Below are 56,658 nucleotides of genomic sequence, written 5' to 3'. Positions count from 1 at the left end.
TTGCACGGGGTCGGCCCTGGCCTGCTGTTCCTGGGCATGGCCGTGGCGTGGAACCTGTGGAACGCGGTGGAGGGCACCTTCATGGGGCTGCGCCAGGCGGGCTGGGTCCCGTTGGTCAACACCGTGTGGTGCCTGCTGCGGATCGGGCTGCTGGCTGTGCTCGCCGGGGCGTTCCCACACAACGGCATGGTGCTCGCCTGGTATCTGCCGGTGATGGTGATCCTCGTCCCGGTCAACCTGCTGATCTTCAGGCGGCTGATCCCCGCCCACCGGCGGGCCAACGAGGGCCGCGGCCACCGTTCCTCCCACCGGGAGATCGGCCGTTACCTGGGCATCGGCTACCTGGGCGGGGCGTTCCAATTCGCTGCCATGAGCCTGGTGCCGATGATGGTGATCGCCCATCTGACGCCCACCGCCACCGCCTACTTCCAGGTGGCGTGGATCGCGGGGATGATGCTCGACCTGCTGTCGATCAACCTGTCGTCCTCACTCACCGTCGAAGGCTCCATTGATCGGGAACGGCTGGCCGCCTCTACCCGGGCCGTGCTGCGCCGCGCCGTGACGGTGCTGGTGCCGGTCTCCGTGCTGGTGATCGTCGCTGCTCCGTTCGCGCTGGAGCTTTACGGCGACGGCTATGCCACCGGCGCCCCGCTGCTGCAGATTCTGGCCCTGGCCGTGCTGCCGAAGGCAGTCCTCGAGATCTACATCGGCGTGCTGCGGGTGCGCAACCGCACCCACCTGATCGCGGCGTTGCAGGGCGTGCGGCTGGCCGGGGTGCTGGGGCTGGTGTTCGTCGTCATCGATCCGGACCACCTGTACACGATCGGCCTGGCCGTGGTGGCTGTGAACGTCGTGATCGCCGCCGCCGTGCTGCCCGGCTTGCGCAAGGCGATCAAGGTCGCGGACGGCACGGGCCTGGGCCGGACGGCACGGGCCCTGGACCGGACGCCCGACGGACCGTCCGCCACCGACCAGGGGCGGGATTAACGGACTGTCCACCACCGACCAAGGGCGGGATTAGACGTCCGCCCAGAAGTCGATCAGCTGCTGCCCGGTCAGCCGGGACGGCGGGCCGTCGGGCACGGCCCGGCCGGTGATCAGCGCCCAGGTCGTCATGAGCAGCCGGGCCAGATGCTGGTCTTCGAGGGTGATCACCGCGGTGTCGTCATCAGGGGACACGATTGGCCGTTCGTTCGCCGGGAGACCCGAACGGGGACCGGCCGGGCCGGTCCGGAGCCGTTCGCAGCGGCTCCAAACCGGCCGATCCCGTCGCGGGCCCGCCCCCGAGGGTCCGTGCGTACCACAGCAAATCCCGAAACCCCGGCGGTCGCCATCCCCGAACTCCGGGATACCGGTCAAGGGAAAGCGGACCTAGACTCCGCGGCTGTGGGCGTTATCGACGCGGAGGCCGTGGCGACGCGGGTGACGGCGCCGTCCGGCGAGACCATCGGCATTCCCGAGGGCGGCCGGATGGAGTTCGGCCGCGGCGCCGACATGGACCTGGTGATCTCGGCGGACCGGGGGTTGTCGCGGCGCGCCGGCGTGATCGTCGCTGTGGGCGGCGGCGCGTGGGTCGCCAATCTCAGCGGCACCCACGCGCTCTACGTCGAATGTGACGGGCACCAGGTGCGGCTGCCTCCGCTCGAAGGGCGGAGCGAGCCGTCCGGCGGGTGGTTCATGCGGGCCGGGACGACGCTGATCGGGTCGCGGACGATGCTCGACGAAGGGCAGCCGGTACGCGTCCAGATCATGACCCGGCACGGAACGGATTCCGGGGGGCTCCGGGAGAACGGGCCGGACGGCGACTCGACGCTGCGGCCGCTCTATCTGGACCCGAAGACGAAGTTGTTCCTGGTCGCGTTGTTGTGGTGCCGGCCGTGGCTGCTCGACCCGGCGCGGACGACGTCGCTGCCGCGCACACCAGAGATCGCACGTGCGGCGCTGGCGGTGACGGACGCGCATCACGAACTGGAACGCTTCGACAACGATCCGGCCTTCCGTGAACGGCTCTCCGCCCGGGTCGGCGAGCACCTCCGCGTGCTGCGCCGCAAGATCACCTCACGCGGGCTCACCCGCCAGGGGACGCGCCTCTCCGACGAGGTGGTCGTCGGGGTCCTCATCGACCACGCGATCATCACCGCCGGTGACCTTGCCCGGCTGGACGACCCGTCCTGGTGCTCGCGGCAGGAGGACCTCTGGTGGGACCGTACCTGAGCGGAGAACGGCCTGCGGAGAACGGCCTGCGGAGAACGGCCTGCGGAGAACGGTCTAGAGATTGTTGACCGTGAACTTGGCGCGCGCCTGGACGCCGCCCGGCCCGGTCACCACGACCTCGTGAACGCCCGGCGGGATCTTCCCTGGGTAGAACTCGCGGTTCTGGTTGATGGCGAAGCTGAAGGTGCCCTGGATGTCGGCGACCGGCATGGCCGGTGACGGCTTGGCCTTGTCGAGCCGGATCGTCACTGTCCGGCCGGGAGTCCATCCGCGGCCGTGCACGACGAAGACGGTGTGGCCGTCGCCGAGCGGCTGGTTCATCAGGATGTGCGGGCTGCCGCCCGGCCGCTGGCCGGCGCCCGACCACGGGACCGGTGGGACGCCCGGTGTGCCCCCGCCCGGTGGCCGGTTCGACTGCGTGGCCGGTTCGTCGCGATCGTTCAACGTGGCTCCCGCGGCGCCGCCCAGCAACACCAGGGTGGCCGCGGCCGCGATCAGCATCGCGCGGCGCGCGGTCGTGTTGTCGCGCCACCCGACGGTCGAACGCGCGGCGGCCTCGTCCGGAGCGGGCGCGCTTTCGCGCAGGGCGGCCAGCGCGGGGCGGAAGTCCGGTGACGACGTCGGGGACGCGAACGTGAAGTCCTCCTCGTCCTCGTCCGCACCCTCGCCGTCGGCCCGCTTACCAGATACGGCCCGCTCAGCAGATACGGCCCGCTCAGCAGATACGGCCCGCTCACCGGATATGGCCCGCTCACCGGATACGGTGGGGCGCTGCGGCCACTGCCGATAGTCCTCGATCATGGTGAGGGTGCATTGCGGCAGCTGGACGGCCGGGAGTTCGAGGCCGAAGTCGTAGCCGAGCCGCGACAGCAGGGCGGTCGCCGTGGGCCGCCGCTCCGGCTCGCGTTCGAGGCAGCTGCTCACCACCTCGATGAGCTCGTCCGGGAGGCCCGTGAGGTCGGGCGGCTCGGTCGCCAGCCGCACCAGGATCTCGGTCACCGAGTCGCCCTCGTACGGCGGATGGCCGGTCGCGGCGAACAACATCGTCGAGCCGAGCGCGAAGACATCGCTCGCAGGCACGGTCTTCCGGACGTTCCGGGCCTGCTCGGGGGCCATGTAGGCGGGGGTGCCGACGGCCTGGTGCGTCGCGGTGAGCGTCGAGCGTTCCGCCGCCCGCGCGACCCCGAAGTCGATGACCCGCGGGCCGTCCGCCGAGACCAGTACGTTGGACGGCTTGAAGTCGCGATGCAGCAGGCCCGTGCGATGGATTGACTCCAGTGCCTCGGCGCAGCCGGCCGCCAGCCACCGGACGGCGGGGACGGGCAGCGGCCCGCAGGCCCTGACCAGCCGGTCCAGCGAGGGCGCGGGCACGTAGGACGTCGCGAGCCACGGCACCTCGGCGTCCGGGTCGGCCTCGATCACCGCCGCGGTGAAGGCACCGCTGACACGTCCCGCGGCCGTGATCTCGTGCCGGAACCGTGCCCGGAAGTCGCCCTCATCGGCGAGTTCGTGCCGGATCGTCTTGACCGCGACCAGGCGCCCCGCCGCCGACCGGCCCAGATAGACACGGCCCATGGCCCCGGTGCCGAGCCTGCCCAGCAGCACGTAGGCGCCGATCCGTACGGGGTCCTGCCGGGACAACGGTTCGAGGGGGAGGTGCCGAGACCCCATCTGACCTCCTTCTCGGCTGGCTCTCGCACGGTCCAGGCATTCATTTGACGTTGAGAATCTCAGTAAAGTTGGCAAAAGACATCTTTCATCGGCCTTTCATGTCGCTGGGGCACGCTGGCGTCCGATGGCGCACTGAATGAGGGGGCCGACATGAACGAACGGCACGATGATCTTCACGACCGTGGACTCGCGTTCGACCTGGCGCGGCTGCGGCAGTTCGACCGGCTCCGGCAACCAGACCGGCTCAGGCACGTGGAACGGCTCAGGCACCTGGACCGGCGGGCGGCGCTCGGCATGCTCGGCGGCGCGGTGCTGATCGGCGCCGTGGGCTGCGCTGATGATGGCGGGAGCAGCGGCGGCAGCGGTGGCGCCAGCGGATCGAGAACGAGCGGCGCCACCACCGCCACGACCAGCACCGCTGCCGGGGGCGGCGAGATCCCCGACGAGACCGCCGGGCCGTTCCCCGGGGACGGCACGAACGGGCCGAACGCCCTCACGGAGAGCGGCATCGTGCGCCGCGACATCCGGTCGAGTTTCGGCTCCAGCGCGAGCCGGACGGTCGCGCAGGGCGTGCCGCTGACGATCGAGCTCACCGTCACGGACAATGGCGCCGCCTCCAAGGGCGCGGCGGTCTACGTGTGGCATTGCGACCGCGACGGCAACTACTCGATGTACTCCGAGGCCGTCACCAAGGAGAACTATCTACGCGGCGTTCAGGCGGCCGATGCGAACGGCGTGGTGCGCTTCGTCAGCATCTTCCCCGCCGCCTACTCGGGCCGCTGGCCGCATGTTCATTTCGAGGTCTTCAGCAGCCTCGCCGAGGCCACGCGCGGTTCGAAGAGCGTCAAGACGTCGCAGCTGGCCTTTCCCGAGGACACGTGCAAGACGGTGTACGCGAGCTCCGGCTATTCGGAGAGCGTGAGCACGATGGCCCGCACGTCACTGGAGGACGACATGGTTTTCGGCGATGGCCATGAGACCCAGATGGCGACCATGACCGGCAATGTCGCCGGTGGCCTTAACGCCAAGCTGGCCGTGCGCCTCTAGCCATACGCCTCTAGTGATAGGCATCAATTGCCAGCAGGATCGATTTTCTGCTGGCAATTTGTGCTGATTCTGGGGTCGCCAAAGGTGGCTTGGTCTGCGACCTGGGCTGGTTGGCGTGGGTCGTTTTCCGGACTTTTCGAGAGGTCTTGCCCCCGTGTGATGGGACGGTTACCTTCAATCAAATTCATAGGAAACCTTCCTATCTGATCAGTCGTCTCGGGGTTCGGGGGAGTTCCGCGTTCCATCCACCTGGCCCTTGGAGCGATCTTGCGCCGCCTCCTCTCCCGCCTTTCTCTCCTCGCCGTCCCCCTCCTCCTGCTCTCCCTGTCCGTGCCCGGGTCCTACGGCGCCGTGACCGCCACGGCCGCCGGGACCGCCGGGACCGTCGGTGGCGCCGCGACCGTCGGTAGCGCCACGGCCGCCGGGACCGTCGGTGGCGCCACGGCCGCCGCCCCGCTGCCCAAGCACTTCCTGACCGGCTACTGGCACAACTTCGTCAACGCGGCGACCGAGCTGCGGCTCGCGGACACCAGCGCCGAGTACGACCTCGTGGCGATCGCGTTCGGCGAGGCGACCACGACGCCCGGCCAGGTCGTCTTCGGTGTCGATCCCGGCCTGTCGAGCGCGCTCGGCGATTACACGGACGCGCAGTTCAAGGCCGACGTCCAGACGCTCCACAGCCGCGGCACGAAGGTCATCCTCTCGGTCGGCGGGGAGCGCGGGGCGATCCAGGTAAGCAGCCCGGCCGCCGCGACGGCGTTCGCGAACAGCGTGTACGGGCTGATGCAGAGCCATGGCTTCGACGGCGTCGACATCGACCTGGAGAACGGGCTCAACCCGACCTACATGGCCCAGGCGCTGCGTGAACTGCGCGCCAAGGCCGGCGCGGGGCTGATCATCACGATGGCGCCGCAGACCATCGACATGCAGTCCACAAGCGGCTCGTACTTCCAGCTCGCCCTGAACATCAAGGACATCCTCACCGTCGTCCACATGCAGTACTACAACTCGGGCTCGATGCTCGGCTGCGACCAGCAGGTGCACGGCCAGGGGACGATCAACTTCCTCACGGCGCTGGCGTGCATCCAACTGGAGAACGGGCTGCGTCCGGACCAGGTCTCCCTGGGGCTCCCCGCAGGCCCGGGCGCCGCGGGCGGCGGCGTCGTCGCACCGTCGGTCGTCAACAACGCCCTCAACTGCCTCGCACGCGGCACCAACTGTGGAACGTTCAAGCCGCCACGGACGTATCCGGACATCCGCGGCGCGATGACGTGGTCAGTCAACTGGGATGTCGCCAACGGCGGCGGCTTCGCCCGCACTGTCGGCCCGTTCCTCGACACCCTCCCCTAAGGCGAGGAACGCCATGAAAGGGACACGACCTCTCCTCGCCCTCGTGGTCGCCGTCGCCCTGACGGTGACAGCCCTGGTCGGCGCGGCGCGCGTGACACCCGCGTACGCGGCCAACATCCTCACCAACTCCGGCTTCGAGAGCGGCTCGCTGTCGGGGTGGGCATGCTCGGGCGGCACCGGATCGGTGGTCACAGCCCCCGTTCACTCTGGCTCGCACGCACTGGCGGGCGCCGCCACGTCAGCCGACAACGCCCGATGCACACAGACCGTCGCGGTAAAACCCAGCACCGCCTACACACTCTCGGCCTGGGTACGCGGCAACTATGTCTACCTAGGCGTGAACGGCGGCACATCGACCTGGACGCCGTCGGCCACCTCCTACACCCGGCTCTCGCTGTCGTTCACCACCGGCTCCAGCCAAACCTCGGCTCAGATCTTCCTGCACGGGTGGTACGGATCCGGGACGTACAACGCCGACGACATCGAACTGGACGGCCCGGGTGGAGGCGACCCTCAACCCGGAGTCCCTGGCCAACCCGGGGCGCCCAGCCTCGGCGCGGTCACCAACTCCTCGATCGCGCTCTCCTGGCCCGCCTCCTCCGGAACGGTCACGGGCTACCGGGTGTACGAGGGGAACACGGCCGTCGCAACCACGGCGAGCCTCAACGCCACGATCTCCGAGCTCCAGGCGTGCAGCAGCCACTCATACACCGTCGCCGCGTACAACAGCGTCGGTGAGTCGGCCAAGACCGCTCCCGTGAGCGGCACCACCACCGGCTGCACCAACACAGGCCTGCCTAAGCACGCCCTCATCGGTTACATGCACGCCAGCTTTGCCAATGGCTCGGGCTACGTCCGCATGGCCGATATCCCGTCGGCCTGGGACATCATCAATCTCTCCTTTGGCGAGCCCACCTCCGTGACGTCCGGCGACATCCGCTTCAACCGCTGCGCAGCGAGCGAGTGCCCGAACGTGGAGAGCGAGGCCGACTTCATCGCCGCCATCCGTGCCAAGCAGGCGCAAGGCAAGAAGGTCCTCATCTCCATCGGCGGCCAGAACGGCCAGGTTCAGCTGACGACCACAGCCGCGCGTGACGCCTTCGTGCGGTCGGTCGGTCAGATCATCGACCGGTACGGGCTGGACGGCCTCGACATCGACTTCGAGGGCCACTCGCTCTACCTCGACGCCGGCGACACCGACTTCCGCAACCCCACCACCCCGGTGATCGTCAATCTCATCTCGGCGCTGCGGACGCTCAAGGCTCGGTACGGGGCGAGGTTCGTCCTGACGATGGCGCCGGAGACGTTCTTCGTCCAGGTCGGCTACAAGTTCTATGGCGGCGCGGGCGGCGGCGACAACCGCACGGGCTCGTACCTGCCGGTGATCCATGCGCTGCGCGACGCGCTCACCGTGCTGCACGTCCAGGACTACAACTCCGGTCCCGTCACCGGCCTGGACGAGCAGTGGCACACGATGGGCGGGGCCGACTTCCACATCGCGATGACCGACATGGTCAAGGCCGGCTTCCCGGTGGCGAACACCGGGCACACGTTCCCCGGCCTGCGCGCCGACCAGATCGCCTTCGGCCTGCCCGCCGCGACCAGCGCGGGCAACGGGCACACCCCGCCCGCCCAGGTCCACCAGGCGCTCAACTGCCTTGTCAAGGGCCAGAACTGTGGCGGCTACACCCTGCGCGGCGGCACGTCACCGGCGCTGCGCGGGCTGATGACGTGGTCGATCAACTGGGACCGCTACTTCAACTGGGAGTTCATGAACAACCACGAACCCTTCCTCAACGCCCTCCCGTGACATCGCGCCCTCCCCTGAAAATCCGCTCCCCGCTCCAGACAGGAGGCCTCATGCGAACCAGATCCAAGGTCGCGCTGGTAACCGCCACCCTGCCCGTCTCGACCATCGTCGCCGTCGTGCTCCCCGCGGCCCCGGCCAGCGCCCACGGCACCATGTCCGACCCGCCCAGCCGGGTGTACGTCTGCAAGCAGGAAGGCCCTGAGAACCCCAAGTCCAACGCGTGCAAGGCCGCCGTCGCCGCCGGCGGCACCCAGGCGTTCTACGACTGGAACGAGGTCTCCCTCCTCGAAGCCGGCGGCCGGCACCGGCAGCTCATCCCGGACGGAAAGCTGTGCAGCGCCGGCCGGGAGAAGTACCGGGGCCTCGACCTCGTCCGCACCGACTGGCCCGCCAAGCGCATCTCCGCGGGGCCGCTCAGGCTGACCTACCACGCGAGCGCCCCGCACGCGAACAGCAACTTCGAGTTCTACATCACCCGTGCAGGCTGGAGCCCGTCGCAGCCGCTCCGCTGGTCGGACCTGGTGCACATCCAGACGTTCAACAACCAGAACCCCACCACGTTCACCAACTGGACGATCAACATCCCGAGCCGTACCGGCCGCCACCTGATCTACTCGATCTGGCAGCGCGTGGTGGGCAGCAACGAGGCGTTCTACACCTGCTCCGACGTCGACTTCGGCGGCGGCAACGAGCCCACCCAGCCGCCCGCCACCCCACCGCCGGCCACCCCGCCACCGGCAACACCACCGCCCAGCGGCACCTGGACCGCCAGTGCCGCCTACAAGGCCGGCGACCAGGTCATCTACCAGGGCACCACCTACCGCTGCCTGCAACCGCACACGGCGCTCTCAGGCTGGGAGCCGCCGAACACCCCCGCCCTCTGGCAGGCAGCTTGAACCCCGCTCCGGTGCCGGGCCTGCCGACCGCCCCGTGCGGGCCCGGCGCCGGGGCGACTCACCAAGGACTCAGATGAAACGAGGCCTCAAAAGAATCGCGATCTGCGTCGCACTGGCCCTGCCCCCGGGCGCCCTCCTGCTCAACAGCTGCGGCGACCACACCCCGCCGAGCACGTTCAACTCGGCCGACGTGATGTTCCTGCAGATGATGGTGCCGCACCACGGACAGGGCGTCCGCATCGCCCGGCTCGCCCGTGACCGTGCCGCCCGCCCCGACGTCCGCACGCTCGCCGCCGCGATCGAGACGACCCAGATCAGCGAGATCAAATCGATGGCCGGCTGGCTGCGCTCGTGGCGGCGGCCGCCCACCGCCCCGGCGGGCTCCCACACCGCGCACGGCGGCATGTCCATGACCAGCGAGGCCGCCATCGAACGCCTCGGCACGACCACCGGCACCCCGTTCGAACGCGACTTCCTCAACATGCTGATCGCCCACCAGGACGACGCCCTCCAGATGGCCCGCCGCGAGATCGCCGCCGGCACCAACCCGGAAGCCAAGAACCTGGCCGACCGCGTAGCCCGCTCCCGCGCAGCCCAGATCACCCAGATGCTCACCCTCCTCCGCCACCAGCCTCGTCAAAGGGGGAGGGATTGGGCGGAGGCAGCCCGGGCACGCCCATGAGCTCCATCAGATGCCGCAGCACCCGGTCGTTCTGCATCATCAGGTCAAAGGCGTCCCTGTCCTCGTACGCCTGCACCTGATCCACCACATGGTCGGCGAGCTCCTTGGCGTGCTCCCTACGGTCCTCGGTCATCCGCTCGACGATCTGGGCCACCGAATTGGGATCGGTGGCGAGCGCCACCGCGTAGGGAGTCAGCCAGTCACCTTGCCCGCTCTCCAGGAACCGCTGCCAGAGTTCGCGGCGTTCGCTGAACTGGCCCGCGAGAAGCTGGGAGAGATCATGCGTGTTGACCGCCCGCTGCCGCTGCGTCCATGCCTCCTGTTGCGCCTTGCGCACCGGTTTGTCGAGGCGCAGCACCGTCCGGGGGTCGATGGGCCGCGCGTCACCGTCGGTCGGCGCCCCGGCCTCGGTCCCGGCGACGAAGACGAGCTGGGTGGTATTGAAGAGGGTGGCGATGGTCTGGTGGATGCGAGTCTCGGCCGCACCCGCGTCGTAAGGCGGAACGAGACGGGACACGTCGCGAACGCGGGCGACGACGCGCTCCAGCAAGGCGGTGCGGTTGTCCTGCGCTCTGGAGACAAGGACCTCGCCAAACGCGTGGCCGGTGACGCACCAGGTGAAGTGGACGCTGAGAACGAATTCGTAGCCGTCGCCCTTGGCCGGCACCTTGAACTCGAAGCTGTCCGGCCAGTGCACGGGGCGGCGCTCGTCGCCGGTCCGGCGAAACCACCGCCATACCCTGGCAGCGGGCGTTGGATGCATCTGGACCCTCTGGGCTATCGGCCCATGATGGGTACAGGTGGTCTTCAATGTGCTCATGCCGTCGACTCCTTCGAAGCGGCTGGGGGAGTCAGCTGGTAGAACCGCAGGCGCGGTCTCAGTTCGGGTTCGGCGTAGAGGCAGGTGCGCAGGTCCGTGAAATCGACCTCGTCCTTTGCCCACTCGCGAAGGGCGTTCCAGGGACCCTGATCGCACGTGCGTGAGGTCAGCACGCGCACCCAGAGGTCACCGACCGTGGCCGGGTCCTGGTCATACTGCGTCAGGAGCGGTGGGCGCCTGCCGTACGGCAGACGGGCGATCTCCGTCAGGCAGTCGGTCACCAGGCGCCGCATGTTCGGGCTGGGAGCCCGTGTCCAGCCCAGCAGTCCCTTGAGGACGACCTCGGGCGAGTCACCGGTGAAGAGCTCGACCACGGTGCTCCGGATCGCGTAGTTGAGGAAGACGGGATGGTGCCAGGCGATGGTGTGCAGAGTCCGCATGGCGACGTCCGCCGCTTCTGCGCCCAGGAGCGTGCCGAAGAGGCGGACGGCGGTCGACCGTTGCCTGAGGCCGCCCTCGCGCGCCCACTCCCGTGCCAGGCGCACCACCTCGGCGTGCCTGCTCGGGGTCTCGGCGACGATCGCTTCGAGTGCCCAGGCCGCAGCCATGTGGAGCGCCTGGGACTTGCTACGGGACCAGCGGGTGATGCAGTGCTCCTTGATGAACTCGAAGTCGTACGTCGCGAACCGGGCGATCGCCTGTGCCACCTTGAGCCGCGCCCGGGGAGACCCGGCTTCGGCAAGCCCCGAGAGCCAGTCGAGCAGTGCCTTGTGCGCCACGACGTAGTCGAGCCAGACCGCGTCCAGGACGGCCGGAGCGAAGCCTGAGCGGAAAGACAGCGTGCGGTCGACCTCTTGGACGACGTACGTCTGCTCTTCGCCCGCGTGTCCGAGCCAGTCGTCGAGCATGTCGGCGAAGGGAAGGAGACCGAGGCGCGCCCGCTTACCCTGCTTCTCCACTTTGAAGAGGAGCTTGGCCAGGTCATACGCTGCCCGGCAGACCTGCACGGTCGGCAGGCCGTCCAGCACGGCTCCGGCGATGACGAACGCCCGGCGGCCGAGATCCCGCTCGTCCGCCTGCTGGCGCAATACATCCCGGGCCTGGCGACGCATGGGACGGCCGAGCATCGTGTTGCAGATCTCCGCGACATCCTGGCCGGTCGGCAGGTCACGGACGAGCGCGATGGCTAGCCGGAGGGCGTCTCCCGGAGTGGCGGGCCGCTCTGGGACCTGCGCGACGATCGCCTGGATGTCGTACTCGCCAGCGGGAAGCCGGTCGGAGAGCTGGCGCTCCAGCACGTCCAGGGGATCAGGCTGCCGGTGTTCGGTGACCAGGCCGGGCACGGCGGTGGTGTCGGAGTCCATGCCGACGAGGATCACCAGGCGCGCGCCCAGCGCTACGAGGACGTCACGGCAGCCGAGGATGTCCGCCTCGGTGAGGCGTTTCGCCCACGCGGCGCCGGTCGCGTCGTAGAGGTAGCCGTGCCCTGATCTGAGCTTGCCCTTCTCGAGCAGGGCCGGTGGCTTCTTGGCCCGGATGCCCCCGAGCTCGTGCTGGCGGTGGGCCAGCGCGGCCAGCGCTGTGGTCGTGCGCCCGCTGCCGGACGGCCCCTGGAGTACGGCGACGACCTCTTCGTCGAGAAGGCGGACCAGGGATTCCTTGGCGGGAGTGCCGGCGAACCGCGCCCGGATGTCACGCCAGCGTTCGGTGGCGATGGGACCGATACGCCAGGGATCCTGTTGATCCCTGGACCAGTGGACGTGCTTGTCGCCTTCGACATTGTCGCCGCCGAACGCGTCTCCGGGCCCGTAGGCCACGTTCCGCATCCCCGCCTCGGCGATGAAGGCCGCACGGAGCTCGCGCAGTTCTTCGGAGATCCGCCGCTGTTCCGCTGCGCTCAGCTTCGCCTCCGGAGGCCCGCGCAGCGGGTCGTCGTCATCGCCTGACGGGTTCTCTTTTGATGGTTTGTCCTGCGGCTTTCGTTCCTCAGGCTCGTCCTCGGCGTCTTTCTCTGGCGTCGGCTCCTCTGGAGGGTCCGGAGGCGCCTCTGGGGTCTTCTCGTCATCAGCCATCGTGGTGGTCCCCGTGGTAGGTGTTCTTGTTGCCGCCGACCTTGTCGCCGGTGAACGCGTCGCCCGCGCCGTACGCGATGTTCGTGTGTCCGCCCCCGCCCATGGCCCCGGCGTTGCTGTCGCCTCCACCGCCGCTGCCGGGGAACGGGAGTGTTGATCCGGGCGGCTTGTCGGCGGGCGGCGGGTCGCCGCCTTCGGTTCCGCTGGACGGGGAGTACGCCGCGAGGGCCTCGACGATGTGCAGGTTGAAGCGGGGCACGTAGAGGTAGGCGACGTACGACTGTCTCTTCATCTCCACCCGCACCGGCCGGAAGAGCGTGGGCCGTGGCTCGCCGGGACCCTGGGTGATGTAGTCGCGGTAGATCTCCGACGACACGATCACACCGAGGTCGGCCTCGGAGAGCGCACCCATCGCGGCGCGCAGCGGCTCGGAGTCCCGCAGCCGTGCGGGCTGGACCGCGTGCTGCCCCGGCCAGCCCATCGCACCGTTCAGATGGACCGGGCCGATGTGGACGGCCATCCGCAGGCGCAGGCGGCTCCATGTCGTTTCGTGACGGCGCCGGTTGTACGAGCCGAGCGCGGCGTCCAGCTCGCGGACGAAGGTGTCCATCAGCGGCGTCACGTTCGTTCCGGCCGGCAGGATCGCGTAGACGCCGTCGCCGCCGTGCTGCCGTTCCCACGCCTGCCGGTCCAGCTCGGCCGCGTCCGCCGCGTCGTCGAGCATCTGGCTCAGCGCGCTCTGCAACGTCCGCTGCTCGGCGTCGTTACGGCTGCTGTAGTCCTCGATGTCGACCGTGAACAGGACGCGGTACTCGGGAACGGGGTGGTCGTGCATCTTCCCTCCAGGTGATCGGCGCTGCCTGACGCACAGCGTCGGTGACGACCGGAGGGCCGTAGCCGGATTAATCCGGGTTCGCCGTAACTTGTCCAAAGCGGGACAGGTCGGCGAACGTCCGGAGTCCCTCGACGTCGGTGATGACCACCCGTCGCCGTCCCGGGGTTGTGACCAGGCCCATGGAGGTGAGCACGCGGAGGGCCTTCTGCACGGTCGCCTCCTTGGCGCCGACCAGCCCGCCCAGTTCGGCTTGGGTCAGTGGGATGCCGAGGTCGATCCCGTCCGGGCGCGGCTGGCCGTGCCGTCCGGCCAGGGCCAGCATCACCCGGGCCAGGCACCGGCTGGTCTCGTATCCGGCGAAGTCCAGGCGCCGTTGGTTCGACCATCGCAGCCGTTCGATCGTCATCTGGTTGAGCGTCAGCGCGACAGCCGGATCCTGCTGGAGGAAGTCGACGAAGACGCCGCCCTTGATCTGGCTCACGACCGCGCGGCCGCAGGTGGTCACGGTCGCGGAACGCACCGGCTCGCCGAGGACGGCCATCTCCCCGATGAGATCACCGCTCACCCGCAACGCGAGCAGGGCCTCTGTCCCGTTCTCCACCCGGGCGCTCACCTTGACCAGCGCGTCGATCAGCAGCCAGACCGATCCGCCGGGCTCGCCCTGCCGCACCAACTCCCGCTGCGGCGGGACGGGGTGGAACTGCCCCAGGCCGAGCAGCTTGGCCCGGCTCTGCTCGCTGAGCCGGCTGAGGAACGTGCCGGCCGGCCATGACCTGTTGGAGCCTGTCCGTTGTCGCACGGCCACCTCCCCGAAGTCGCGAGCCCCAGACATACGCCAGCGAACGCCGCGCGTCCATGTCCGTCCAGTCCCCAATCGTCTGTCCGGGGATCTTCGCCCTTAAAAAGATGATCAGTAGAAGGTGAAAAGGGGCAATTTATCCCTGCCATTGGAGGCTTCCCGCATTGGGGTTGCGGGTATAAGTGGGGCGACACAATTCTTTCCGTCTCCCGCGGAGTACCTGTGCGCGTTCCCCGGCTCTGTTCGGCTGCCGTCGCGGCGGTCGCTTTTCTTTCTGGTCCTGTCGCCTGCGCCGACAACAAGGCGGTCGCCGAAGTCCACTATGTCGCACTCGGCGACTCGTACGCGTCGGGCACGGGCGCGGGCGCCTATGAAGCGGGCGCGTGCAAGCGGAGCGCGAACGCCTATCCGCAGCTGTGGACGGCCCGGCAGACCGTGGCGTCCTTCAAATTCATGGCGTGTTCGGGCGCCAGGACGACGGGAGTGCTCGCGAACCAGCTCGGCGCGTTGAGCGCCGCCACGACGCTCGTCACCGTGACGGCAGGTGGCAACGACGCGGGGTTCGGGCGGGTGATGGAGGCGTGTGTCCTGCGATCTGAGAGCGATTGTGCGAAGGCGGTGTCGGCTGCAGAGGAATACATGGAGACCACTCTGCCGGATCGGCTCGACACCCTTTACCGGGCGATCCGCGGCAAAGCGCCTAAGGCGCGGGTCGTTGTGCTCGGCTATCCACGGCTCTACAAAATCGTCGACAACTGTGCGGGGATGTCCAGAAGCAAGCGGACCGCGCTGAACCGCGGCGCCGACTCGCTCGTCACCACCGTGGCCGCCGCCGCTTCCCGGGCCCGATTTGTCTTCTCGGACGTACGGGACGAGTTCGCGGGCCACGAGCTCTGTTCGGGCCACCGCTGGCTGCAAGCGGTCACCATCCCGCTTGCCGACTCGTACCACCCGACGGCCCGCGGGCACCTGCTCGGCTACCTGCCCGCCCTGGATTCAGCAGACCCCCGCGTCAAGGCCTGAAACCGATCACGCTGCGGGTGCGCGCGGGCAACCGAAAGACCTGGCTGGTGTGCCAGTCGATGTGATCGGCCTCGGGCGCGGGAAGGCCGGTCTGCGGCTCGCGGACGGGCCGTCCGGAGAGGCCGTGGACAAGAGTCGTGGTGGCCGCCGCCCGGCCGACGAACTTGCGCGATACAGCGATCGTGTGCTCCCGTGTCACGCCCAGCACGCCGCGGTCCAGCAGCCGGTGGTGGAGCGCGCAGAGGCAGAGGCCGTTGACCAGGTCGTCGGGGCCGCCGAACGCGTGCCACCGCAGATGTGCGGCGTCCAGGCCCACGGCCGTCCCGTCCAGCCATCCGTCGTAGCCGCAGAACGCGCAGCAGAATTCGTACGCCTCCAGGACCTGGACGCGGAAGGCCGGGTCGCGTCTCGGCAATATCCGGACGGCGGGCGCGGGCAGCTCGTCAAGGTCGAGGCCGGTCTCCTGGCAGATGTCGTCGTGCAGCGAGGGCTCGAAATTCGCCTCGAGGATCGCGCGGGCGAGCTGTGAGAGGAGTGCCGGCTCGGCCGTGAGCGCAGCCGCGAGTTCGGGATGCAGGCGCCCGTGAACGCCCGGTGCACGCAGCCTGCTCAGCTCCGGGCCAGGGCTACCCGGCCCGTCCGCCGTCTCGACGACCCAGAGCAGGTCATCGTTGGCTAGATGGTGGAACGGATAACCCGGATTCGTCTTGCGCGGCGGCCCGAACTCGCGGAGGAGGCGGTTGAGGGCGTCCTCGGCGGCCGAGAACGGGATGGGCCGCGAGCCTTCACGCTGGAAGCGTCCAAGGGCGTGCAGCAAGAGGAGCGGCTTGTGCGGGGCGCGTTCGCCGCGGCGCGCGTACTGGCGGATGCCGAGTACCCGCTCCACCCAATCCACGCGGTCAAGGATAGATCTACTGGCGGCTGAGGGCGCGGGTGATACCGGCGGCGATGGTGGTGGCGAGGATCCAGCCGGTGATGATGAGGGTGTACGACAGCCACTGGTAGGCGCCGTGGGGTTTGAACGCCTTCTCCTGGCCGAAGTCGATGATCGGCAGGAGCAGGTCGAGGGTGTAGAAGACCGGGTTGAAGTCGGGGGCCTCGCCGGGCTTGAGGGGTTTGGGGTGGTGGAGACCGTAGGCGACGGAGCCGATGAGCATCAGGGTGAGGAGCCAGGCGGCGGCGCGCATGGGGCGGTAGCCGTAGCCGACTGTGACGTCCTGCAGGTAGCCCCAGAGCTTGAGCGGCCATCGCAGCGTGCCCCTGCGGCGGCGCTGTTTGGCGAGCTGTACGGTGCGGGCCGCGTCGTCGTCGCCGATGCGGCGGTACGAGAGGGCGAGCTGCTCGTAGCTGTGCGGGACGTAGCCATCCTCTTCACGTTCCAGGAGCTGCAGGCGTTCTTCTGCGGGCAGATGTGGGTCGAGCGTCCCGTAGGTGAGTCCGTCCAGGCGCACGGAGTCGGGCCATGCATCCGGCGTGATGTGCAGAAGCTCAAACTGTGAACGGCGCAGTGTCACACGGCCTTCGATAGGGGCCGCTTCGCGGAGCCAGAATTCGCCTGCGACGATGCTGCTGGCTCGCAGCACCACGTCGCCGGGATTGGCGAGCCTGGCGTGCGCGAAGTCCATCTGCCCGACCACGCGGAGGCCGCGGAGGTTGAGCCGGCCGACCGCGCGCAACCGCGTGGCACTCAAGTCGGTGCCGACACTGAGTGTCTTGGCGTAGAGAACGGTGGCGCCGGGATGCTGGAGCACGGCCTCGTCAAGGACGAGGCTGCCCGCGATGGACGCCCCGTTCAGCCGGATCTCCCCGTGGACGACGAGCCCGGGCGCGACGACGTCGTTCTCGATGGTGGCGTGGTTGAGTTGGAGTACCTGGTCCTGGGGCGAGTCTGCATCGCCGATGTGCGCTCCGTTGAGGAACAGCGCGCCTGCGAACCGGGCGCCGCCGAGGCGCAGGCTGCCAGGCACGCGGCAGTTGGAGAAGTGCACGATGCGGGCCACGCTGAGTGCGGTGCCCTCCAGACCGGGGAAGTAGGAACGCGACAAGCTGAGCTGGCGGATCTCCGCGCCGTAGACCATCAACTCGGACTCGAAGTGGCACTCGTGGAACCGGATCGCGAAGGGGACGTCGGCGTTGTGCAGGTTGAGCGTGCCGGTGATGCGCGCGCCCGTCACACGGAGCGCGGCGATCTCGCCATCCGCGGACTTGCCGCTGAGCAGGAGCGTCCTCAGCACCTCCGCGCGGACGGTCCGTTCCGGGCCCCACGAGCCTCCGTGTTCGGCGTGCTCGTCGCCGGGCTGGCTGAAGTCGGCCGTCTCGCCGCGCGGGAAGGCCCACCACACGCGGCGTTCGGCGGGCGTCAGGTTGGCGATCTCCACGGCCGGGACTTTCTCGTGGCCGCGTTCACGCTGTCAACACGTCACGGGGTGGTTGCGCTGCGCAGTGCGAGGGGACGCAGCGTGAGGGTGTGGTCCCGGGGGTGTGATCGAACTCAAGTTACCGTCGCGTAGACCGTGGCCCGGCGGGTCTGGAACATGTAGAACGTGTTTCACCCGGGTGAAAGTGAGGTAAATCACATGGGTGACGGTACCGCGTGTAGTAGTGGTACAGCGGCCTTCTCGCGCCGCAGATTCATCGCTGGAACTGGTTCTATCCTCGGTGCGACGGCCCTCGGGCTCCGCGCCACCCCGGCCGCCGCGGCGGCCCCGATCGGCAACGGGGCCCAGGTCCCGGCGCTCGTGATCGGCACCGGTTACGGCGGCTCGGTGGCCGCACTGCGTCTCGCCCAGGCGGGCGTGGACGTGTACATGATCGAGATGGGTATGGCCTGGGACACCCCGGGCTCCGACGGCAAGATCTTCTGTGCCACGACCGCCCCCGACTACCGGTCCTACTGGCTGCGGACCAAGACCAAGCAGCCGCTCAGCAACTTCCTCGGCTTCCCGATCGACCGGAACATCCCGAAGTACACCGGGATCCTCGATGCCGAGGACTTCAGCGGCATCACCGTCTACCAGGGCCGCGGCGTCGGCGGCGGCTCGCTCGTCAACGGCGGCATGGCCGTCACCCCCAGGCGCGAGAACTTCGGCGCCGTCCTCCCATCGGTGAACGCCGACGAGATGTACAACGTCTACTATCCGCGCGCCAACACCGGGCTCGGGGTCAGCACCATCGACCCGGCCTGGTTCGACACCACCGACTGCTACCAGTTCGCCCGGGTCGGGCGTAAGCACGCGCAGCGTTCCGGCTTTCCGTTCGTCTTCGTGCCCGACGTGTACGACTGGGACTACATGAAGAGGGAAGCGGCCGGCACGGCCACGAGGTCGGCGCTGGCCGGCGAGATTCTGTACGGCAACAACCACGGCAAGAAGACCCTGCAGCAGACGTACCTGGCCCGGGCGAAGGCCACCGGGAGGGTCAACATCTCACCGCTGCACAGGGTCACTTCGGTCTCTCCGGCGAGCGGTGGCGGCTACACCGTCGTCATCGAGCAGCTCAACACCAGCGGTGGTGTGACGGCCACCAAGACCGTCACCGCGGACCGCGTGTTCTTCGCGGCAGGCAGCGTCGGCACGAGCAAGCTGCTGGTCAAGCTGAAGGCCACCGGCGCCCTGCCCAACCTGAACGCCGAGGTCGGCAAGGGCTGGGGCGACAACGGCAACGTCATGTGCGGCCGGGCCAACCACATGTGGGACCCGACTGGAGCCCTCCAGTCCACCATCCCGTGCTCCGGCATCGACAACTGGGCTGCGGGCGGCGTGTTCGCCGAGGTCGCGCCGTTGCCCACCGGCATCGAGACATACGCCTCGTTCTACCTGTCCATCACCAAGAACCCGAACCGCGGGCAGTTCTCCTGGAACGGCGGGGCGGGCAAGGTCGACCTGAACTGGCAGGCCGCCTGGAAGCAGCCCGCCATCGACATGGCCAAGACGATCTTCGACAAGATCAATTCCAAGGAGGGGACGATCTACCGGACCGACCTCTTCGGCACCTACAAGATCTGGGGTGACCACCTCACGTACCACCCGCTCGGCGGGGCGGTGCTGAACAAGGCCACCGACAACCACGGCCGCCTGCACGGCCACCCGGGCCTGTACGTCATCGACGGCGCCCTGATCCCCGGCAACACCAGCGTCAATCCGTTCGTCACCATCACGGCGCTCGCCGAACGGAACATCGAAAAGATCATCGCGGCGGATCTGTAGCCCTGATCTGATGTGGCAGTCGGCCACGGGCGCGTGTGGCCGACTCCTCCGAGCGCCTCACGCGTGCACGCTGCTGCCGGGCCCCTCCTCGTCGTCGGCATGATCGGGATCGAGATACTCGTCCTCCGGCCAGAGGCTGTCGGCCAGCCACGCGAGATACTCCTCGTCGCCGGGATCGAGCTCGGCCGTCATGGATTCGGGATAACCGCCGTCGTCATCACCCGGCTCTCCGCCCCCGGCGTCCGTGGAACGCACAGGGAGGGCAGGCCGGAGCAGCCGCCGCATGCTCATGACGAACAGGCCGGCGAACATGCCGAGGACCAGTGCTGAGATCACGCTGCGCCGTCCCTCCCAGCGAGACGATTTTTTATAAGGACCTTGCGTAATGGGCAAACTAGCTGAACGCTACTCGTGGGGTCCATTGAACGCGTGTATGACATGCGGTGGACGGTCGATGTCGGCCCGAGCGTTTACCCGCGCGGGGGCGAGCGATGGTGATCGGCGAGCGCGCCCGCTCCCTGATCAGGCCTGGAACCCGCCACCTGATCAGGCCCGGAACCGCCACCTGATCAGGCCCGGAAAATGTCAGAGGCGGCCCGTAGTTTGAAGACAACGCGGAAGACCACACCGCCGGACGAGAAGGAGCACGTCATGGCTCCGATGACCGCTTCGGACCTGGCACAGGTGCTGTTCACCACGAGGCTGCAGGCCTCCGACCGCCCCACGGAGGCCCGCGTGCGCGCGGCCATCGCCGACCGCCTCCGCGTATGCGACGCCGACTGCTGCGCCGCGTACGTCGCCCAGGAGGCCGGCGACCACCCCGACGCATACGCGGCCCGCATGCGCTGGGCGCTCACGACCGTCTCCCACGCCTACGACCCCTGTCACCAAGTCGACCCCTGCCACCAAGCCGCCGCCTGAACCCCCGTCGGCGGGGGTGGTACTTGAGATTCCAGGGGAGTACGGCACAATCGGGGGCATGGCGCAAGCGTTCACTTACTGCCGGATCTGTGAGCCGTTGTGCGGGCTTGAGGCGACCGTGGAGGGCGGGGAGCTGATACGGCTCAGGCCTGACCGGGAGCATCCCCTGTCCAAAGGGTTCGCCTGCCCCAAGGGCATCGCGATGACCGAGATCCAGAACGACCCTGACCGGGTCCTGCATCCGATGCGGCGGCGGGCGGACGGGGAGTTCGAGCGGGTGAGCTGGGATGAGGCGCTCGCCGGCATCGCGGCGCGGCTCAACCGGATCCGCGCTGAGCACGGGGGCGGCGCGATCGGGTGGTACTTCGGCAACCCCGCCTCGTTCTCCTACAGCCACCCGCTCTGGATGAGCGCCTTCATGGGCGCGCTGGGGTCGCGGCACTTCTACTCGGCCGGGTCGCAGGACGTCAACAACCGCTTCGCGGCCAGCGCGCTGCTGTACGGGTCGCCCCTGCTGGTGCCGATCCCCGACCTCAAGCGCACCGACCTGCTCGTGATGCTCGGGGCTAACCCGCTGGTCTCGCACGGCAGCCTGGTGACGGCGCCGCGGATCAAGGAGGATCTCGCCGCGATCGTGCGCCGGGGCGGCCGCGTGGTCGTCGTCGATCCGCGGCGGACGGAGACGGCCAAGGCCTTCGAGCACCTGCCGGTGGCGCCGGACGGCGACGCCTGGTTGTTGATGTCGGTGCTGCATGTGATCTTCGCGGAGGGGCTGGAGGATCGCGCGGCGTGCGGCCGCGCGCGGGGTGTCGAACGGTTGCGTGAGGCGGCGAAGGATTTCCCGCCGGAGGAGACCGCGGTGCGCAGCGGCGTGGCGGCGACGGACGTACGGGCCCTGGCGCGGGCTCTGGCCGCCTCGGAGCGGCCGGTGGTGTACGGGCGTACGGGCACGTGTCTCGGCCGTCATGGGACGCTCACGGCCTTTCTCATCGACGTGGTGACCCTGGTGGCGGGCGGGCTCGACCGGGTGGGCGGGGCGATCTTCGGGTCGTCGCCGATCCGGGTCGACGAGATCGCCAAACGATCGGGGATCGCCACGTACGGCACGACTCGCTCGCGCGTGGGCGGCTACCCGGACGTGCTCGGCACGTTCCCGGCCGGGGTGATGGCCGAGGAGATCCGGACGCCGGGTCCCGAGCGGATGCGGGCGCTGATCGTGTCGGCGGGCAACCCGCTCAACTCCGTGCCCGGCAGCGCCGCCCTGGGTGAGGCGCTGGACGAGCTCGACCTGCTGGTCTGCATCGACCTGTACGTGTCGGACACCGGGCGCAAGGCCGACTACGTGCTGCCCGCCACCACGTTCCTCGAACGCGAGGACCTCCCGCTGCCCTTCCTGCAAAACCACCTCACCCCGTACGTCACATGGACCGAGGCGGTCGTGCCGCCGCGCGGCGAGGCCCGGCAGGAGTGGGAGATCATCGACGCGCTCGCGCGCCGGATGAGGCTGCCGCTGGGTTCGGTCGGCGTGCAGCGTGTGCTGTACCGGATGGGTGTGCGGCCTTCACCGCGCACGATGGTGGACGCGCTGCTGCGCACCGGCCCGCACGGCGACTGGTACGGGCTGCGTCGCGGCGGCCTCAGCCTGCGCAAGCTGCGTGCCAATCCCCATGGCATCGTCCTCGGCGAGCACCAGCGCACCGGCACGCTGCGCCGCCGGATCCTGCACAAGGATAAGAAGGTGCACGTCGCCCCACCGGAGATCGTCGCCGAGATCGAACGGCTGGCCTCGGCGCCCGCGCCTCCGGAGGGATATCCGCTGCGGCTGATCGGGATGCGCGAGCTGCGTTCGCACAACTCCTGGATGCACAACGCGCCGGGCCTGATGCGCGGCAAGCGTGCGCACTCGGCGCGGATCAATCCCAAGGACGCTGCGGAGCACGGGCTTCAGGACGGCGCCTCTTGCCGTGTCACGTCGGAGCACGGCTCGGTCGTCCTGCCCGTGAAGGTCACCGACGAGATGACGCCCGGCACGATCGCGGTCCCGCATGGCTGGGGGCACGACGGCGGCTGGCAGGTGGCCAACGCGGCAGGGGGAGCGAACGTGAACCTGCTCGCCTCACCGGATCCTGCCGATCTCGAACCTCTCGCCGGAATGGCCCGGCTCAACGGCGTTCCGGTGAAGATCTCCCCCGGTTGACCGCGGTCAGGCGTCAGGCGGCCTGTGTGGCGGTCAAGCGGCCAGGTGGCCTGTGCGGCGGTCAAGCGCCCATGGTGGGCACGCGGCCTGTGGCGGTCAGGCGGCCTGTGGCGGTCAGGCGCCCGGCGGGTATCAGGCCGCGGAAGGGGTCGTGGGGCGGTGCGGGTCGACGATCCGGCCGTCAGGCAGCAGTTCGCCGGTGTCGTCGAAGACCACGGTGCCGTTGCACAGGAGGCTCCAGCCCTGCTCTGGATGGTCTGCCACCGTTCGTGCGGCCTCGCGGTCGAAGCCGTCGGCCGCCGGGCAGGGCGGCTGGTGGACACAGATCTGGTTGGTCGGGGGGTGGTCGATCGGGGTTGGCACGGGCTCCTCCACGGGCGTCCTGTGATTTAGGACATACCGCAGCTTGCATCCGGTCACCCGAATTATGCAAGGGATCGCCTGAAACTTTACCTTCAGGCCTTGCGGACGATCAACGAAGCAGGTCGTCGTCCGCCTCGTCGCCGTGATCGACGTCCAGGCCCACCACGGAGGTGCAGCCGGTGCAGATCCATTCGGCGATCACGGCCTCGGAGTTTGTGCCGTGCGTGCGGTAGGGATGCTCCACCTGCCGCCGCCGCATTCCGTGACCGCATGACGAGTGCAGCAGCCGGCCGCACTGCGGGCACGGCCACACGTCCTCGCGGCGCCGATGGCACTGAGGGCAGGGCGGCACCTCGGTCAGGTCCGGCGCTTCGAACGTGCCGAGCTCGTTGAGCCACTCCAGCTCGAGCTCCAGATACTCGTCACCCGGCCAGCAGTGATCGGCCAGCCAGGCCAGATACTCCTCAGCGCCGGGCTCCAGCACCGCGGTGAGCGATTCAGGGTGGTCGAGACCGGTGGACACGGTGACGGGAGCGGTCGTGTCCGGCTGTGACTGTTCCCACAGTGCCTGCGGATTCCGGGGGGAGCCTCCGCGACCGGGTACCACGGCGGCCAGCAGAGCCAGCAGGCCGAGGAGCGCGGCCGCCATGAGGCCCGTAGCCGTGGCCATCCTGGCGTCCTTTCATGATCTTGTTGCGAGGGGAGACCGATCATGAATTCACTTCACAAAACGCTGAGAAACTACAGGAAAGGCACCTAACGGAAAAGTCGATCAGAAAAGAATCTTTGGTACGGGCGTAGGCCAGGAGAGGCCCGAAACCCCAGATCGCCGCGGCCGACCAGCCGTTCGCCTGCGGAATCGGCAGTTCGATCACCCGTTAGCGGTGTCCCCTCCGGGGAGAAATTTCTCCCTACGCGAAATCCATGCGATCAGAGGCCGAACCTGATCCACCGGTCCTCGCCCGGACCGTCCTTAAGTCCGCTTTCGCTGCCTCTTGTTGTGATCGTGCTTGTCGCCCCGGACGGCCGGGCGGCGCGGACCACGACGGAGGTAACGAGCATGACGCTCAGCGGACGTACGAAGATCGCGATCGCGGTGGCCGGGATCGCGGGGGCGGCGGGCCTCGCCATGGGAGGCACGGCGCTCGCCGATCCCGGCGGCGGAAGCCGCGTCGAAGTGCAGATCGTCGGTGACGAGGCGCCCACCGGGGCGGGCACGACGGGCGTCACCGGAGCGGACGCCGACGGCCACGACTGCCCCGAGCGCGACGGCGGCTCCGGCTCCGGTTCCGGCAGCCCGGCGGCGGACACGCGATGACCTCGCCCCACCCCGCGGACGAGGGTGCGCTGGCCGAGCGCGCCCTCTTCGAGGTCAAGCGCGTCATCGTCGGCCAGGACCGCATGATCGAGCGGCTGCTCGTGGCGGTCCTGGCCGGGGGGCACTGCCTGCTGGAGGGCGTGCCGGGAGTGGCCAAGACGCTCGCCGCCGAGACGCTCGCGACGGTGGTCGGCGGCTCGTTCGCACGGCTGCAGTTCACCCCGGACCTGGTGCCGTCGGACATCGTCGGCACCCGCATCTACCGGCCCTCGACCGAGCGGTTCGACATCGAGCTCGGCCCCGTGATGGCCAACATCGTGCTCGCGGACGAGATCAACCGGGCGCCCGCCAAGGTGCAGTCGGCGCTCCTGGAGGTCATGGCGGAGCACCAGGTCAGCATCGGCGGGCGAACGTTCCCGGTGCCGGCGCCCTTCCTCGTCCTCGCCACCCAGAACCCAATCGAGTCCGAGGGCGTCTACCAGCTCCCGGAGGCCCAGCGTGACCGGTTCCTCATGAAGATCGACGTCGGTTACCCGACGGAGGCGGAGGAGCTGTCGATCCTCTACCGGATGAGCGTCCACCCGCCGACGCCCACCCGGATCCTGGACGCCGAACGGGTGACCGGGCTCCGGCAGGCCGCCCAACGGGTCTTCGTGCACGACGAGGTGGCGCGGTACGCCGTGCGCCTGGTCGCCGCGACCCGCGACCCGCTCGCCTACGGGATCGCCGACGTGCCCCGGCTCATCTCGTACGGCGCCAGCCCCCGGGCGACGCTCGGCCTCGTGGCCGCCGGGCGGGCACTGGCCCTCCTGCGCGGCCGGGACTACATGTTGCCGGCCGACGTGCGCGATCTCGCCGGGGATGTGATGGCGCACCGGCTCGTTCTCTCGTTCGACGCGCTCGCCGACGGAATCTCACCGCGGGCGATCATCGGCAAGGTCGTCGACGCCCTCCCGCTGCCCCGGATCGCCCCGCGCGACGACGACACCGCAGCCGGTCCCGACGGCACGAGCGGCACCGACGGCATGGGCGGTCTCGACGGCGCAGGTGGCGCGGGTGGCACCGACGGCGCGGGTGGCCGTGATCTTGACGCGCCGGACCGCCGGGCCGGGGGGGCGGCCGCGTGACGTCCCTCGACCTGCGCTCCCTCGCGCCCGAACAGGCCCTCCGCCGGCTGGAGCTGATCATCCTGCGCCGGCTGGACGGGCTGCTGCAGGGCGAGCACCTGGGCCTGCTGCCCGGGCCGGGGACCGAGGCCGCGGAAGGCCGCGAGTACCTGCCCGGCGACGACGTCCGCACGATGGACTGGAACCTCACGGCCCGGACGACCGTCCCCCACGTCCGCGACCGCATCGCCGACCGGGAGCTGGAGACCTGGCTCCTCGTCGACGCCACCGCGAGCATGGACTTCGGCACCGGCCGGGTCGAGAAGCGCGACCTCGCGGTGTACGCCGTCGCCGCGGTCGCCTACCTCACCGAACGGACCGGAAACCGCGTCGGCGCCCAGATCCTGCACGGCAGCGGGCTGCGCCACGTCCCGGCGCGGACCGGACGGCAGCACCTGCTCGGCCTGCTGCGGTCCCTGCTGGAGGTGCCGCGGAGCCAACCCGGTGGGCAGGGCGCGCCGTCCCTCGGCGCGGGCGCCGACCTCCTGCTCCGGACGACGGCGCGCCGCCGCGGGCTGGCCGTGGTGGTCTCCGACTTCCTGGAGACCGTCGAGTCGTGGGAACGGCCGCTGCGGCTGCTGGCCCGGCACCATCAGGTCCTGGCCGTCGAGGTCGTGGATCCGCGCGAGCTGTCGCTCCCCGACGTCGGGCTCCTCACGGTGGTCGACCCGGAGACGGGCCGCCGCCGGGAGATCCCGACGGCGAGCCGCCGACTGCGCCAGCGGTACGCGGTCGCCGCGGCCGAGCAGCGGGCGGCGATCTCGGCGGCGCTCCGCCGGTCCGGGGCGGCCCACCTGCGGCTGCACACCGACGGCGACTGGATGCGTGACATCGTTCAGCACGTCGTGACCCAGCGGCGGCTGGCCGCGGTGGCCCACCGGCCACCGCCCGGAGGCGCGGCATGAGCAACTTCACCACCTTGAGCTTCCTCGCCCCGTTCCGGCTGCTCTTCCTGATCGCGCTGCTGCTCTTCCTCGGTGTGTACGTGGTGATGCAGCTGCGGCGGAGCCGTTACGCGGTCCGCTTCACCAACCTCGCCCTCCTGGAGAAGGTCGCCCCGGCCCGTCCGGGCTGGCGGCGGCACCTGCCCGCCGCCGCATTCCTCCTCATGCTCGGGCTGTTCGTCACAGGTTTCGCCCGGCCCGCTGCCGACGTCCGCGTCCCGCGCGAACAGGCGACGATCATGGTGGCGGTGGACGTGTCGTCGTCGATGGAGGCGACCGACGTCGAGCCCGACCGGCTCATGGCGGCCAAGCGCGCCGCCCGCTCCTTCGTCGACGCCCTGCCCGCGCGCTTCAACGTCGGCCTGGTCGCGTTCTCGGGCACCGCGACGGTGACCGTGCCGCCGACCACCGACCGCGCGGCCATGCGCTCCGGCGTGGACCGGCTGTCGCTCGGCCCGCGGACCGCGATCGGCGAGGGCGTCATCGCCTCGCTGGAGGCGATCGCGACCTTCGGCGCCCAGTTCGGCGAGGCGGCGCCGCCGGGACGCGTCGTCCTGCTCTCCGACGGCACCAACACCGCCGGGCGCAGCCCCGCCGAGGCGGCCCGCCGGGCGTCCGACGCCCGGGTGCCGGTCTCGACGATCGCGTACGGCACCGCGGAGGGCGTCATCTACCAGAACGGGACGCCGATCAGGGTGCCCGTGGACGGGCCCGCGCTGGAGACCCTCGCGCAGGACACGGGCGGCCGCTTCTACGAGGCCGCCACCGGAAACGAGCTGCGCCAGGTCTACGAGGACATCGGCAGCAGCATCGGCTACCGCGTCGAGCAGCGAGAGGTGTGGGCGTGGTTCGTCGCGGCCGGCCTGATCCTCGCCTGCGCCACCGCCGGAACCTCCTTGTTGTGGTTCTCCCGCCTCCCGTAGTGAACGTGTGTAAGGAGCCTGCATGAACCACCGAGCCGGTTCGTCCGACGGAAGGTTCGGACTCGGAGAGCCGCGCGGTCCGGACTTCGTCTCCCCTCCGCCGCCTCCCGTCTGGCCCGCCGACCCTTCACCGGCGCCCGCACCGCTCATCCCGCAGGACGCGCCGGCGCAGAGGGCGTCCCGGGTCGTGGTCGCGGCGATCTTGGCAGCCGCGCTCACCGGGGGCGTGGCCGGCGCCGCCGGGGGCTGGCTGACCGGCGACCGTGAAGCGGCCCCTTTGGCGCAGTCCACCGCAGGCCCCGCGAACGGTGCGGGCGATCTCAGCGACATCGCCGCCCGCGTCCAGCCGAGCGTGGTGTCGATCGAGGTCCGCTCCGGCACCTCGCGCGGGACCGGCTCCGGCTTCGTCATCGACCGCGCCGGTCACATCCTGACCAACGCCCACGTCGTCGAGGGCGGCGGGACCGCGACCGTGGTGCTCGCCGACCGCCGCCGGGTCACTGCGCGGCTGCTGGGCGCCGACCGGGCGAACGACCTGGCCGTGCTCTCGATCGACGCGTCCGGCAGCCCGCCGCCGCTGGCCTTCGGCAAGTCCGCCGACGTCCGGGTCGGCGATCCGGTGCTGGCGCTCGGCTCCCCGCTGGGCCTGGCCGGAACGGTCACGTCCGGCATCGTCAGCGCGCTCAGCCGCGAGGTCCGCCTCGGCGACGGCGACCGGCAGACCGCCCTGCAGACCGACGCGTCGATCAACCCCGGCAACTCCGGCGGGCCGCTGGTCAACGCGCGCGGCGAGGTGGTCGGCGTCAACACCGCGATCGCGACCCTCAGCCGCGGCGGGAGCGGCGGATCGATCGGCATCGGCTTCGCGATCCCGGTCGACCGCGCGGTCGACGGGGCCCAGCGGATCATCCGCTGAGCCCCATACCGAGTCCGCGTGCGGAACGAAACGGGAGAAAGGTAACGTCACAGGATGAGAGTGCTCGTGGTGGAGGACGAGGAGGACCTCGTCGAGGCGCTCCGGTACGGGCTGGTCCGGGCCGATTACGCGGTCGACACCGCGCTGGACATCGCACAGGCGTCCGAGAAGCTCTACGCCGCCTCGTACGACCTGATGATCCTGGACCTCAACCTGCCGGACGGCGACGGATTCGAGTTGTGCCGCGCGGTCCGCGCCGGCGAGCTGAACGGGGAGAGCGGGCCGGGGCTGCGGATCCTCATGCTCACCGCGCGGGACCGGCTCGGCGACCGCGTGCGCGGGCTGGACGAGGGCGCCGACGACTACCTGGTCAAGCCGTTCGCGTTCCCCGAGCTGCTGGCCCGGGTCCGGGCCCTGCTGCGCCGCGAGAGCGCCGCCGGCTCGGCCGTCTGGCAGGTCGGCGAGCTGCGGCTGGACACCGGCCGGTACGAGGCGTTCCGCGGCGACCGCCGGCTGCAGCTGACGCCCAAGGAGTTCGCGGTGCTGCGCTATCTCATGAGCAGGCCCGGCGACGTCGTGTCGTCGGAGGACCTGCTCGAACACGTCTGGGACGAGAACGCCGACCCGTTCACCAACACCGTCCGGGTCACGGTCGGGACCCTGCGCCGCAAGCTCGCGGTCGAGGACGAGGAACAGCTCATCGAGACGGTCGTCCGGCACGGCTACCGGCTCCTGGAGAAGACACCGGACACCTCATGAAGATCAAGCCGCCGCTGCCGGGATTCATGCAGACGATCAGGTTCCGGCTCACCGTGCTGTACTCGACCCTGCTGTTCGCGCTCACCGCGTTCGTCCTGGGCGGGGTCTACTACATGGTGGAGCGCAGTACCGACGCCCATCCCGTGACCAAGACCTTCCGGGCCGAGAAGGTCATCGTGCGGCCCGACGGCACACGCGTGCCGCTCGGGCAGCAGTTCGAGGTCGTCAAGGTGCGGCAGCTCGAGGAGGCGGTCAACTACAAGACCCGGCAGTCCATCAAGAAGTTCTCGCTGATCACGCTGGGCGGGATGTTCCTGGCCAGCCTGGCGATCGGCTGGGTCCTGTCCGGCCGCGCCCTGAAGCCCGTCCGCACGATCGCCCGCACCGCCGAGGAGATCCAGGCCACCGACCTGTCCCGGCGGATCGAGCTGTCCGGTCCCAAGGACGAGCTGCGCTATCTGGCCGACACCGTCGACTCGATGCTCGACCGCCTGGACACCGCGTTCCGCGCCCAGCGCCAGCTCATCGACGACGCGTCCCACGAGCTGCGCAGCCCCCTCGCCATCATCCGCGCCAACCTCGACACCGTGCTCACCGCACCCGACGCCGACGAACCCGACCGGCGCCGGGCCGTCCAGGTGGTCGACCGGGCCACCACCCGCATGACCCGCCTCGTCGAGGACCTGCTCGCCACCGCCCGGCGCTCCGCCCCCGCGCTGCACGACACCGACGTGGACCTGGCGGCCGTCGCCCGCGAGGCCGCCGAGGAGTTCGACTCGATCGCGGGCATCCGCGAGCTCACCATCGAACGGCGGCTCCGCCCGGGCCTCGCCACCATCGGAGACCCGGACGCGCTCCGCCGGGCCGTCGGGAACCTCCTGTCCAACGCAGTCAGGCTGGCCCCCTTCGGGAGCGACATCCTCCTGGCCGCCGATCGCGAGGACGGCTGGCAGTGGATCGCGGTGAAGGACGCGGGGCCGGGCCTGGGCCCCGACGACCAGGCCCGCGTCTTCGACCGCTTCTGGCGCGGCGCCGGATCCCGCCGCTCCCGGGACAGCCGCACCGGTCTGGGCCTGGCCATCGTCCGCCAGATCGTCGAGTCCCACGGAGGCCAGGTCCGGCTCTTCTCCGAGCAGGGTGTCGGCAGCACGTTCATCCTCTGGTTCCCCGCGTCCACCGCCGCGCGCTCCCCGGACACCACCCCACCCGAATCCGACCCCCTAGAAGCCCTGAAGAGCGTCTAGGGCGTCTAGAGCTTCTGGCCGCCCCGAAGCTTTTGGCCGCCCCGACCCTGCGTTAGGGGGAGCCGTTGGGTGATCCTTGAGCGGGCCTTCATCGCCGTGTCATGACGGCGACATACGTCCGTGAGGGGATGGTCGCCGAGTCACCACTCAGCCCGGAGGGCCGGCATGGACCAGCAGACCTTCCCGTACGACCACGACCTGCTCGCCGCGTTCCCCGGTGCGCGGTCGTATGAACGCGGGGACCTGGAGACCACCTACCTGGCCGAGCGCGCCGGCGTCCCGTACCTGATCCTCGTGCCGCGCGCCGGCGGCGGCTCCGTCACCGTGATCGCCTTCGAGGACGAGCGCGAGCGCGCCACCCACCTGACGCAGTCCGTCACCGCCTGACCTGACTCCGGCACCCTGTGGTTTTCCGCAGGGTGGGGCTGTGGCGTGCGGCCGGGTAGGTCGGCGGTCCACTCCATGGTGGCCGGATCGCCTGGTTTCTAGCGTCTTAAGCATGATCAGAATGATGCGAGCGATGGCGGCGGAGGCCGAGCCCGTCGGGGGTATCGCCGGGTGGGCCACCGACCTGATGGAGAAGCTCGGCGCGCCGGGCGCGGGGCTGGCGATCGCCCTGGAGAACCTGTTCCCGCCCCTGCCCAGCGAGGTGATCCTGCCGCTGGCCGGGTTCACGGCGGCGCAGGGGGACATGAATCTGATCGCCGCGCTGGTCTGGACGACGATCGGGTCGGTGGTGGGCGCGCTGGCGCTGTACGGCATCGGCGCGGCGGTCGGGCGGGACCGGGTGCGGGCGCTGGTGGCGCGGCTGCCGCTGGTGAAGGTGGCCGACCTTGACCGGACCGAGGCGTGGTTCGCCAAGCACGGCGCCAAGGCGGTGTTCTTCGGGCGGATGATCCCGATCTTCCGCAGCCTGATCTCGGTTCCGGCGGGTGTGGAACGCATGCGGCTGACGACGTTCCTGGCGCTCACCACGGCGGGCAGCTTCATCTGGAACACGGCGTTCGTCATGGCGGGTTATGGCCTCGGCGACAACTGGCGCACGGTCGAGGAGTACGTGGGCGTCTACTCCAAGGGTGTGCTGGCCGTGGCCGTCCTGCTGGCGTTGGCCTTCCTGGCCGTACGTATCGTGAAGGCACGACGGGCCGCGCCACCGGAACGCGGCGGCGCCCACCGCATTGACCATGCACGAGGCTTTGAACGTGATCGAGTCGGCTGACCCCACCGAGGCCGCGGCGCCGCAGGACCGGCGTCGCGGCCTCGTCGCGCGCATGGCCTTGGCGGTGGTGGGGCTGCTGCTGGGGGCCGCGAGCGCCGGAGCCGAGCTGTTCCTGCTGGCCATGGCCGCGCCGGTCATGGCGTACGCGCTGGCCTTCTCGCGCGGGCAGCGCACCGTTCCCAAGGTGGTTGCCGGAGGCGCGCTGAAGCTGAGCGAGCTGGAGCGGCGGCGCTTGTCGGTCTTCTTCGGCCATACGGAGGGTGCCGACTACGGGCCAGTGCGGGCGCTGGCCTACCTGGTGCTCCGGGTCCCCCTCGGGCTGCTCGGCGGCGTGATCCTGCTCCTGACGGTGTACGGGGCGGTCGTGGTCGTCGCGCTGATGGTGAGCTGGTGGATCACCGAGGAGTACATGGACGGCATCCCGCCTGAGCCGTGGATCGTGGTCTACACCGCCCTTGTCTGCCTCGTCCTGGCCTTCATCGCCATCCAGGGGCTGGTCGGGGTGGTCGTCCTGGAACGGAAGGTGGCGCGGCGCAGCCTCGGGCCGAGCCCGCTGGAGGCGTACGAGCGGCGGATCGCCCAGCTGTCGGTGAGCCGGGCCGAGGTCGTCGACGCCGTGGACGACGAACGGCGCCGGATCGAACGTGACCTCCACGACGGCGTCCAGCAGCGCCTCGTCGCCCTCGGCATGCTGATCGGGCGGGCCCGGCGGGCCTCGGGCGGCGATGAGGAACGGGCGCGGGAGCTGCTGCGACAGGCGCACGAGGAGTCGCAGCGGGCCCTGGACGACCTGCGCGAGGTCGCGTGGCGGGTCTATCCGGCCGCGCTGGACGGCGAAGGCCTGCAGACGGCCCTGGAGACGGTCGCCGAACGTTCGCCGGTGCCGGTGACGATCGACTACGACCTGGCCGTACGGCCGCCGCACGCGGTGGAGACCGCCGCCTACTTCGTCGTCTGCGAGGCCGTCACCAACGCCAACAAACACTCGGCCGCCACCTGGGTGGCGGTCAGGCTCACCGGGAACGAGAGGATGATCCACGTGCGGATCGAGGACGACGGGACCGGGCGAGCCGACCCGGCGGGCGGTGGGCTGGCCGGGCTGGCACGCCGGGTCGCCGCGCTGGACGGCACGTTCGGGGTCGACAGCCCGCCCGGCGGGCCGACGGTGATCAGGGCGGAGCTGCCGTGCGCGTGATGCTCGCCGAGGACTCGACGTTGTTGCGCGAGGGCCTCGTCCGGCTGCTGGCCGAGGAGGGGCACGAGGTCGTGGCGGCGGTCGGCGACGCGGAGGCGCTGCTGGCGGCGGTCGAGCCCGCGCCGCCGGACGTGGTCGTCCTCGATGTGCGGATGCCTCCCACCCATACCGACGAGGGCCTGCGCGCGGCACTGGAGATACGGCGGCGCTGGCCCCAGGTCGGCGTGCTGGTGTTGTCGCAGTACGTGGAGAAGCGCTATGCCACCGAGCTCATCACCGCTGACACCGGTCAACAGCGGCACGGGGTGGGCTACCTCCTCAAGGACCGCGTGGCCCAGGTGGACGAGTTCCTGGACGCGCTCGACCGGGTCGGGGACGGCGGCGCCGCGTTCGACCCGGAGGTCGTGCGGCAACTGCTCGTGCGCAGTTCGAAGGCCGACCCGCTCAGCCGGCTCACCCCGCGCGAGCGGGAGGTGCTCGACCACATGGCGCAAGGGCACACCAACGCGTCGATCGCCGCGCACTTGCACGTCTCGCAGAGCGCCGTGGAAAAACACGTCAACGCCATCTTCGACAAGCTCGACCTTTCGCATACCAGCGGCTACAGCCGCCGAGTTCTCGCCGTTCTGCGCTATCTCGGCTCCTAAGCATGGCTCGCGCGCTAGGCACGGCTCGCGCGCCGTGGCATCCATGGCAGACGGCAACATAAACCGGATTGTCCGAAGTGGCGGGTGAGAGACAGGGTGATTTGGGTATCACTGTGGGTGATGCGCCGATTACGGGGCGCAGAGTTCCAAGGGGGGATAATGGCCCAGAACAAGCCCGCCAAGCCGGGTAAGCCAAACAAACCGGCCAGCAAGGCCAGCCGGGATGCCAAGCAGCAGCAGGACAAGAAGCGACAGCAGCAACAACAACAGCAGCAGCAGGACAAGCGGTCGGCGAACCAGCAGCGGCCCAACGCGGACCAGTCTCCGAACGCGTCGCGGCCGATCGACGAGTGAATCGATTCCACCGGATCCCTGATGGAGGATTGTGCCGGGATATCTGCGGTTTCCCGCGATCTTCCATGACGTGATCGTCTTCGTCAGCGAAGACGACCTGTGGATGGTGCCCGCGGTGGGCGGACGTGCGTTCCGGCTCACCGCGGGCGTCGCCGCCGCGACCTATCCGCGCCTGTCGCCCGACGGTTCGCAACTGGCGTTCGTCGGGCGCGAGGAGGGGCCCGCGGAGGTCTACGTCATGCCCGCCACCGGGGGCACCGGCAGGCGCGTCACGTTCCACGGCGTGTCCTGCTCCGTCACGGGCTGGGATCCCGGCGGCGGGATCATCTACGCCAGTGACGAGGGCCAGCCGTTCCACGGCCTCCGCTGGCTGCACCGCGTCGAGCCCGGTGGCCCGCCCGAAAAGCTGCCCTACGGACCCGCCAACACCATCTCGTACGGCCCGTCCGGCGGCATCGTGCTGGGACGCAACACCGCCGACCCCGCCCGGTGGAAACGTTACCGCGGTGGCACCGCCGGCGATCTGTGGATCGACCCGGCCGGAGCGGGGGAGTTCCGGCGGCTCATCGCGCTGCCCGGCAACCTCGCCTCGCCCTGCTGGATCGGTGAACGGATCTACTTCCTGTCCGATCACGAGGGAGTCGGCAACGTCTACTCCTGCACACCCGACGGTGCGGACCTCCGGCGGCACACCGACCACGCCGACTACTACGCGCGCAACCTGTCCGGCGACGGCAGGCGCCTGGTCTACCACTGCCGCGCCGACCTCTACCTGCTCGATCCCGCCGAGGACGAGCCGCAGCGGCTGGACGTCCGGCTCGGCAGCTCGCGCAGCCAGCTCAACCGCAAGTTCGCCGACGCGGCGGAGTTCCTCGACAGCGCGACGCCCAGTCCCGACGGGAGCGGGCTGGCGATCACCACGCGCGGCAAGGCGTTCTCGTTCGCCGGGTGGGAGGGCCCCGTCCGGCAGCACGGCGAGCTGGACGGCGTCCGCTACCGGCTGCTCACCTGGCTGAACGACCAGCGGCGGCTGGTCGCGGCGGCGAGCGACGACGGCGACCGCGAGGTGCTGGTCGTCCTGTCCACCGACGGCTCGCCCGGGACCGTGCGGCTGGACGGCGCCGACACCGGGCGCGTCCTGGAGCTGGAGGTCTCACCAGGCGCCGACCGGCTCGCGGTCACCAACCACCGCAACGAGCTCCTGCTCATCGACCTGCCCGCGGGCGGCGACGACCCCGTGATCACCAAGGTCGAGGACAGCCCGTACGGTGCGATCACCGACCTGGCCTGGTCGGCCGACGGGACCTGGCTCGCGTACGCCTGCCCGGTGAGCGCGCAGGCCATCGGCATCAAGGTGTGCCGGGCCGACACCGGCGAGGCCTTCACGGCGACGCGACCGGTGCGGCGCGATCTCCGCCCCTCCTTCGACCCTGAGGGGCGCTATCTCTATTTCATCGGTGAACGGATCTTCAATCCGGTCTACGACTCGCTCAACTTCGACCTGGGGTTCCCGCTGGGCACCCGGCCGTACGCCATCGCCCTCCGCGCCGACGTGGGGTCCCCGTTCGTGGCCGAGCCGCGTCCCGTCGTCAAGCCGGACAACGGCGACTCCAAACCGGACGACGGCAAGGACCACGCAGGCAAGGAGAAGCACGAGGACGAGGACAAGGACGCGGCGGACGGTCCGCTGGCAATCGATCTCGACGGGTTGCCGGCCCGCCTGATCCAGTTCCCGTTGCCCGAGGCGCGCTACGACCGTCTCGCGGGCATCAAGGGGAAAGTGATCTATACGACGTTCCCCGTCGAGGGCGCCCTGGAGGACGAGTACGCCGAGTCCGAGACCGGGACGCTGCACTGCTACGACTTCGACAAACAGGAGTCGACGGAGCTGGTCTCCGAGATCACCGACTTCCGTCTGGGGCGCGACGGCAAGACTCTGCTCTACCAGTCCGGAGACCGGCTGCGCCTGATCGAGGCCGGGGAACCGCCGCACGACAACAAGGAGCCGAGCCGCGAGTCCGGCTGGATCGACCTCGGCCGGGTCAAGGTGTCGGTGTTGCCCGAGGCCGAGTGGCGGCAGATGTTCCGCGAGGCATGGCGGCTCCAGAAAGAGCACTTCTGGTCCCAGGACATGTCGGGGCTCGACTGGGACGGCGTCTACGAGCGTTACCTGCCCCTCGTGGACCGGGTCTCCACCCGCGGCGAGTTCTCCGACCTCCTGTGGGAGCTGCTCGGCGAGCTGGGCACGTCCCACGCGTACGAGAGCGGCGGCGAATACCGCGAACGCCCGCACTATTGGCAGGGCAAGCTCGGCGTCGACTGGGTCTCCGGCGACGGGCTCTACAGCATCGGGCAGATCGCCACCGGCGACGAATGGGACCCCCGCGCGACCTCACCCCTGACCCGGCCCGGCGTGGACGTCCGCCCCGGGGACGTCGTGGTCGCCATCAACGGCCAGCCCGTCGGCCCCGGCGCCACTCCCGGGCAACGCCTGGTCAACCAGGCCGACCAGGAGGTCCAGCTGACGGTGCTCCGCGGCACCGAGCTGCGCACCGTCGTGGTCAAGGCCCTGGCCGACGAGGTCCCGGCCCGCTACCGCGACTGGGTGACCCGCAACCGGGCCCTCGTTCACGAGCTGTCCGGGGGAGCGGTCGGCTACCTGCACATACCCGACATGGGGCCGGAGGGGTATGCCGAGTTCCACCGGGGCTTCCTGGCCGAGTTCGACCGGGAGGCGCTCATCGTCGATGTGCGATTCAACGGGGGCGGGCACGTCTCCGCGCTCCTCCTGGAGAAGCTGTCCCGCCACCGCATCGGCTACGACTATCCGCGCTGGGGTGTGCCGACGCCCTACCCGGAGGAGTCGCCACGCGGCCCCATCGTGGCCTTGACGAACGAGCTCGCGGGCTCGGACGGCGACATCTTCTGCCACGCGTTCAAGCTCCGGAAGCTCGGCCCTCTCGTCGGGCGCCGCACCTGGGGCGGCGTCGTCGGCATCTGGCCGCGCCACAAGCTGGCCGACGGAACGGTCACCACCCAGCCCGAATACTCGTTCGCCTTCGACGACGTGGGCTGGCGCGTGGAGAACTACGGCACTGACCCCGACATCGAGGTCGACATCACGCCGCAGGACTACGCCCGGAACGTGGACACCCAACTGCGCAAGGCCGTCGAGGTGGCGCTCGGCCAGCTCAAGGCACAACCCGCCCACACACCCAACCCACAGGCCCGCCCGAGGCTGGCCATCCCCACCCTCCCGCCCCGGCGCCCCTGAAGCGCGCGGCCGACGGTCGCGTCCACGGCGTTCTGTCCGTGGTCGCTTCTACGGTTAGGCGCCATGAACGTTGCTGACGAGAACGTACTGATCCTTCCCGAATCCTGGTGGCGGGAGTCGCATCCCAGGCGCGGCGGGCGGCACGTTCCCGACATCGAGTTCGACCCGGCCGTGACTGTTGCGGTACGTGACCGCGTTAAAGAGGGCCGGTCTGCGGTCGAAGCCGTCCTCGAGCATCCGGAGACGGAGAAGGACCTGGCTGCGCGGGTCCGGGCCTACCTGGACGGGGCACCCGACCCCGTCGGCGCGGCGGCCGTGGCTGTGATCGCCTTTCGGCGACGGTGGTTTTGGAAGGACGAGGAGTCCCTGGGCTTGCTGGACGTATGGGTGACCGACCACGGGGTCGCCTTCGCCGCTCGCGCCTTCGCCGAGTACCGCCGTATCGAGATCATAGAGCCGCCCAGGGAGCCCAACCGGGGCAACGTCATGGTGCTGGTGGCCTACGTGGGCGGGTCAGGGCCGGGACCGTCCGACATCGGGATCCGCTACAGGATCGACGGCGCCGCCCCCGACCGTTGGGGCTACCGGGGGCTGCATGAGGATGGCACCCGGCAACTGCGGATTCTCCTCTCCCAGGCCGACGACGCGGACTACGCGGAGGCGGTCAAGGGGCTGGCGGAGTACCGCCGTTCCCCGGAGGACCAGGTGTTGATCTCCTACCTGGTTCCGACCGAGCAGGACTGGGTCGACGAGTGCTGTGCGAACTATCACGAGTATTCGATGCAGGAACGCCTGATCTGCTCGCTGGGCTCGCCTGGCCAGGTCGACCTGATCGGTGTCAAGGCGCGGCTGAACCGGGTCCGGTGGACCCCGGGCCTCATCGCCACCTTGCTCGAGGGGATGGGGGTGGACGCGACCGTGTCGCTGCTGGTCAGGATCATGGAACGCCAACGGCCCTACTATGACTCCCCGGTCCTGGAAGCGCTGGCGTTGCTGCCCACGGACGCGGCGTTCCAGGCGCTCGCCGACCGCCTGGACGACAAGAACGTCGTGGCCGTGGTCCGCGAGGCCATGAGGCGCTTTCCCATCCGGGCCGCGCGCTTGCTGGCACCGCTCGCCGGCAAGTCGGAGATCGCAACCACTCTTCTGACGCTCCACCTGCTGGGTGATCCCGGCCTGGTGTCCCGGCTCCCGGAGGAGACCCGGAACGCGCTCAAGCCGATCATCACCGTGATCGCCCGTACCGAGGAGGCCGAGGCCGGAGACCTGCCCCGGCTTTTGGTCGAGCCGCCGTGGACCCGTAAGCGGCCCAAGCACAAGCCGTTCGTCCTGGAGGGATTGACCGAGCCCGGCGACTCCCGTGTCGCCTGGTTGCAGGGCGAACAAGAGCGCTGGGCCAAGGCCGACCCCCGGTACGTGCGGTACTGGTCGACCAAGTACGACGGCGACTGGCAGGACCCGATCGCCAGATGCCGCGGCGAGCACATGGGAGGCGCCGTGAAAGCGGGGCTGTTCGCCGTCGCCCCAGAACACCTTCTCCGCCCGCTGCTCAGCGAGGCGGGAGAATGGGACGTGGCCCAGGCCAACGTGTGGCTGCCGCCCCTCATCAGCCGGTTCGAGCTGGACGCGCTGCCCCTCGCCTTGAGCGTCGCCGACTCGGCTCCCGCCGCGTTCAGCGAGGTGCTGCTGCCGTTCCTGGACGCCGAGGTGGCCTGGGTGATGGCCGACTGGCTGGGCCGCCTGAAGTCGGCCGGGGACGTCGCGCGCCGCTGGTTCGAACGGCACGGCGTGGCGGCCGTGCCGATGTTGCTCCCCGCCGCCCTCGACAAGCCGAGCGACGACCGGCGCAACGCGGAGAACGCCCTGCGCCTGCTGGCCGCGGCGCACGGTCCCGACGCGATCACCGAAGCGGCGCGCGTGCACGGTGACGAGGCAGCCCAGGCCATCGGCTCGATGCTCGCGACCGATCCCCTCGAACTGCTGCCGTCCCGCCCGCCCAAGATCGGAGACTGGGCCGACCCCGGTCTGCTCCCGCCCGTCCACCTGCGGGGCCGCGAGCGCGTCCTCCCCGACACCGCCACCCGGCACGTGCTCTCGATGCTCGCGATGTCCAAGCCCGGGCGGGTGTACGCGGGCCTGGACACCGTCCGCGAGGTGTGCGATCCCCAGTCTCTGGCACGCTTCGGATGGGCCGTGTTCCAGCGCTGGCAGCTCGAAGGCGCGCCGTCCAAGGACAACTGGGCCCTGCACCAGCTCGGCTGGCTCGGCGACGACGACACCGTCCGCAGGCTCGCGCCGCTCATCCGGGCTTGGCCCGGGGAGAACCTGAGCGCCCGCGCCGTCGCGGGCCTGGACATCCTCGCCGCGATCGGCTCCGACGTCGCCCTTCTTCACCTGTACGGGATCTCCCAGCGCATGAAGTTCAAGGCGCTCACGGCCCGCGCCCAGGAGAAGATCCAGGAGGTCGCCGCCGCCCTCGGTCTCAGCGGCGACCAGTTGGCCGACCGCGCCGTCCCCGACTTCGGCCTCGACGCCGACGGCAGCATGACGCTCGACTACGGCCCCCGCACGTTCACGGTCGGCTTCGACGAGCAGCTCAAGCCGTACGTGATCGAGGAGAACGGCAGGCACCGCAAGGATCTCCCCAAGCCCGCCGCCACCGACGACGCCACGATCGCGCCCGAGACCAAGAAGCGCTTCACGACCCTGCGAAAAGAAGTGAAGGCGATAGCCGACGGCCAGATCCGCCGGCTCGAACAGTCCATGGTCACCAACCGTCACTGGTCCCTGGACGAGTTCCGGACGTATCTCGTCGACCACCCGTTGATGTGGCACATCACCCGCCGCCTTGTCTGGCTGGCCGACGGCACCGCGTTCCGCCTGGCCGAGGACCGCACCTTCGCCGACGTGGACGACAACGCCTTCGAACCCCGCGAGACCGCTCGGATCACGGTCGCTCACCCCCTGCACCTCGGAGAGGACCTCGGCACCTGGTCAGAGCTGCTCGCCGACTACGAGATCCTGCAGCCGTTCCCCCAGCTGGGCCGCCCGACCTTCGCTCTGACCCCCGACGAACGCGAGAGCGGCCTCCTGAAGCGGTTCGAGGAAGTCACCGCTCCGTACGGCAAGGCGAAGGGCCTGTCACATGGGCGATGGAATGCCGACAACGAGGTGAGCGACGGCGGCTGGATCGCTCGCAGGGTGGCCGACCACTACGTTGTCGTCCAACTGTGGCCGGGCTTGAGATACGGGCGCCCCGGCGAGTACCCCGACCAGACCATCAAGACCGTGTGGCTGGCCGACCAACCCCGCCGCTACCAGCCGGGCAGGGAGGGCCCCCTCCGTTTCGGCGACCTCGACCCGGCCACCGTCTCCGAGATCCTCTACGACCTCACGCGCCTCACAGAGACCCCTCCGGGCAGCTGATCGCAGGCGCGTGGCAGGGTGGACGTGAGGAGAGGAGAGACATGGTCGGCAATCTGGAGTGGATCCCGGCGGAGGAGGGGCGCGCCCTGCTCGCCGCGCCGGTGGCGGCGGCCATCGGGACCGACATGAAGGTCGCCGCGATCGATCCCGAGCTGGCCGACACCGCCACGTTCTGCGAACGGTATGAGGTGCCGCTGGAAAGCAGCGCCAACTGCGTGGTCGTGGCGGCCAAGCGCGGCGGCGAGGTCACCTACGCGGCCTGCATGGTGCTCGCCACCGACCGGGCCGACGTGAACGGCGTCGTCCGCAAGCACCTGGGCGCCCGCAAGGTCTCGTTCGCGCCCATGGACGAGGCGACGTCGCTGACCGGGATGGAGTACGGCGGCATCACACCCGTGGGGCTCCCGGACGGCTGGCCGATCCTGGTGGACGAGGCCGTGGTGGCGGCGGGCGACGTCGTCATCGGCAGCGGCCTGCGCAAGTCGAAGGTGCTCCTGCCCGGCAAGAGCTTGGCGGATCTCCCCGGAGCCGAGGTCATATCCCTGGCCCAGAAATGAGCCTGGACAGCGCGCTGACCGGCCCTGGCTACCGGCCTCTTCCCGAACGTGCGGCGCAGTTGCTGGAGCAGCTTGACGCCCCGCCGCGGTTGGGCGCCCATCTGCGCGCCGTGCACGATGTGGCCTGCGAGATCGTCACCTGGCTGGGGGAGCGGTACCCGTCGGTGGTGGTCGACCGTGAGGCCGTGCTCTTCGGCGCCGCCACCCATGACATCGGGAAGGTCCGGCACCCGGCCGAGCTCTCCGCGCCGGGCGCCGAGCACGAGCCGGCCGGGTACGCCCTGCTGCGCGACCTCGGTGTGGAGGAACGGCTCGCGCGTTTCGCCCGCACGCACGCCGCCTGGGACGGGCCTGAGATCGAGATCGACGACCTGCTCGTCACGCTGGCCGACAAGGTCTGGAAGGCCAAGCGCGTCCCCGAGCTCGAACAGCTCGTCGTCGACCGGCTCGCGGCGGCGTCCGGGGAGCCGGCCTGGAAGACGTTCATCAACCTGGACGACCTGCTGGACCGGATCGCCGCAGGTGCGGAAGAGCGGCTGGCCTTCCAGTCGTCCTATCCGGCCCCCAACGTGTGACAGCCGGGGCATGGCCCCGGCTGCCGGTCGACGGCGTCATTGATGGCTTGCTCAGACGGTGTGGCGGATGTGCACGACCAGGGCCCAGATGAGGCAGCCGAACGCGCCCATGGAGGTGAGGGTCCGGACGTTGTTCCACACGTTCCATTTCGCTTCGAACGACTCGCGCAGGGCCGCCAGGTCCGTGATGCGAGCGGGGTCGCCCGCGTCCTCCAGCTTGACGTTGAGCGGCACGTTGATGCCCATGGTGATCAAGAACATCGCCGCGTACAGGACGGTGGCCGCGATGATCCAGGGCAGGGCCGGCCGGGCGTCGCCGCTGAAGTGCAGGATCGTGGCGGCGATGGTGAGCACCAGCGCCCCGGTGAAGCACAGCAGGAACAGGGGATTGAGGACGACCCTGTTGATGTGCTGCATCGTCGTGATGAACATCCTGTCGTCGGTGCGGCCCAGGCTGGGCATCACGCTGTTGGTGTACGTGGCGAAGAAGCCGGCTATGAGTCCCGTGGTGAACGTCGAGAGAACCAAGATGACGAGCGAGACGGTCTTCATGCTGCACTTCCGTTCCAGATACCCGTGGCGGCCGTCTCCCTGACGTAGTCGCGGAAGTCGCGCGGCTCGCGGCCGAGGGCCCGCTGGACGCCGTCGCCGAGGCTCGCGTTGGCACCGGTCAGCACCGTCGTGAACAGGTAGGTCAGGAAGTCCGTGATCTCCTGGGGGACGCCCTGCGCGGCCTGCTCCTTGACGAAGTCGTCGACCGACACCGTGACGAAGCGGATGGGACGGCCGGTCGCGGCGGCGATCTCGGCGACGGCCTCGGCGAGCGTGATCGCGCGGGGGCCGGTCAGCTCGTAGATCTCGCCGTTGTGGCCGTCCTCGGTGAGCGCGGCCACGGCGACGTCGGCGATGTCGTCGGCGTCGACGAAGGGCTCAGGCACATTCCCGGTCGGGAGGGCCACCTCACCCGCGAGGATGGGTTCGAGGAAGAAGTCCTCGCTGAAGTTCTGCGCGAACCAGGCGCACCGTACGACCGTCCATTCGACACCCGCAGCGGCCACGATCCGTTCACAGGCCTGGGCCTCTTCCTCGCCCCGGCCCGAGAGCAGGACCAGGCGGCGCACGCCCGACGCGACCGCCAGCCGCGTCAGTTCGCCGACCGCCTGAGTCGCGCCCGGCACCGCCAGGTCCGGGTAATAGGAGATGTAGACAGCGTCGACGCCCTGCATGGCCGGGGCCCAGGTCGAGCTGTCCGACCAGTCGAACGGGGGGTTGGCCGAGCGGGAGCCTGACCGGACGTCGAGGCCGCGGGTCGCGAGGCGGTCGATGATGCGCCGGCCGGTCTTGCCCGTGCCGCCGAGGACGAGGATGGTGCTCATGGTGGGCTCACTTTCTTGAGGGGAGGTGGGGATGTCAGGGACCTGGATGTCGTCGAGGAAGCTGCGCACGCCCCGGATGCGGCCGTCGCCGGTGAACGTGGCGATGTCCGTGCCGGCGACGATCACACGGCCGCCGTCGGGGACACCGAGACGCCAGGCGAAGCGGGCGGCGTCGTGATGGACGTCCACGCGGCCGTTCAGCGCGAAGACCAGACCGGGGAAGCGTGCCTGGGCCGCCGACATGGCCGCCGCGACGGCGTCCCTGCCGTGTGCGATGCCCAGCGGGTCGGCGTAGGTGCCGTCCTCGGTCCAGAGTTCGGCGATCGCGGCCTCGCGCGCCGCCGGATCGTGCTCGTTGCGTGTCGCCACGTACCGGGCGATGAGCCGGTGATGGTCGCGCATCGGGAGCCTCCCGCCTTCGACGATCTGATGTCCGGAACGCTACGTACGATGGCTTTTTCGGGAATCAGTCACCGCATAAGGAATTCCGGCTCGGTGCCGGGCGCGGTGTAGGTAGGAGGCGGCTTTGCTGTACGGAAGGACCACCGAGCAGCAGGTCGTCGGGGACTTACTCGACGGCGCCCGGAACGGCGTCAGCGGGGTGCTGGTCGTCCGCGGCGAGCCGGGGATCGGCAAGTCGGCGCTCCTCGACGTCACCGCCGAAGGCGCGGGGGACCTGCGGGTGCTCCGGGGCCTCGGCATCGAGTCCGAGGCACAGCTTCCGTTCGCGGGACTCCATCTGATCCTGAGGCCGGCGCTGCACAAGTTGGAACAGTTGCCGGAGCCGCAGCAACGCGCGCTCGAAGGCGCCTTCGGGCTGGGCCCCGCCGTGCCCGCCGACCGCATGCTCGTCGGCTTGGCCGTGCTGACCCTGCTGGCCGAGCTCGCCGACGAGACCCCGCTGCTCTGCCTGGTCGACGACGCGCAGTGGCTGGACCGGCCGTCGGCTGAGGCGCTGCTGTTCGCGGCCCGCCGGCTGGGGGCCGAGCCCGTCGCGGTGATCTTCGCGGTCCGGGAGGGCGAGACGCCGTTCCCCACGCCGGGTCTGCCGGAGCTGCGGCTGTCCGGTCTCGGCCCGGCCGACGCCGCCGCGCTCGTCGACGACCAGGCCGCACGGCTGTCACCGGAGGTCCGGTACCGGGTGCTCGCCGAGGCCGAGGGCAACCCGCTCGCGCTGATCGAGCTCCCGGCGGCGCTCACGGCCGGTGCGAGCGGCCTGTCTTTAAACAACGGCCTGTCCGTGGAGAACGACTTGTCCGCAGGGAACGGCTTGTCGGCGCGGAACGGCTTGTCGGCGGAGAAGGGACTGCCGCCCGGCCCGTCGCTGCCGCTGACCGGCCGGCTCCAGGCCGCGTTCCACGGCCAGGTCGCCCGCCTGCCAGCGGCGACGCGGGCGATGCTGCTCGTGGCCGCCGCCGACAGCACCGGCGAGCTCGCCGTGGTCCTGGCCGCCGCGAAGTCGGCCTCTGCTGCCGAGCTCCACGACCTGCCGCCCGCGCTGGATGCGGGCCTGGTCCGCCTCGACGAGGTCGGCCGCCGGTTGTCGTTCCGCCACCCCCTCGTCAGGGCCGCCGTCTACCAGGGCGCCCCGCTGGACCGCCGCCTCGCCGCTCACCGGGCCCTCGCCGACGCCCTCACCGGAACGGACCAGGCCGGCCGGCGGGCCTGGCATCTGGCCACCGCCGCCACCGGGCCCGACGAGCACGCGGCCGCCGAGCTGGCCCGCGCCGCCGCCCAGGCCGCCCAGCGCAACGGGCACTCCGCAGCGGCCGCCGCCTACGAGCGGGCGGCCGGGCTGACCGCCGACCGCGCGGAGCAGGGGCGACTGCTCACCCAGGCGGCCGAGTCCGCCATTGAGGCCGGCGAGCTCCGCAGCGCCCGCTCCCTCGCCGAACGCGCACAGCCGCAGGTGACCGATCCGCTGGTCGATGCCCGGCTGGTGCTGGTGCTGGCGGCGGCCCACGCCGGTGAGGGCGCGCTGCGCGCCTCCCACGAACTGCTGCTCGCCGAGGTCGCCAGGATCAGGAAGGACGATCCGCACGGCGCCATCACGTTGTTGATGGAGGCGTTCGGCAACGTGTGGTTCGGCGGCGATCGCGACATGGCCATCCGGACCGCCGCTCAGCTCGACGAGATCAAGCTGGACCCGGACGACCGCCTCAGACCGGTCCGAGAGCTCCAGGACTGGATCGTCTCGCTGGTCATCGGGCGTGCCACGGACCGGCTGCCGCCGATGGGCAGCGTGGTCGCCGCGGCGCGTGAGATCTACGCCGGCCACACGCGCACCCTCATGGAGATCGCCGGGCTCGAGCTCGTGGCCGGCCGGGACGCCGAGGCCTACGGGTTGTCGGCCGAGATCGCCGCCGAGAGCCGCGCGAAGGGGCACGTCGGGACGCTGCCCGCGGCGCTGTACCACGTGGCCGTCGCCCAGGCCACCCTCGGCCGCTACCGCGACGCGCTGGCCAGCGCCTCCGAAGCCGACACCATCGGGCGTGACACCGGCCAGTGGCGATGGGCCAGTCTCGCGAACGGCCTCATGGCCTACCTCGCCGCCATGGAGGGGGACGACCAGCGCTGCCGGGACCTGGCGGCGCGGGCCCGGACGGAGGCCGCAGGCCGGATCTTCTCGCCGGGCGCCGCCCGCGCCGAGTGGGCGCTCGCCCTGCTCGACCTCGGCGGCGGCCGGGCCGAGGCGACGCTGAAGCGGCTCGAAGACCTCGGCCGGAGCGGCGGGCGCCATCAGCTGGCCAGCGAGCGCAGCACCCCCGACATGATCGAGGCGGCCGTCCGGATCGGCGAACCCGCCCGCGTGGCCGAGACGCTCACCCGGTTCGAGGCCGCGGCCCGGCGGATCGGCCGCCCTCCGATCGACGCGCTCGCCGAACGCTGCCGGGCCCTGCTGTCGCCCGACGACCGGGCCGGCGAGCACTACATCACCGCCCTGCGCTGGCACGAGCAGGACAGCCGGCCGTTCGAGCACGCGCGCACGGAGCTCCTCTACGGGGAGTGGCTGCGCCGTGCCCGCCGCAAGTCGGAGGCGCGCGAGCATCTGCGAGCCGCGCTCGAGATGTTCGACCGCATCGACGCGCGCCCCTGGGCGGAACGCGCCAACACCGAGCTGGACGCCACCGGCCTGGCGGTCAAGCACCGCCAGGCCCCCGGCCCGCTCTCCCGGCTGACACCGCAGGAGCTGCAGATCGTCCGGCTGGCTGCGCAGGGGCTGTCCAACCGTGACATCGCCGCCCAGCTCTTCCTGAGCCCGCGCACGGTCGGACACCACCTCTACAAGGCCTACCCGAAGCTCGGAGTCGCCTCCAGAGGCGAGCTCGCGGCGCTCCCGCTGAACGACTGAGCCACGGGTTGTCGCGGTTTCCATGCAGTGCGACTACTGGGACTCGCTGTAGAGCATCCCCTCGGGCATGCCCTCCACCTCGACCTCCAGCCAGATCGGGCGCCAGTCCTTCAGCTCGTGGAACCGGCGCAGCTCGGCGACGCCGGACATCCAGCCGAGCCATGAGCCGTAGTCCGGCCGGCCGTCGTCGAAGCCGCTCTGCACGAACGTGAGCCGGGTCTTGCCCTCGGAGTCCTCAAGCTCCCAGGACGACACCATGTCCGGGTGCCACTGGATGGTGCACTTGCGGTCGGGTTCGAGTTCGAGGATGCGGGCCTGCGGGTCGGGATCGAGCTCGAACCCGCCCATCGCCACGCGCCCGCCGACGTGCGGCTCGATGTCGATGTTGGCGCCGAACCAGCGGCGGAACTTGCTGGGGTCGATGAGCGAGTCGTACACCGCGCTGCGCGGCGCGTCGATGACGAGCTGCTCGCGCATCTCCGGCGAGGTGAAGTCGCACCTCATGGTGATCTCGCGGCCTTCGAGGTGGTCGACCAGATTGGCGATGTACATCGCCCAGTGGGTGTGCATCACGTGCCGGCTGCCGTGGCCCTCGATCGACTCCTGCAGGGTGGGCAGGTCGGTCTGGGAAAGCGTGAGGATGGACGACCCGGGGCTCTCGTCCGCGATGGAGAACTCGACGGTGGTGTCCTGGCCGTCGAGCGTCCACGTGTAGCGCAGCGTCCGTTCGTCGACGTGGAGGAGACGCTGGCGCGGGACGTCGCCCTCGGGTGTGTAGCGTCCCCAGAACTCGTACCGGGTGGGCAGCTCGACCTCCGCCTTCTCGGCCAGCCATATGCGCATCGCGGTCGCGTCGGTGAGCGCCTGGTGGACGTCCTTGCCCGGCGCCTCGACCCGCGCACGGAGCCTCATCGGAGTGGTCATGGTTGTTCTCCCTTCGGGTAGCAGGCGACGGCGAGCTTGAAGGCGTCACCCTCCGCGCCGCCGTATCGGGTGAAGAGGTCCTGAAGCGTGCTCCGGAGGTCGTCCAGGAACTCCTGGCGGCGCTCCACCGGAACGCGGATATCGCCGGAGACGCCGATGGAGGGCAGCTCGGGCGCGGTCCGGTCGAGCGTCGCGACGTCGGACTGGACCTCTTCCATGAGGTCCAGCAGGTAGCCGAGGCTCATCTCGTCCTGCTTCCTCCGCAGGCCGCCGTCGATCCGGCCCACCAAGCGGGGAGACAGCCAGTACGAGCGGGCGCTCGCCTGGTAGACGCCCTCATGGATGCCGCGGACCTTGCGTTCCGCGACCTGGTTGACCAGGCCGGCCTCCACCAAGCGTTTCACGTGGTAGTAGACCCGCTGCTGGGTCTGGTCGAGCCGCTGGGCGACCTCCGTGCACGAACGCGGCTCGGCGAGCTGCCGCAACACCTCGATGCGCTGCGGCTTGAGCAGGGTCTCGGCCTGCTCGATCTGATCCAGATACAGGACGTCTCTCATCGCACAAACCAGTTTTTATGTAAAAGGGAATTTTGTCAATGGGGTTGGAAGAAGCCGGGTGAGGGTGGTGGTCCTCACCCGGCGTGGTGGTGCGCAGGTCAGAGGTCTTTGCCGTTGGCGACCAGGGTGACCTCGATGTTGCCGCTGGTCGCGCGGGAGTAGGGGCAGATGCCGTGGGCCGCCCGGACGAGTTCGGCCGCCTCGTCGGGCGACTCGATCGACGGCAGTGTGACGTCCAGCTCGGCCGCGAGTCTGAACGTCCCGTCCCCGGCCGGCACCAGGTTGACCACAGCGTCGATCACCGCGTCGTCGGCGTTGACCTTGCGGCGCTTGCCGAGGCCGGACAACACCGCGCCGAAACATGCGGCATAGCCGACTGCGAAGAGCTGCTCCGGATTGGTGCCGTCGCCGTCGCCGCCGAGCTCCTTGGGCAGGCGGAGGTCCACGTCCAGCCGTCCGTCCGTCGTCCGTCCATGCCCGTGCTCGCGGCCGCCGGTCACCCGCGCTTCAGCCGTGTAGAGCGGCTTGCTCATGTTCGTCCTCCCGTAGGTGATTACTGGATTTGAAACTTAGAACTTCAAAATCAGGAAGTAAAGGCCTAGGGTCGAGGACGTTCGATGATCACTCTGGAGGGGACATGACAGGACTGCGGATCGGCTACCTCCTGCCGACACGCGACCGGGCCGTGCTCGGCGACCATGAGGTGACGCCGCTGATCCGGCAGGCGCAACGCGCGGAGCAGCTGGGCCTCGACTCGGTCTGGGCGGGCGACAGCCCGGTGACCCGCCCGCGCGCCGACGCGCTGACGGTGCTGAGCGCCGTCGCGGCCGGCACCGAACGGGTGACGCTCGGCACCGCCGTGCTCCTGGGGGCGCTGCGCCACCCGATCCTGCTCGCCCAGCAGCTCGCGACGCTGGACCGGATCTCGGAAGGGCGATTGGTCGCCGGGATGGGCGGCGGCTTCCCCAATCCGGCGACCGAGGGGCAGTTCGCGGCGCTGGGCATCGGGTTCAGATCGCGGATCGGCCGGCTGGAGGAGGCGATCGTGGCGATGCGGCTGTTGTGGCGCGAGAAGGCCGTGTCGTACGAGGGGAAGCACTTCGCGTTCGAGGACGTGACGCTGGCGCCCAGTCCCGCGCAGGCCGGTGGGCCCCCGATCTGGCTCGCGGGGTCCGGCGAGGCGGCGTTGCGGCGGGTGTCGCGGCTGGCGGACGGCTGGCTTCCGTACCCGCCGGAGCCGCAGACCTACGAGCACGAATGGGCCGCCGTGCGGGGCGAGGCGGAGCATTCGGTCACACCCGGGTTGTACGCGACGCTGTGCCTCGACGACGATCCCGAACGGGCACGGCGGAGGTTGCGGGCGAGCATCGAGCGCTACTACAACGCTCCGCTGGAGTACATCGAGTCGATCCAGGCGATGTTCGCCGGAACGCCCGATGGTGCCGCGGCCTGGCTCGCGCGTTATGCGGAGGCCGGCGCGCGGCACGTCGTGATCCGCCTCGCCGTCGACGACCACACTGCCGCGCTCGAAGAGTTCGCGGACCGCGTCCTGCCCCTCGTACGCACGCCCCTCGCACGCACGCCTCTCGCACGCACAGGAGACTGTTCATGACCACCTTCGTTCTCGTCCATGGCGCCTGGTACGGCTCGTGGGCCTGGGATCGCGTCGTTCCGCTGCTCGAACGGGAGGGCGCGAAGACGCTCACGCCGGACCTCACGCATGCCGTAGATGCCGGTTTGCACACGCACGTCGAGGAGGTCGTCGCCGAGCTCGACAGGGCCGATGACGTGGTGCTGGTCGGACACAGCTACGCCGGTCTGGTGGTCCGGGAGGCCGCCGATCTGAGGCCCGGCCGGGTGAAGCACATCGTCCTGATCGAGGGGTGGGCCGGACCTGACGGGACGAGCCTTTTCGACCTTGCGCCGGAGGGATTCGTGGACGTGATCCGGGCGTGGGCCGGGGCCGACGGAGCGATCCCCGCCCCGGCTCCGGAACGGTTTGGGATCACCGATCCCAAGGATGCCCGGTGGCTTGCGGAACGGCTGCGTCCTCAGTTCCTGCGGACGTTCACGGAGGCCACGCGGCTCAGCGGAGCCGTGGACACGATCCCGGGCACCGGGATCTTCTGCCGCCCGCAGATGTTGCCGTTCGAGTGGATGGCGGTGTCCCTCGGCTACCGTCCCATCGGTCTGGACGGCCCTCACGACTTGATGCTGACCGCCCCTCAGTCCATCGCCGACGTTCTGCTGGCGGCCGCGGGATGAGGTCTGGTGACGCTCGGTGGCCTTCAAGAATTAGAAGCCCGAAGATTAGAATGAAGAAGTGGAACAGCGGACGTACAACCAGTACTGCGCCACCGCGCGGACACTCGACCTCGTCGGCGAACGCTGGACGCTTCTCCTGATTCGCGAGCTGCTGACGGGCCCCAGGCGGTTCGGTGATCTCCAGAGCAGCCTCCGTGGGCTCGGCACCGGCCTCCTGTCGGCACGGCTGAAGCACCTCGAACGCGAGGGCCTGGCCAGGAAGATCACCTTGCCGCCGCCCGCCCGTACCCCCGCCTACGCCCTCACCGAGGCGGGTGAGGAGCTGGCGCCCGCGGTGCTGGCGCTGGCGACATGGGGCATGAAGTGGGCGATGGGGGAGCGCCGCGAGGGCGAGGCGTTCCAAGCGGGGTGGGCCGTCCTCGGGCTGAGGACGTGCTTCGTGGCGGAGGCGGCGGCGGGCCTGCGGGTGGTGTACGAGTTCCGCGTCGGCGACGAGGTGTTCTACGCCGACATCGACGACGGCACGATCGTGACCGCGCACGGCCCGGCCCAGCGGCCCGACGTCGTCATCGAGACCGATGACGGGACGTTCCTGGAGGTCTTCACCGCAGGTCGCGACCTCGCCGAGGCGATCAAGAACGGCGAGGTCGCGGTGGCCGGTGACCGCGAGGCCCTGGGCAAGCTCAGCGCGCTCTTCAAGTGGCCGGAGCGGGGCCACCGGGAGCCTGCCTCGTAGCGGGCGGGCGCGGAGTGGACGGGCGCGGAGTGGACGGGCGCGGAGTGTGCGGGCGCGGAGCCGGAACGGCTGGAGCTGGAACGGCTGGAGCTGGAACGGGCGGGTATGGGACGCCGCCGAGTGCGCGGGCGCGCTCATGCAACTCCCGGTTGGACGCCGCCATGTCTTCGGCGGACCGGCAGCCGGGCGACGCTGTGCGCAGCAGCCCGAAGAGCACGGAGTCGGACGGAGCGCGCAGCATCGGCACCCATCCGGGGGAGAAGCGCTTGATCAGGACGACGCCGCTCAACCCCAGGTCTTCGGGTGTCGTCGCGCGCATGGTCGTCTCGATGAACGCGGCGGCGTGCGCGGCGGGCAGGATCATCGTCGCCCACGGGTGCGGGCGGTCCCACTCGCCGATGGCCTTGAGCTCCTCGACGTCCGGGCGCATCCGGTCGGCGAAGTCCCGGTAGGGGAGCTCCTCGACGTCGGCCGCGTCCAGGCCTGCGGGAGGGCTCGTTCCCTCGTACACCACGGCCTTCAGCTCGTAGCCGCTCGCCTTCACTTGGCCTGAGATGTGATCGGCACGCACGCGGCGTTGTGCCTGGATGAGCTCGGCGGCGGACGAGCAGCCGACCTTGCAGGAGAGCACCCGTTCGGGCGCTGGGATCAGGCGGAGCGTGGCGCGCGTGATGACGCCGTGGCGGCCCATCCCGGCGCGCACGGCGTCGAAGAGCTCGGCGCGACGCGACGGGGAGCAGGACACGATCTCGCCGTCCGGGGTGACGACGTCGAGGGCGAGCACGTTGGCCGCCTGTGTGCCATGGATGTGCGAGGCGCCGCCGACGCCACCCGCCGAGAGCGTCCCGCCGACGGTCAGATCCAGGAGGTCGGTGAGCACCGGCGGGGTGCGGCCGTGCGGCAGCGTCGCGTCCAGGAGTTCGAGCCAGGTCGCGCCGGCGTCCACGGTGACGCGATCGTCGCGTACCTCATGAACGGAGGCGAGCCCGCGCATATCGAGCACGACGCCGTCCGTAAGCGGCTGACCGCCGGTCGAATGCCCGCAGCCGCGCGCGACCACGTCCGTCCGCGCGCTGCGCAGGGCATCGGCGATCTCGCGTGCGGAGACGGGCCGCAGCACCTCGCCCGGCGTGCGGTCGATCATCCCTCCGAAGTCGCGCACGGCCCCGTCACCGCTGGTCGCGGCTGTCACGAAGCCGGTCGGCGACACGGTTCATGAGGTCTCCGAACAGCTCCACTTCCTCAGGGGAGAACTGTGAGATGAGGTTGTCGCGTACGACCTGACGGTGGCCCGGGCGGACCATGGCCAGCGCCTCCTCACCCTTGTGGGTCAGCTCGGCCCAGACGGCGCGGCGGTCCGAATCGCAGTCGGTGCGGCGGACGAAACCGTCCCGTTCGAGCTGTGTCACCTGGTACGTGAGCCGGCTCTTGGAGATCATCGCCTGCCGTGCCAGGTCGGACATGCGCAGGCGCCGGCCGTCGGCCATGAGCAGCTTGACCAGGATCTCGAATTCCCCGTGGGACATGCCGCCGTCGGCCTTGAGCTGGCGTTCGACCTCGTGCTCCATCAGATGGGACGCCGTGAGGAACCCGAGCCAGGCGCGGAGTTCGGAGGGGTTGAGGGCGTCGTCGTTCACGGTCTGAGTCTACTGCGTGGTTTGAATTTGAACTAATCCCTGATAGCTTGAGTCAAGATTTGAACCTTCAACAGTCCAGGAGGCAAGGCATGCTCCCCGCCCGCCAGTTCCCGTTCCTGCCCGACATCGGCCTGCTGATCGGCCGCGTGGCACTCGGCGTCCTGTTCATCGCCCACGGCTGGCAGAAGCTCACCGACACCGGTCATGCCGGCGTCACCAAGATGTTCGAGGGCATCGGCATCCCGCTGCCCTCCGTGTCCGCCACGTTCGCGACCTGGGTGGAGCTGCTCGGCGGCATCGCGCTCATCGCCGGCCTGCTCGTGCCGGTCGCCGGGGTGCTCCTCGCGGTCAACATGGCCGGCGCGTTCTGGTACGTGCACATGGACAAGGGCTTCTTCGCCGACAAGGGCGGCTACGAGTTCGTGATGGTCCTCGGTGCCGCTGCGCTGACGCTGGCGTTCACCGGTGCGGGCCGCCTCAGCCTGGACGGCGTGCTCTTCGGCCGCGGCAGCCGCGACCGGGAATCGATAGCCGCCTGACAGTCGCCTGACCCGCCCCCGGCCGGTGTACGCAGAGGCGTACACCGGCCGCGGTCTGTCCGGTCACGATCTCTTTGCCCGAAGCCATGACAAGATGGTCCCGATGACCTTTTCTGGGCATGTTGATCAGTAATGGACTTCTCGGGAAGTAGGTCGCGTGTCGGGCGGTAGTGAATTCGTGGTGGTGGCCAATCGGCTGCCGGTCGACCGGGCTGGTGAAGGCGACGAGTGGCGGCGCAGCCCTGGCGGCCTCGTCAGCGCCATCGCGCCGGTCATGCGGAGCAGGAAGGGCACGTGGATCGGCTGGTCCGGCGGGGTCGACGAGGCGCTGGAGCCGTTCGAGACCGACGGCATGCACCTCTTCCCCGTGACCCAGTCGGCAGAGGACGTACGTCTCTACTACGAGGGTTTCTCCAACGCGACCCTGTGGCCGCTCTACCACGACGTGGTGGCGCCGCCGATCTACGACCGCGCGATGTGGGACGCCTACGTACGCGTCAACCAGCGCTTCGCCGACGCCGCAGCCAAAGTGGCGGCGCCCGAGGCCATCGTGTGGATCCAGGACTACCAGCTCCAGCTGGTCCCGGCCATGCTCCGCAAGCTGCGCCCAGATCTGCGCATAGGTTTCTTCCTGCACATCCCGTTCCCGCCGCTGGAGCTTTTCTGGCAGATGCCGTGGCGCCGCCAGATCCTCGAAGGACTCCTCGGCGCTGACCTCGTCGGCTTCCAGCTCCCCGGCGCGGCGTCCAACTTCGTCCGCCTCTGCCGCCGCCTGCTCGACGCGCGCTACGTCAAGCAGGACGTCTTCTTTGAAGACCGGATCGTCCGCGCCCGCTCGTTCCCGATCTCCGTGGACGTCGACGAGCTCAACGACCTCATCGCCCAGCCCGCCGTCCGCGAACGCGCCGAGGAGATCCGCACCGACCTGGGTGACGCGACCATCCTCCTCGGCGTGGACCGCCTCGACTACACCAAGGGCATCACCCAGCGCCTCCAGGCGTTCGGCGAGCTCTTCGGCGACGGCCACCTCAAGCCGGGCCAGGCCGTCTTCGTCCAGATCGCCACGCCCAGCCGCGAACGCGTGGAGCAGTACCAGCTCCTCCGCGAAGAGATCGAGCAGCAGGTCGGCCGCATCAACGGCGAGTACGGCGAACTGGGCTTCCCAGTGATCCACTACCTGCACAGCTCGTACGACCGGTCCGAGCTCGCCGCGCTCTACCTCGCCGCCGACGTCATGGTCGTCACCCCTCTCCGCGACGGCATGAACCTCGTCGCCAAGGAGTACGTCGCCTGCCGGAGCGATCTGCGCGGCGCCCTCGTCCTCAGCGAGTTCGCCGGCGCCGCCGCCGAGCTCAAGCGCGCCTTCCAGGTCAACCCGTACGACATCGACGGCCTGAAGAGCATCATCCTGACCGCCCTGCACGCCGACCCTCTGGAGCAGGGCCGCCGCATGCGATCCATGCGCAAACGCGTCATCGAACACGACGTGGACCGCTGGGCCCAGGACTTCCTGACCGCCCTAGAGCAATCCCACGAGCCCATCCCTGAGTCACTGAGCCGCGGCGCCAACCAGCGAGCCGTCGGCGGAGGGCCAGTGGCCTACATGAGGTCCTGACGCCTACATGAGGTCATGACGCCTACATGAGGTCATGAATTCCGCCTGACGATCGTCAGGCGGTGTGTGACGGTGTCCGCGTGCTGGTCAGGCGGCTTGGGCGGGGCGGAGGTCGAAGGCGGCCCAGACCGCCTTGCCCCCGGTGGTCAGTGGGGCCCAGCCCCAGGCGCCGCTGATCGCGCCCACCACCAGGAGGCCGCGGCCGCCTTCGCCGAAGCGTTCGGGGATCTGCTCCACCGGCACGGGGGTGCCGGGGCCCGGGTCGGTCACGGCGACGACAAGCCGGCGTGGGTGGCCGAGCAGGACGAGCTGGATCGGGTGGGTCGGCGCCGGCTGGGGGAGGTCACGCAGACCATGGCGCAACGCATTTGTCACCAGTTCGGAGACCGTGATGACGATGTCCTCCGCGGCGTGGGTGAGGTCCCACTCGGCGAGGGTCGCGAGCGTGAAGTCGCGTGCGGTCTTCGAGGAGGTGACGTCGGCGCGCAGGACGCGTCGAGCGGTGCGCGGGTCGCCGGCGGGCGGGGTCGGCCAGCGGCCGGCCAGTCCGGGGACGACGGCCACGGTCACGGCAGGTACGGCGCCGGGTGCCTGGTCGGCGGACGGATGGGTCTCCGGCCAGAGCTCATGGTCCAGCGCCGGCGGACGCCAGGGGCGCCGCGCACCGTCGGCGGGGAAGGTTTCGACGTCTGCCTGGTCAACGATCATTGTCAAACCCCAGGGGCGTGCGGGTCGGTCGGTGGCGGGCGTTCGCTATCTTGCTCCCCATGTCGTGCAGATGCAAGACCGTCTGCATGAACGAATGCAAGAACGAATGCACGTGCATCTCGTACCATGGCAACGGGTGGGGCGAGATCCGCGGCCTCCCGTACGGGAGGCGCAGACGCCTTCAAAGGGGGCAAACAGATGGACGACGAGCTGTCGGACTTCGTTGCTTGGGAACTCGTCTGGCAGAAGAGCCGCCGCAGCAACCCGAGCGGCAACTGCGTCGAGATGGCCGAACTCCCCACCGGGGAGATCGCGGTGCGCAATTCCCGGTACCCGCAGGGTCCGGTCCTCGTCTACACCCGAGAGGAGGTCGAGGCCTTCGTCGGAGGCGCCAAGGACGGCGACTTCGACCACATGCTCGTCTGAACGCTCAGTAAACCGAATCGCGTTCCATTCTGCGGCCCGGCCAGGTACCGTGCGGTCGCATGCACCTGGGGCAGATCGCTGAGCAGACGCCCGAAAAGCCCGCCGTCATCATGGCGGGCTCCGGCCGCGTCATCACCTACCGGGAACTGAACGAGGCCTCCAACCGGCTCGCTCATCTGCTTTACGCGGAGGGACTGAGGCCGGGGGACCACATCGCGTTCATGCTCGAGAACCACCCGCTCTTCCTGGCCATCGCCTGGGCGGCGCAGCGTTCCGGGCTCTACTACACGGCCATCAGCTCGCGCCTGCAGCCCGACGAGATCGCCTACATCGTCGACAACTGCGAGGCCAAGGCGTTCATCACGAGCAAGGCACTCGAAGGCGTCGCCACCGGGGTGCCTGATATCCGGGTACGTCTCATGCTGGATGGGGTGGCTCCGGGCTTCCTTTCCTACGAGGAGCAGGTCTCCGCGTACCCCGTCACGCCGATCGCGGAAGAACGCGAAGGCGCCGACATGCTGTACTCCTCGGGTACGACGGGCCGGCCCAAGGGCGTCAAGCCGCCGCTGTCTCTTGTCGAGATGGGCACGCCGGGTCCGCTCTTCCAGCTGTTGTCGCTGCTCTTCCAGCCCGACGGCGACTCGGTCTACCTGTCACCGGCGCCGCTCTATCACGCCGCGCCGCTGCGCTGGTGCGTCACCATGCAGCGCTTCGGCGCCACCGTCGTGGTGATGGAGAAGTTCGATCCCGAGCAAGCCCTGGCGGCGATCGAGGAGTACGGGGTGACGCACAGCCAGTGGGTGCCGACGATGTTCATCCGGATGCTGAAGCTGCCCGGGGAGGTACGGGGCCAGTACGACCTGTCGAGCCTCCGGTGCGCGGTGCACGCCGCCGCGCCGTGCCCGGTGCCGGTCAAGGAGCAGATGATCGAGTGGTGGGGGCCGGTGCTCCACGAGTACTACTCCGGCACCGAGGGCATCTGCTTCGTCTACACCAACTCGGATGACTGGCTCGCCCACAAGGGCACGGTCGGCAAGCCGCTCCTCGGTGAGATCCACGTCTGCGACGAGGAGGGGAACGAGCTTCCGGCGGGGACGCCCG

General features: G+C 69.8%; 54 protein-coding genes (2 of these 54 cut by a window edge). 35 read left to right on the top strand and 19 right to left on the bottom strand.

Going from position 1 to position 56,658, the window contains the following annotated elements:
• Positions 1–987, top strand: the 3' portion of a protein-coding gene (locus ACH34W_RS10650; protein WP_395960603.1) for a lipopolysaccharide biosynthesis protein. Its footprint begins 381 nt before the window's first position; only the last 987 of its 1,368 coding nucleotides appear in the window; its start codon lies beyond the left edge, outside the window; the stop codon is at positions 985–987.
• Between the two features lie 30 nt (positions 988–1,017).
• Here the strand turns inward: ACH34W_RS10650 and ACH34W_RS10645 are convergent, their stop codons facing one another.
• A complete protein-coding gene (locus ACH34W_RS10645) occupies positions 1,018–1,179 on the bottom strand; it encodes a hypothetical protein (protein ID WP_395960602.1) in 162 nt (53 codons plus the stop codon).
• A 207-nt stretch (positions 1,180–1,386) separates the two neighbouring features.
• Between ACH34W_RS10645 and ACH34W_RS10640 the strand changes: the two genes are divergently transcribed.
• Complete coding sequence (locus ACH34W_RS10640) at positions 1,387–2,214, top strand: hypothetical protein (RefSeq protein WP_395960601.1); 828 nt, start codon at positions 1,387–1,389, stop codon at positions 2,212–2,214.
• 54 nt (positions 2,215–2,268) lie between these two features.
• Here the strand turns inward: ACH34W_RS10640 and ACH34W_RS10635 are convergent, their stop codons facing one another.
• Positions 2,269–3,885 (bottom strand): serine/threonine-protein kinase, encoded by a 1,617-nt coding sequence (locus ACH34W_RS10635; RefSeq protein WP_395960600.1) that lies wholly within the window; start codon positions 3,883–3,885, stop codon positions 2,269–2,271.
• A gap of 150 nt (positions 3,886–4,035) precedes the next feature.
• On the opposite strand from ACH34W_RS10635, the gene ACH34W_RS10630 reads away from it, so the two are divergent.
• The 5 genes from ACH34W_RS10630 (at position 4,036) to ACH34W_RS10610 (ending at position 9,670) form a co-directional block, all read left to right on the top strand.
• Positions 4,036–4,932, top strand: coding sequence for an intradiol ring-cleavage dioxygenase (locus ACH34W_RS10630; protein ID WP_395960599.1), 897 nt, complete (start codon positions 4,036–4,038; stop codon positions 4,930–4,932).
• Positions 4,933–5,199: 267 nt separating this feature from the next.
• The gene (locus tag ACH34W_RS10625; protein WP_395960598.1) at positions 5,200–6,282 is read left to right on the top strand and encodes a chitinase; all 1,083 of its coding nucleotides are present in this window, start codon (positions 5,200–5,202) and stop codon (positions 6,280–6,282) included.
• 13 nt (positions 6,283–6,295) lie between these two features.
• Positions 6,296–8,092, top strand: coding sequence for a chitinase (locus tag ACH34W_RS10620; protein WP_395960597.1), 1,797 nt, complete (start codon positions 6,296–6,298; stop codon positions 8,090–8,092).
• 50 nt (positions 8,093–8,142) lie between these two features.
• Positions 8,143–8,988: a lytic polysaccharide monooxygenase gene (locus ACH34W_RS10615; protein ID WP_395960596.1), complete on the top strand. Its 846-nt coding sequence runs from the start codon at positions 8,143–8,145 to the stop codon at positions 8,986–8,988.
• 73 nt (positions 8,989–9,061) lie between these two features.
• The gene (locus ACH34W_RS10610; protein ID WP_395960595.1) at positions 9,062–9,670 is read left to right on the top strand and encodes a DUF305 domain-containing protein; all 609 of its coding nucleotides are present in this window, start codon (positions 9,062–9,064) and stop codon (positions 9,668–9,670) included.
• On the opposite strand, the gene ACH34W_RS10605 is transcribed toward ACH34W_RS10610, so the two are convergent.
• From ACH34W_RS10605 to ACH34W_RS10590, 4 genes are all read right to left on the bottom strand, one after another.
• Positions 9,600–10,490: a hypothetical protein gene (locus ACH34W_RS10605; protein WP_395960594.1), complete on the bottom strand. Its 891-nt coding sequence runs from the start codon at positions 10,488–10,490 to the stop codon at positions 9,600–9,602. The two genes, ACH34W_RS10610 and ACH34W_RS10605, sit on opposite strands and share 71 nt — an antisense overlap.
• Positions 10,487–12,562, bottom strand: coding sequence for a hypothetical protein (locus ACH34W_RS10600; protein ID WP_395960593.1), 2,076 nt, complete (start codon positions 12,560–12,562; stop codon positions 10,487–10,489). The genes ACH34W_RS10605 and ACH34W_RS10600 overlap by 4 nt, the downstream gene beginning before the upstream one ends.
• On the bottom strand, positions 12,555–13,397 hold the full coding sequence (locus tag ACH34W_RS10595; protein WP_395960592.1) for a hypothetical protein: 843 nt from the start codon (positions 13,395–13,397) through the stop codon (positions 12,555–12,557). The genes ACH34W_RS10600 and ACH34W_RS10595 overlap by 8 nt, the downstream gene beginning before the upstream one ends.
• A gap of 67 nt (positions 13,398–13,464) precedes the next feature.
• Complete coding sequence (locus ACH34W_RS10590; protein WP_395960591.1) at positions 13,465–14,196, bottom strand: Crp/Fnr family transcriptional regulator; 732 nt, start codon at positions 14,194–14,196, stop codon at positions 13,465–13,467.
• A 222-nt stretch (positions 14,197–14,418) separates the two neighbouring features.
• Here ACH34W_RS10590 and ACH34W_RS10585 point away from each other — a divergent pair, with 222 nt between their 5' ends.
• A complete protein-coding gene (locus ACH34W_RS10585; protein ID WP_395960590.1) occupies positions 14,419–15,219 on the top strand; it encodes an SGNH/GDSL hydrolase family protein in 801 nt (266 codons plus the stop codon).
• Here the strand turns inward: ACH34W_RS10585 and ACH34W_RS10580 are convergent.
• Positions 15,209–16,114, bottom strand: coding sequence for a phosphorothioated DNA-binding restriction endonuclease (locus ACH34W_RS10580; RefSeq protein WP_395960589.1), 906 nt, complete (start codon positions 16,112–16,114; stop codon positions 15,209–15,211). The genes ACH34W_RS10585 and ACH34W_RS10580 overlap by 11 nt on opposite strands.
• Positions 16,115–16,130: 16 nt before the next feature.
• The gene (locus ACH34W_RS10575) at positions 16,131–17,597 is read right to left on the bottom strand and encodes a pentapeptide repeat-containing protein (RefSeq protein ID WP_395960588.1); all 1,467 of its coding nucleotides are present in this window, start codon (positions 17,595–17,597) and stop codon (positions 16,131–16,133) included.
• A gap of 198 nt (positions 17,598–17,795) precedes the next feature.
• On the opposite strand from ACH34W_RS10575, the gene ACH34W_RS10570 reads away from it, so the two are divergent.
• Positions 17,796–19,424: a GMC oxidoreductase gene (locus tag ACH34W_RS10570; RefSeq protein WP_395960587.1), complete on the top strand. Its 1,629-nt coding sequence runs from the start codon at positions 17,796–17,798 to the stop codon at positions 19,422–19,424.
• A gap of 57 nt (positions 19,425–19,481) precedes the next feature.
• Here the strand turns inward: ACH34W_RS10570 and ACH34W_RS10565 are convergent, their stop codons facing one another.
• Positions 19,482–19,760 (bottom strand): hypothetical protein, encoded by a 279-nt coding sequence (locus ACH34W_RS10565; protein WP_395960586.1) that lies wholly within the window; start codon positions 19,758–19,760, stop codon positions 19,482–19,484.
• A 315-nt stretch (positions 19,761–20,075) separates the two neighbouring features.
• Here ACH34W_RS10565 and ACH34W_RS10560 point away from each other — a divergent pair, with 315 nt between their 5' ends.
• Together ACH34W_RS10560 and ACH34W_RS10555 are read left to right on the top strand one after the other, a co-directional pair.
• Positions 20,076–20,345, top strand: a complete 270-nt coding sequence (locus ACH34W_RS10560; RefSeq protein ID WP_395960585.1) for a hypothetical protein — start codon at positions 20,076–20,078, stop codon at positions 20,343–20,345.
• A gap of 58 nt (positions 20,346–20,403) precedes the next feature.
• Positions 20,404–22,542, top strand: coding sequence for a molybdopterin-dependent oxidoreductase (locus ACH34W_RS10555; RefSeq protein WP_395960584.1), 2,139 nt, complete (start codon positions 20,404–20,406; stop codon positions 22,540–22,542).
• A 132-nt stretch (positions 22,543–22,674) separates the two neighbouring features.
• Here ACH34W_RS10555 and ACH34W_RS10550 read toward each other — a convergent pair whose 3' ends face one another.
• Together ACH34W_RS10550 and ACH34W_RS10545 are read right to left on the bottom strand one after the other, a co-directional pair.
• Positions 22,675–22,869: a DUF5999 family protein gene (locus ACH34W_RS10550; RefSeq protein ID WP_395960632.1), complete on the bottom strand. Its 195-nt coding sequence runs from the start codon at positions 22,867–22,869 to the stop codon at positions 22,675–22,677.
• A gap of 145 nt (positions 22,870–23,014) precedes the next feature.
• Positions 23,015–23,575 carry a hypothetical protein gene (locus ACH34W_RS10545; protein WP_395960583.1) on the bottom strand — a complete coding sequence of 187 codons (561 nt, stop codon included), beginning with the start codon at positions 23,573–23,575 and terminating at the stop codon, positions 23,015–23,017.
• 390 nt (positions 23,576–23,965) lie between these two features.
• Here ACH34W_RS10545 and ACH34W_RS10540 point away from each other — a divergent pair, with 390 nt between their 5' ends.
• The 16 genes from ACH34W_RS10540 (at position 23,966) to ACH34W_RS10465 (ending at position 41,422) form a co-directional block, all read left to right on the top strand.
• On the top strand, positions 23,966–24,223 hold the full coding sequence (locus ACH34W_RS10540; protein WP_395960582.1) for a hypothetical protein: 258 nt from the start codon (positions 23,966–23,968) through the stop codon (positions 24,221–24,223).
• Positions 24,220–25,350 carry an AAA family ATPase gene (locus ACH34W_RS10535; protein WP_395960581.1) on the top strand — a complete coding sequence of 377 codons (1,131 nt, stop codon included), beginning with the start codon at positions 24,220–24,222 and terminating at the stop codon, positions 25,348–25,350. Before ACH34W_RS10540 ends, ACH34W_RS10535 begins: the two co-directional genes overlap by 4 nt.
• Entirely contained in the window at positions 25,347–26,294 is a 948-nt protein-coding gene (locus ACH34W_RS10530) for a DUF58 domain-containing protein (RefSeq protein ID WP_395960580.1), read from the top strand. Before ACH34W_RS10535 ends, ACH34W_RS10530 begins: the two co-directional genes overlap by 4 nt.
• Positions 26,295–26,308: 14 nt before the next feature.
• On the top strand, positions 26,309–27,256 hold the full coding sequence (locus ACH34W_RS10525) for a VWA domain-containing protein (RefSeq protein ID WP_395960631.1): 948 nt from the start codon (positions 26,309–26,311) through the stop codon (positions 27,254–27,256).
• 22 nt (positions 27,257–27,278) lie between these two features.
• Entirely contained in the window at positions 27,279–28,172 is an 894-nt protein-coding gene (locus tag ACH34W_RS10520) for a S1C family serine protease (RefSeq protein ID WP_395960579.1), read from the top strand.
• A 54-nt stretch (positions 28,173–28,226) separates the two neighbouring features.
• Positions 28,227–28,931: a response regulator transcription factor gene (locus ACH34W_RS10515; RefSeq protein WP_395960578.1), complete on the top strand. Its 705-nt coding sequence runs from the start codon at positions 28,227–28,229 to the stop codon at positions 28,929–28,931.
• Positions 28,928–30,175 (top strand): sensor histidine kinase, encoded by a 1,248-nt coding sequence (locus ACH34W_RS10510; protein ID WP_395960577.1) that lies wholly within the window; start codon positions 28,928–28,930, stop codon positions 30,173–30,175. Before ACH34W_RS10515 ends, ACH34W_RS10510 begins: the two co-directional genes overlap by 4 nt.
• Before the next feature lie 165 nt (positions 30,176–30,340).
• Positions 30,341–30,562, top strand: a complete 222-nt coding sequence (locus ACH34W_RS10505) for a hypothetical protein (RefSeq protein WP_395960576.1) — start codon at positions 30,341–30,343, stop codon at positions 30,560–30,562.
• Positions 30,563–30,683: 121 nt separating this feature from the next.
• The gene (locus tag ACH34W_RS10500; protein ID WP_395960630.1) at positions 30,684–31,394 is read left to right on the top strand and encodes a DedA family protein; all 711 of its coding nucleotides are present in this window, start codon (positions 30,684–30,686) and stop codon (positions 31,392–31,394) included.
• The gene (locus ACH34W_RS10495; protein ID WP_395960575.1) at positions 31,360–32,589 is read left to right on the top strand and encodes a sensor histidine kinase; all 1,230 of its coding nucleotides are present in this window, start codon (positions 31,360–31,362) and stop codon (positions 32,587–32,589) included. Before ACH34W_RS10500 ends, ACH34W_RS10495 begins: the two co-directional genes overlap by 35 nt.
• Positions 32,580–33,236 (top strand): response regulator, encoded by a 657-nt coding sequence (locus tag ACH34W_RS10490; RefSeq protein WP_395960574.1) that lies wholly within the window; start codon positions 32,580–32,582, stop codon positions 33,234–33,236. Before ACH34W_RS10495 ends, ACH34W_RS10490 begins: the two co-directional genes overlap by 10 nt.
• Before the next feature lie 159 nt (positions 33,237–33,395).
• On the top strand, positions 33,396–33,590 hold the full coding sequence (locus tag ACH34W_RS10485) for a hypothetical protein (protein ID WP_395960573.1): 195 nt from the start codon (positions 33,396–33,398) through the stop codon (positions 33,588–33,590).
• A 31-nt stretch (positions 33,591–33,621) separates the two neighbouring features.
• Positions 33,622–36,864, top strand: a complete 3,243-nt coding sequence (locus ACH34W_RS10480; protein WP_395960572.1) for a S41 family peptidase — start codon at positions 33,622–33,624, stop codon at positions 36,862–36,864.
• 63 nt (positions 36,865–36,927) lie between these two features.
• Entirely contained in the window at positions 36,928–40,290 is a 3,363-nt protein-coding gene (locus ACH34W_RS10475) for a DUF4132 domain-containing protein (RefSeq protein ID WP_395960571.1), read from the top strand.
• A gap of 41 nt (positions 40,291–40,331) precedes the next feature.
• Positions 40,332–40,847 (top strand): YbaK/EbsC family protein, encoded by a 516-nt coding sequence (locus ACH34W_RS10470; RefSeq protein ID WP_395960570.1) that lies wholly within the window; start codon positions 40,332–40,334, stop codon positions 40,845–40,847.
• A complete protein-coding gene (locus tag ACH34W_RS10465) occupies positions 40,844–41,422 on the top strand; it encodes an HD domain-containing protein (RefSeq protein ID WP_395960569.1) in 579 nt (192 codons plus the stop codon). The genes ACH34W_RS10470 and ACH34W_RS10465 overlap by 4 nt, the downstream gene beginning before the upstream one ends.
• 51 nt (positions 41,423–41,473) lie before the next feature.
• Here ACH34W_RS10465 and ACH34W_RS10460 read toward each other — a convergent pair whose 3' ends face one another.
• Positions 41,474–41,974: a DUF1772 domain-containing protein gene (locus ACH34W_RS10460; protein ID WP_395960568.1), complete on the bottom strand. Its 501-nt coding sequence runs from the start codon at positions 41,972–41,974 to the stop codon at positions 41,474–41,476.
• On the bottom strand, positions 41,971–43,200 hold the full coding sequence (locus ACH34W_RS10455; protein ID WP_395960567.1) for an NAD(P)H-binding protein: 1,230 nt from the start codon (positions 43,198–43,200) through the stop codon (positions 41,971–41,973). Before ACH34W_RS10455 ends, ACH34W_RS10460 begins: the two co-directional genes overlap by 4 nt.
• Positions 43,201–43,324: 124 nt before the next feature.
• Between ACH34W_RS10455 and ACH34W_RS10450 the strand changes: the two genes are divergently transcribed.
• The gene (locus tag ACH34W_RS10450) at positions 43,325–46,150 is read left to right on the top strand and encodes an ATP-binding protein (RefSeq protein WP_395960566.1); all 2,826 of its coding nucleotides are present in this window, start codon (positions 43,325–43,327) and stop codon (positions 46,148–46,150) included.
• A 33-nt stretch (positions 46,151–46,183) separates the two neighbouring features.
• Here ACH34W_RS10450 and ACH34W_RS10445 read toward each other — a convergent pair whose 3' ends face one another.
• The 3 genes from ACH34W_RS10445 to ACH34W_RS10435 form a co-directional block, all read right to left on the bottom strand.
• Positions 46,184–47,074, bottom strand: a complete 891-nt coding sequence (locus ACH34W_RS10445) for an SRPBCC family protein (protein WP_395960565.1) — start codon at positions 47,072–47,074, stop codon at positions 46,184–46,186.
• Complete coding sequence (locus tag ACH34W_RS10440; RefSeq protein WP_395960564.1) at positions 47,071–47,631, bottom strand: helix-turn-helix domain-containing protein; 561 nt, start codon at positions 47,629–47,631, stop codon at positions 47,071–47,073. The genes ACH34W_RS10445 and ACH34W_RS10440 overlap by 4 nt, the downstream gene beginning before the upstream one ends.
• Positions 47,632–47,729: 98 nt before the next feature.
• Positions 47,730–48,164 carry an organic hydroperoxide resistance protein gene (locus ACH34W_RS10435; protein WP_395960563.1) on the bottom strand — a complete coding sequence of 145 codons (435 nt, stop codon included), beginning with the start codon at positions 48,162–48,164 and terminating at the stop codon, positions 47,730–47,732.
• A gap of 104 nt (positions 48,165–48,268) precedes the next feature.
• On the opposite strand from ACH34W_RS10435, the gene ACH34W_RS10430 reads away from it, so the two are divergent.
• From ACH34W_RS10430 to ACH34W_RS10420, 3 genes are read left to right on the top strand one after another with little or no spacing between them, the layout of a single operon-like run.
• Entirely contained in the window at positions 48,269–49,243 is a 975-nt protein-coding gene (locus ACH34W_RS10430; protein ID WP_395960562.1) for an LLM class flavin-dependent oxidoreductase, read from the top strand.
• Positions 49,240–49,896 carry an alpha/beta fold hydrolase gene (locus ACH34W_RS10425; RefSeq protein ID WP_395960561.1) on the top strand — a complete coding sequence of 219 codons (657 nt, stop codon included), beginning with the start codon at positions 49,240–49,242 and terminating at the stop codon, positions 49,894–49,896. Before ACH34W_RS10430 ends, ACH34W_RS10425 begins: the two co-directional genes overlap by 4 nt.
• A gap of 58 nt (positions 49,897–49,954) precedes the next feature.
• A complete protein-coding gene (locus ACH34W_RS10420) occupies positions 49,955–50,632 on the top strand; it encodes a winged helix-turn-helix transcriptional regulator (RefSeq protein ID WP_395960560.1) in 678 nt (225 codons plus the stop codon).
• Here the strand turns inward: ACH34W_RS10420 and ACH34W_RS10415 are convergent.
• The gene (locus ACH34W_RS10415) at positions 50,592–51,794 is read right to left on the bottom strand and encodes an FAD-binding protein (protein ID WP_395960559.1); all 1,203 of its coding nucleotides are present in this window, start codon (positions 51,792–51,794) and stop codon (positions 50,592–50,594) included. The genes ACH34W_RS10420 and ACH34W_RS10415 overlap by 41 nt on opposite strands.
• A 7-nt stretch (positions 51,795–51,801) precedes the next feature.
• Positions 51,802–52,269, bottom strand: a complete 468-nt coding sequence (locus tag ACH34W_RS10410; protein ID WP_395960558.1) for a MarR family winged helix-turn-helix transcriptional regulator — start codon at positions 52,267–52,269, stop codon at positions 51,802–51,804.
• 89 nt (positions 52,270–52,358) lie between these two features.
• Between ACH34W_RS10410 and ACH34W_RS10405 the strand changes: the two genes are divergently transcribed.
• Together ACH34W_RS10405 and ACH34W_RS10400 are read left to right on the top strand one after the other, a co-directional pair.
• Positions 52,359–52,808: a DoxX family protein gene (locus ACH34W_RS10405; protein WP_395960557.1), complete on the top strand. Its 450-nt coding sequence runs from the start codon at positions 52,359–52,361 to the stop codon at positions 52,806–52,808.
• A gap of 157 nt (positions 52,809–52,965) precedes the next feature.
• The gene (locus ACH34W_RS10400) at positions 52,966–54,423 is read left to right on the top strand and encodes a trehalose-6-phosphate synthase (protein WP_395960556.1); all 1,458 of its coding nucleotides are present in this window, start codon (positions 52,966–52,968) and stop codon (positions 54,421–54,423) included.
• 87 nt (positions 54,424–54,510) lie between these two features.
• On the opposite strand, the gene ACH34W_RS10395 is transcribed toward ACH34W_RS10400, so the two are convergent.
• Positions 54,511–55,131: an ATP-binding protein gene (locus ACH34W_RS10395; protein WP_395960555.1), complete on the bottom strand. Its 621-nt coding sequence runs from the start codon at positions 55,129–55,131 to the stop codon at positions 54,511–54,513.
• A 198-nt stretch (positions 55,132–55,329) separates the two neighbouring features.
• On the opposite strand from ACH34W_RS10395, the gene ACH34W_RS10390 reads away from it, so the two are divergent.
• Both ACH34W_RS10390 and ACH34W_RS10385 read left to right on the top strand, forming a co-directional pair.
• Entirely contained in the window at positions 55,330–55,557 is a 228-nt protein-coding gene (locus ACH34W_RS10390; protein WP_151570597.1) for a DUF397 domain-containing protein, read from the top strand.
• 59 nt (positions 55,558–55,616) lie between these two features.
• Positions 55,617–56,658, top strand: partial view of an acyl-CoA synthetase gene (locus tag ACH34W_RS10385; protein WP_395960554.1) — the 5' portion only. The gene runs 515 nt beyond the window's last position; the window shows 1,042 of its 1,557 coding nt (coding positions 1–1,042); the start codon lies at positions 55,617–55,619; the stop codon falls past the right edge of the window.

Origin of the sequence: Actinomadura sp. 6N118, assembly GCF_044326415.1 — a bacterium.
Taxonomy (GTDB): Bacteria; Actinomycetota; Actinomycetes; order Streptosporangiales; family Streptosporangiaceae; genus Spirillospora.
This window is presented reverse-complemented; position numbering and strand designations above follow the sequence as displayed.

Coding starts and splice junctions, on each gene's coding strand:
- ACH34W_RS10635 (WP_395960600.1), bottom strand. CDS start 3,885: ATGGGGTCTCGGCACCTCCCCCTCGAACCGTTGTCCCGGCAGGACCCC.
- ACH34W_RS10630 (WP_395960599.1), top strand. CDS start 4,036: ATGAACGAACGGCACGATGATCTTCACGACCGTGGACTCGCGTTCGAC.
- ACH34W_RS10620 (WP_395960597.1), top strand. CDS start 6,296: ATGAAAGGGACACGACCTCTCCTCGCCCTCGTGGTCGCCGTCGCCCTG.
- ACH34W_RS10615 (WP_395960596.1), top strand. CDS start 8,143: ATGCGAACCAGATCCAAGGTCGCGCTGGTAACCGCCACCCTGCCCGTC.
- ACH34W_RS10610 (WP_395960595.1), top strand. CDS start 9,062: ATGAAACGAGGCCTCAAAAGAATCGCGATCTGCGTCGCACTGGCCCTG.
- ACH34W_RS10605 (WP_395960594.1), bottom strand. CDS start 10,490: ATGAGCACATTGAAGACCACCTGTACCCATCATGGGCCGATAGCCCAG.
- ACH34W_RS10600 (WP_395960593.1), bottom strand. CDS start 12,562: ATGGCTGATGACGAGAAGACCCCAGAGGCGCCTCCGGACCCTCCAGAG.
- ACH34W_RS10595 (WP_395960592.1), bottom strand. CDS start 13,397: ATGCACGACCACCCCGTTCCCGAGTACCGCGTCCTGTTCACGGTCGAC.
- ACH34W_RS10570 (WP_395960587.1), top strand. CDS start 17,796: ATGGGTGACGGTACCGCGTGTAGTAGTGGTACAGCGGCCTTCTCGCGC.
- ACH34W_RS10560 (WP_395960585.1), top strand. CDS start 20,076: ATGGCTCCGATGACCGCTTCGGACCTGGCACAGGTGCTGTTCACCACG.
- ACH34W_RS10555 (WP_395960584.1), top strand. CDS start 20,404: ATGGCGCAAGCGTTCACTTACTGCCGGATCTGTGAGCCGTTGTGCGGG.
- ACH34W_RS10545 (WP_395960583.1), bottom strand. CDS start 23,575: ATGGCCACGGCTACGGGCCTCATGGCGGCCGCGCTCCTCGGCCTGCTG.
- ACH34W_RS10540 (WP_395960582.1), top strand. CDS start 23,966: ATGACGCTCAGCGGACGTACGAAGATCGCGATCGCGGTGGCCGGGATC.
- ACH34W_RS10535 (WP_395960581.1), top strand. CDS start 24,220: ATGACCTCGCCCCACCCCGCGGACGAGGGTGCGCTGGCCGAGCGCGCC.
- ACH34W_RS10520 (WP_395960579.1), top strand. CDS start 27,279: ATGAACCACCGAGCCGGTTCGTCCGACGGAAGGTTCGGACTCGGAGAG.
- ACH34W_RS10515 (WP_395960578.1), top strand. CDS start 28,227: ATGAGAGTGCTCGTGGTGGAGGACGAGGAGGACCTCGTCGAGGCGCTC.
- ACH34W_RS10510 (WP_395960577.1), top strand. CDS start 28,928: ATGAAGATCAAGCCGCCGCTGCCGGGATTCATGCAGACGATCAGGTTC.
- ACH34W_RS10505 (WP_395960576.1), top strand. CDS start 30,341: ATGGACCAGCAGACCTTCCCGTACGACCACGACCTGCTCGCCGCGTTC.
- ACH34W_RS10500 (WP_395960630.1), top strand. CDS start 30,684: ATGATGCGAGCGATGGCGGCGGAGGCCGAGCCCGTCGGGGGTATCGCC.
- ACH34W_RS10495 (WP_395960575.1), top strand. CDS start 31,360: ATGCACGAGGCTTTGAACGTGATCGAGTCGGCTGACCCCACCGAGGCC.
- ACH34W_RS10485 (WP_395960573.1), top strand. CDS start 33,396: ATGGCCCAGAACAAGCCCGCCAAGCCGGGTAAGCCAAACAAACCGGCC.
- ACH34W_RS10475 (WP_395960571.1), top strand. CDS start 36,928: ATGAACGTTGCTGACGAGAACGTACTGATCCTTCCCGAATCCTGGTGG.
- ACH34W_RS10470 (WP_395960570.1), top strand. CDS start 40,332: ATGGTCGGCAATCTGGAGTGGATCCCGGCGGAGGAGGGGCGCGCCCTG.
- ACH34W_RS10465 (WP_395960569.1), top strand. CDS start 40,844: ATGAGCCTGGACAGCGCGCTGACCGGCCCTGGCTACCGGCCTCTTCCC.
- ACH34W_RS10460 (WP_395960568.1), bottom strand. CDS start 41,974: ATGAAGACCGTCTCGCTCGTCATCTTGGTTCTCTCGACGTTCACCACG.
- ACH34W_RS10455 (WP_395960567.1), bottom strand. CDS start 43,200: ATGCGCGACCATCACCGGCTCATCGCCCGGTACGTGGCGACACGCAAC.
- ACH34W_RS10445 (WP_395960565.1), bottom strand. CDS start 47,074: ATGACCACTCCGATGAGGCTCCGTGCGCGGGTCGAGGCGCCGGGCAAG.
- ACH34W_RS10440 (WP_395960564.1), bottom strand. CDS start 47,631: ATGAGAGACGTCCTGTATCTGGATCAGATCGAGCAGGCCGAGACCCTG.
- ACH34W_RS10435 (WP_395960563.1), bottom strand. CDS start 48,164: ATGAGCAAGCCGCTCTACACGGCTGAAGCGCGGGTGACCGGCGGCCGC.
- ACH34W_RS10430 (WP_395960562.1), top strand. CDS start 48,269: ATGACAGGACTGCGGATCGGCTACCTCCTGCCGACACGCGACCGGGCC.
- ACH34W_RS10425 (WP_395960561.1), top strand. CDS start 49,240: ATGACCACCTTCGTTCTCGTCCATGGCGCCTGGTACGGCTCGTGGGCC.
- ACH34W_RS10405 (WP_395960557.1), top strand. CDS start 52,359: ATGCTCCCCGCCCGCCAGTTCCCGTTCCTGCCCGACATCGGCCTGCTG.
- ACH34W_RS10395 (WP_395960555.1), bottom strand. CDS start 55,131: ATGATCGTTGACCAGGCAGACGTCGAAACCTTCCCCGCCGACGGTGCG.
- ACH34W_RS10390 (WP_151570597.1), top strand. CDS start 55,330: ATGGACGACGAGCTGTCGGACTTCGTTGCTTGGGAACTCGTCTGGCAG.